This window comes from Streptomyces pyxinae (genome assembly GCF_024756275.1).
Lineage (GTDB): Bacteria > Actinomycetota > Actinomycetes > Streptomycetales > Streptomycetaceae > Streptomyces > Streptomyces pyxinae.
This window is the reverse complement of the sequence record NZ_JANUGQ010000041.1, coordinates 1-43113: the sequence shown is the minus strand read 5'-3', so window position 1 is coordinate 43113 and position 43113 is coordinate 1. Positions and strand designations below refer to the sequence as shown.

General features: G+C 74.0%; 34 protein-coding genes and 3 pseudogenes. 23 read left to right on the top strand and 14 right to left on the bottom strand.

The genetic code is table 11. The features are described from left to right. Window positions 1-38: 38 nt before the first annotated feature. The 7 genes from NX801_RS29480 to NX801_RS29450 all read left to right on the top strand — a co-directional run bounded on the left by NX801_RS29480 (window position 39) and on the right by NX801_RS29450 (window position 3771). Window positions 39-425, top strand: coding sequence for a hypothetical protein (locus NX801_RS29480; RefSeq protein WP_258791019.1), 387 nt, complete (start codon window positions 39-41; stop codon window positions 423-425). After that, window positions 422-670, top strand: a complete 249-nt coding sequence (locus tag NX801_RS29475) for a type II toxin-antitoxin system RelE family toxin (protein ID WP_258791018.1) — start codon at window positions 422-424, stop codon at window positions 668-670. Before NX801_RS29480 ends, NX801_RS29475 begins: the two co-directional genes overlap by 4 nt. Before the next feature lie 156 nt (window positions 671-826). Then, window positions 827-1438: a hypothetical protein gene (locus NX801_RS29470; protein ID WP_258791023.1), complete on the top strand. Its 612-nt coding sequence runs from the start codon at window positions 827-829 to the stop codon at window positions 1436-1438. Between the two features lie 50 nt (window positions 1439-1488). Then, window positions 1489-1674 carry a hypothetical protein gene (locus NX801_RS29465; protein WP_258791017.1) on the top strand — a complete coding sequence of 62 codons (186 nt, stop codon included), beginning with the start codon at window positions 1489-1491 and terminating at the stop codon, window positions 1672-1674. A gap of 169 nt (window positions 1675-1843) precedes the next feature. Next, window positions 1844-2359, top strand: coding sequence for a BlaI/MecI/CopY family transcriptional regulator (locus tag NX801_RS29460; protein WP_258791016.1), 516 nt, complete (start codon window positions 1844-1846; stop codon window positions 2357-2359). 9 nt (window positions 2360-2368) lie between these two features. Next, the gene (locus tag NX801_RS29455; protein ID WP_258791015.1) at window positions 2369-2923 is read left to right on the top strand and encodes an amino-acid N-acetyltransferase; all 555 of its coding nucleotides are present in this window, start codon (window positions 2369-2371) and stop codon (window positions 2921-2923) included. A gap of 509 nt (window positions 2924-3432) precedes the next feature. After that, window positions 3433-3771 (top strand): histone-like nucleoid-structuring protein Lsr2, encoded by a 339-nt coding sequence (locus NX801_RS29450; protein WP_258791014.1) that lies wholly within the window; start codon window positions 3433-3435, stop codon window positions 3769-3771. On the opposite strand, the gene NX801_RS29445 is transcribed toward NX801_RS29450, so the two are convergent. Beyond that, complete coding sequence (locus NX801_RS29445) at window positions 3750-4382, bottom strand: SCO3374 family protein (RefSeq protein WP_258791013.1); 633 nt, start codon at window positions 4380-4382, stop codon at window positions 3750-3752. The two genes, NX801_RS29450 and NX801_RS29445, sit on opposite strands and share 22 nt — an antisense overlap. A 432-nt stretch (window positions 4383-4814) precedes the next feature. Here NX801_RS29445 and NX801_RS29440 point away from each other — a divergent pair, with 432 nt between their 5' ends. Then, a complete protein-coding gene (locus NX801_RS29440) occupies window positions 4815-7337 on the top strand; it encodes an ATP-dependent Clp protease ATP-binding subunit (protein WP_258791012.1) in 2523 nt (840 codons plus the stop codon). Window positions 7338-7507: 170 nt separating this feature from the next. Here the strand turns inward: NX801_RS29440 and dacB are convergent, their stop codons facing one another. Then, a complete protein-coding gene (gene dacB, locus NX801_RS29435; protein WP_258791011.1) occupies window positions 7508-9151 on the bottom strand; it encodes a D-alanyl-D-alanine carboxypeptidase/D-alanyl-D-alanine endopeptidase in 1644 nt (547 codons plus the stop codon). Between the two features lie 886 nt (window positions 9152-10037). On the opposite strand from dacB, the gene NX801_RS29430 reads away from it, so the two are divergent. Next, on the top strand, window positions 10038-10691 hold the full coding sequence (locus NX801_RS29430) for a M23 family metallopeptidase (RefSeq protein WP_258791010.1): 654 nt from the start codon (window positions 10038-10040) through the stop codon (window positions 10689-10691). Window positions 10692-10812: 121 nt separating this feature from the next. Here the strand turns inward: NX801_RS29430 and NX801_RS29425 are convergent, their stop codons facing one another. Next, entirely contained in the window at window positions 10813-11373 is a 561-nt protein-coding gene (locus NX801_RS29425; protein WP_258791009.1) for a TetR/AcrR family transcriptional regulator, read from the bottom strand. A gap of 174 nt (window positions 11374-11547) precedes the next feature. Between NX801_RS29425 and NX801_RS29420 the strand changes: the two genes are divergently transcribed. Further along, window positions 11548-13179, top strand: a complete 1632-nt coding sequence (locus NX801_RS29420) for an MDR family MFS transporter (protein WP_258791008.1) — start codon at window positions 11548-11550, stop codon at window positions 13177-13179. Between the two features lie 378 nt (window positions 13180-13557). On the opposite strand, the gene cseC is transcribed toward NX801_RS29420, so the two are convergent. From cseC to NX801_RS29390, 6 genes are all read right to left on the bottom strand, one after another. Beyond that, window positions 13558-14952, bottom strand: a complete 1395-nt coding sequence (gene cseC / locus NX801_RS29415; RefSeq protein ID WP_258791007.1) for a two-component system sensor histidine kinase CseC — start codon at window positions 14950-14952, stop codon at window positions 13558-13560. Next, complete coding sequence (gene cseB / locus NX801_RS29410) at window positions 14949-15659, bottom strand: two-component system response regulator CseB (RefSeq protein WP_258791006.1); 711 nt, start codon at window positions 15657-15659, stop codon at window positions 14949-14951. The genes cseC and cseB overlap by 4 nt, the downstream gene beginning before the upstream one ends. A 408-nt stretch (window positions 15660-16067) precedes the next feature. Beyond that, entirely contained in the window at window positions 16068-16748 is a 681-nt protein-coding gene (locus NX801_RS29405; protein WP_258791005.1) for a hypothetical protein, read from the bottom strand. Next, the gene (locus NX801_RS29400) at window positions 16736-17314 is read right to left on the bottom strand and encodes a SigE family RNA polymerase sigma factor (protein ID WP_258791004.1); all 579 of its coding nucleotides are present in this window, start codon (window positions 17312-17314) and stop codon (window positions 16736-16738) included. Before NX801_RS29400 ends, NX801_RS29405 begins: the two co-directional genes overlap by 13 nt. Window positions 17315-17812: 498 nt before the next feature. Continuing rightward, on the bottom strand, window positions 17813-18940 hold the full coding sequence (locus tag NX801_RS29395) for an HhH-GPD family protein (protein ID WP_258791003.1): 1128 nt from the start codon (window positions 18938-18940) through the stop codon (window positions 17813-17815). A gap of 22 nt (window positions 18941-18962) precedes the next feature. Continuing rightward, a complete protein-coding gene (locus NX801_RS29390) occupies window positions 18963-19610 on the bottom strand; it encodes a phosphatase PAP2 family protein (RefSeq protein WP_258791002.1) in 648 nt (215 codons plus the stop codon). A gap of 157 nt (window positions 19611-19767) precedes the next feature. Here NX801_RS29390 and NX801_RS29385 point away from each other — a divergent pair, with 157 nt between their 5' ends. Beyond that, the gene (locus NX801_RS29385; RefSeq protein WP_258791001.1) at window positions 19768-20607 is read left to right on the top strand and encodes a hypothetical protein; all 840 of its coding nucleotides are present in this window, start codon (window positions 19768-19770) and stop codon (window positions 20605-20607) included. Window positions 20608-20924: 317 nt separating this feature from the next. On the opposite strand, the gene disA is transcribed toward NX801_RS29385, so the two are convergent. Beyond that, window positions 20925-22049, bottom strand: a complete 1125-nt coding sequence (disA, locus tag NX801_RS29380; protein WP_258791000.1) for a DNA integrity scanning diadenylate cyclase DisA — start codon at window positions 22047-22049, stop codon at window positions 20925-20927. A gap of 329 nt (window positions 22050-22378) precedes the next feature. Continuing rightward, window positions 22379-23872, bottom strand: coding sequence for a DNA repair protein RadA (radA, locus tag NX801_RS29375; RefSeq protein ID WP_258790999.1), 1494 nt, complete (start codon window positions 23870-23872; stop codon window positions 22379-22381). A 464-nt stretch (window positions 23873-24336) separates the two neighbouring features. Here radA and NX801_RS29370 point away from each other — a divergent pair, with 464 nt between their 5' ends. Then, on the top strand, window positions 24337-26130 hold the full coding sequence (locus tag NX801_RS29370) for a BACON domain-containing protein (protein WP_258790998.1): 1794 nt from the start codon (window positions 24337-24339) through the stop codon (window positions 26128-26130). 56 nt (window positions 26131-26186) lie between these two features. On the opposite strand, the gene NX801_RS29365 is transcribed toward NX801_RS29370, so the two are convergent. Continuing rightward, the gene (locus NX801_RS29365; protein ID WP_428986266.1) at window positions 26187-26999 is read right to left on the bottom strand and encodes a DUF3109 family protein; all 813 of its coding nucleotides are present in this window, start codon (window positions 26997-26999) and stop codon (window positions 26187-26189) included. Window positions 27000-27303: 304 nt separating this feature from the next. On the opposite strand from NX801_RS29365, the gene NX801_RS29360 reads away from it, so the two are divergent. From NX801_RS29360 to NX801_RS29335, 6 genes and pseudogenes are all read left to right on the top strand, one after another. Continuing rightward, window positions 27304-28236 carry a Ppx/GppA family phosphatase gene (locus NX801_RS29360; RefSeq protein WP_258790997.1) on the top strand — a complete coding sequence of 311 codons (933 nt, stop codon included), beginning with the start codon at window positions 27304-27306 and terminating at the stop codon, window positions 28234-28236. Between the two features lie 114 nt (window positions 28237-28350). Continuing rightward, a complete protein-coding gene (locus NX801_RS29355) occupies window positions 28351-29169 on the top strand; it encodes a sugar phosphate isomerase/epimerase family protein (protein ID WP_258790996.1) in 819 nt (272 codons plus the stop codon). After that, a pseudogene (locus tag NX801_RS29350) lies at window positions 29166-29351 on the top strand (TetR family transcriptional regulator); the annotation flags it as partial. The gene NX801_RS29355 and the pseudogene NX801_RS29350, both read left to right, overlap by 4 nt. Before the next feature lie 267 nt (window positions 29352-29618). Further along, window positions 29619-30038: pseudogene (locus tag NX801_RS29345) on the top strand (TetR/AcrR family transcriptional regulator); the annotation flags it as partial. Between the two features lie 232 nt (window positions 30039-30270). Beyond that, window positions 30271-32121 (top strand): dihydroxy-acid dehydratase, encoded by a 1851-nt coding sequence (ilvD, locus tag NX801_RS29340; protein ID WP_258790995.1) that lies wholly within the window; start codon window positions 30271-30273, stop codon window positions 32119-32121. A 480-nt stretch (window positions 32122-32601) separates the two neighbouring features. Continuing rightward, on the top strand, window positions 32602-32970 hold the full coding sequence (locus NX801_RS29335) for a hypothetical protein (protein WP_258790994.1): 369 nt from the start codon (window positions 32602-32604) through the stop codon (window positions 32968-32970). A 159-nt stretch (window positions 32971-33129) separates the two neighbouring features. On the opposite strand, the gene NX801_RS29330 is transcribed toward NX801_RS29335, so the two are convergent. Then, entirely contained in the window at window positions 33130-35487 is a 2358-nt protein-coding gene (locus NX801_RS29330) for a protein kinase domain-containing protein (protein ID WP_258791021.1), read from the bottom strand. Window positions 35488-35647: 160 nt separating this feature from the next. Here NX801_RS29330 and NX801_RS29325 point away from each other — a divergent pair, with 160 nt between their 5' ends. The 4 genes and pseudogenes from NX801_RS29325 to NX801_RS29310 all read left to right on the top strand — a co-directional run bounded on the left by NX801_RS29325 (window position 35648) and on the right by NX801_RS29310 (window position 38622). Continuing rightward, entirely contained in the window at window positions 35648-35950 is a 303-nt protein-coding gene (locus NX801_RS29325; protein ID WP_258790993.1) for a peptidase, read from the top strand. A 365-nt stretch (window positions 35951-36315) separates the two neighbouring features. Beyond that, a pseudogene (locus tag NX801_RS29320) lies at window positions 36316-36786 on the top strand (hypothetical protein); the annotation flags it as partial. A gap of 280 nt (window positions 36787-37066) precedes the next feature. After that, complete coding sequence (locus NX801_RS29315; protein WP_258790992.1) at window positions 37067-37888, top strand: ABC transporter ATP-binding protein; 822 nt, start codon at window positions 37067-37069, stop codon at window positions 37886-37888. Beyond that, window positions 37885-38622 (top strand): ABC transporter permease, encoded by a 738-nt coding sequence (locus NX801_RS29310; RefSeq protein WP_258790991.1) that lies wholly within the window; start codon window positions 37885-37887, stop codon window positions 38620-38622. The genes NX801_RS29315 and NX801_RS29310 overlap by 4 nt, the downstream gene beginning before the upstream one ends. Window positions 38623-38782: 160 nt before the next feature. On the opposite strand, the gene NX801_RS29305 is transcribed toward NX801_RS29310, so the two are convergent. After that, entirely contained in the window at window positions 38783-41683 is a 2901-nt protein-coding gene (locus NX801_RS29305; protein ID WP_258790990.1) for a phosphatidylinositol-specific phospholipase C domain-containing protein, read from the bottom strand. A gap of 314 nt (window positions 41684-41997) precedes the next feature. Between NX801_RS29305 and proC the strand changes: the two genes are divergently transcribed. Further along, window positions 41998-42807 carry a pyrroline-5-carboxylate reductase gene (gene proC, locus NX801_RS29300; RefSeq protein ID WP_258790989.1) on the top strand — a complete coding sequence of 270 codons (810 nt, stop codon included), beginning with the start codon at window positions 41998-42000 and terminating at the stop codon, window positions 42805-42807. Window positions 42808-43113 lie beyond the last annotated feature (306 nt).

Here is a 43113-nt window from a genome sequence, read left to right as displayed (position 1 = left end):
TCTGCCGGTCAGTGTCGCGCTCTGCGACGGTGGGGTGCATGGATCCCGCAGAGATCGAAGGTTACGAGCGCCAGGGCCCGATCGACACCGTCCCGCTGGCGGGGGCCGGGCCACAGCTCCGGGCGATGGCCCGCTATGTGTCCCAGGCGCAGGAGGAGTTCGACCGGATGGAGGAGCTGGGCGCGAGCCCGGCTCTGGAACCGGGCAAGGCGGCGGAGTTCGTTCGCGGCGCCCAGAAGCTGTCCCTCACCGACGAGGACGGCAAGACCCTTGGTGTGCTGGTCTCCCCGGCCGTACTGGATGTGCTGGAGACCGGCCTCGCTCTCACCGCCATCGAGCTGGACAAGCTGCGCGGCATCGACAACTCGGTGGAGATGACGGTCGAGGAGATGCGTGCCTGGGTGAAGGGCCGGGCGGGCTCATGAGCGGGGTCACCTGGGTCCCGGCGGCACGCGCGGCACTGGCCGGCTTCGCCAAGGACGACCCGGGCGGCGCGGACCAGGTCTTCGACAGCGTCGCACTGCTCTTACGCGATCCCCGGCCGGCCGGAGCGCGCCCCTGGGGACCCGACCGCTTCCGCATCCACATCGGTCGGTACCGGGTCGTCTACGTCATCAAGCGGAACAAGCCCGTCGTCATCACGGTGGAGCACGTCGGCCGCGTGGGCTGACGCCTCTCCCACGCCCCGTCCCCAGCCCCGCCCGGCGTTCGTGCTTCTCCGACGCCGGGCGGTTTCGGCGCGCCCAGGGGATCACTATTGGGCATATTTTGTCCGCTTGGGCCGTATCGTCGGGCCATGCCCACGCCCTACGGATCCCGCGGCGGCCTGGCGTTCAGCGCAGACGAGTTGAGTGTGCTGCGCCGGGCCCTCGCGCATGCCCTGTACCCGCAACCGCTCGACGACGAGGACGTCCGGGGCTGTCTGCGGCTCGCGGACTCGGTGGACGAGGCGACCCGCGAGGCCGGCCGGCTGCGCGCGTTCCTCCTCGCGGACCTGGCCCGCTACCGGGACGCGCTGCCCGGTGCGGCCACCGGCTATCTGGAGCTGCTCCAGGACGCCCTGGCCGCCGGTCATGTCCCGGGGGCCGAGGATCTGGCCGCGCTGCGCACCCTGCGGGGCCGGCCGGCCGGTGCGGCGCTGCTCGAACAGTGCCAGGTGCTGGCCGAGCGGTCGCTGCGGGCCCGGCTCTCCGGCCGCCGCACCCCGCCCGCTCCGCGCTCCCGGCTGCTGGCCCTGGCCGGCGGCGGGGCCAGGGGGTCGAAGAGCTCCGGCGAGCCGGGCGACCCGGGGGACGAGCGGCGCCGGCCCCGTCCCGCGCCGCCGGCGCCGCCCTCCTCCCCGCGGCCCGCCGAGCGCCCGGTGCCCAAGCCGACCGAGGTCTTCCCGCCCCGCCGCCCCGCTCCGCCCCCGCCGCCCGGGGAGCGCCGGGCGGGCTGAAGCCCGGACCCGGCGGTCCGTCCCGGCCCGGTCTGGCTACTCTGGACGGCATGGAATACGTAGCCGCGCTCACTCCCCCCGTGGTGATGGCCGCCTTCTTCATCGGCCTCGTCGTGACGATCATCAAGAGCCAGGGCGGACCGAACAAGGCCAAGGAGGACGCGGCCGTGGACGCGGCCCTGGCCCGCGCCGAGTCCGCTCGCCAGGCCGACGGGACCCCCGCCCGGCAGGTCTGACGGCGGACGCCCGGCCCCACCGGTCGCGGGGGCGTCCCGCCCGGCCGGCCCCGGGGGTGGACCGCCCCGTCCGGCCGGCGGGGAGAGGGCGTACGGCTTCTTCCAGTCGTACGTCCTTTTTGTTACGTCAATAGCTAGTCATTCCCTCTTCTCCCCTTATGGTGGCGATGTGCCCCGTCAATTGGGAGAGCTCGAAGACGCCGTGATGACGCGCGTCTGGCAATGGAACCGCCCCGTGACCGTTCGAGAAGTCCTGGAGGATCTCCAGCGGGAACGGTCGATCGCCTACACCACGGTCATGACGGTGATGGACAACCTCCATCAGAAGGGCTGGGTGCGCAGGGAAGTCTCCGGGCGCGCCTATCGATATACCGCCGTCTCCACACGGGCCGCCTACTCGGCCGCACTGATGAACGAGGCCTGGTCGAAGAGCGACAACCCGGCCGCGGCTCTTGTCGCCTTCTTCGGCATGATGTCGGCCGAGCAGCGGGAGGCCCTCGGCGCCGCGGTCCGGATCGTCCAGGGCGACGTCCTCCCGGAACCCGGGGAACCGCTCCGGCGCGCGCCGGAAGAACCGGAAGGACCGGGAGAACCCGAAGAGCCGGGGGAACGGGAAGAACCGCCGCCGCAATCCGGCGGGGAGTCCGCCGAGGGGGCCGGCGACGGGACCGCGGCGGGGCGATAACGTCCTGTCATGCCGACATCCGCGCTTCCGCCCCCCTCACCCGAAGCCCTCGCCGCGGCGAATGCCGTGACCGTCCGGCGGGCCCGTACCGGTGATGTGGCGGCGATCCGCCGGCTCGTCGATCCGTACGTGGCCGAAGGCATCCTGCTCGACAAAGCGACGGTCACCCTTTACGAGGACATCCAGGAGTTCTGGGTGGCGGAACGCGACACCGACGCCACGGTCGTGGGATGCGGCGCCCTGCATGTGATGTGGGAAGACCTCGCCGAAGTCCGCACGCTGGCGGTGGACCCGGCCGTCCGGGGCGCGGGCATCGGCCATCGCGTACTGGACAAGTTGCTGCACACCGCCCGCTGGCTCGGGGTGCGCCGGGTATTCTGCCTGACCTTCGAAGTCGACTTCTTCACGAAGTACGGCTTCACCGAGATCGGTGAGACGCCGGTCGACGGAGATGTCTACAGTGAGCTGCTGCGTTCCTATGACGAGGGGGTCGCCGAGTTCCTGGGCCTCGAACGAGTGAAGCCGAACACCTTGGGCAACAGCCGGATGCTTCTGCGGCTGTGATGTGCCTGTGTGATGTGCCTCCGCGACGCGCGCCGGGGAAGCCGGGTAAGCGGCCCGTAAGTGGGTCCGGAGTGGGCGTGTGATGAGCCGCAGGTGTTCCGCCGGTGTGTTCCGCACGGGTGTTCCGGTGGTGCGTTCTCGCCGGGGATGATTCACCGGTCCGGTTCCGCGCGGCTCCACGTCCGCCGGACCTCCGGGATCCGCCGGACCTCCCGCGATCCCTTCTCGCGGCGCCTTCTCGCAGTGCCTTCTCCCGGTGCCTTCTCCCGGTCTTCAAGGACCCCTTCGCGGATCCCTTCGCGGATCCTTGAGAACCGGTGCCCGGATCGGTGCGTACGCCGGGTGCGCGCGGGAAGTAGGGTTCCCGCAGGCGGTACGGGCGATCCCTATGTCCGAATCGCGTATGTTTCCCGCGTTCCCCGGGTTCCGAACCTCCCTCAGGGGTTTGTGTTTTCCGGAGAAAAGCGGTTTCCTTTCCGCGTACTGCATTTTCGATGAAAGGAAATCCGGTGGCGCAGAAGGTTCAGGTCCTTCTTGTCGACGACCTCGACGGTGGCGAGGCCGATGAGACAGTGACGTTCGCTCTGGACGGCAAGAGCTACGAGATCGATCTCACCACCGCCAACGCGGACAAGCTCCGCGGTCTCCTGGAGCCGTACACCAAGGGCGGCCGGCGCACCGGTGGCCGTTCTGCGGGTACGCGTGGCGGCAAGACCCGCGCTTCCTCGGGCAGCAGCCCCGACACCGCGAAGATTCGCGCCTGGGCCAAGGAGCAGGGCCTCAATGTGAACGACCGCGGCCGGGTGCCCGCCGATATCAAGCAGGCTTACGAGGACGCCAACCGCTGATTGCCGCGCGCGCCGAGCAGCCGGATCCGGTGGCATTCCGATGCCGCCGTGTCCACCAGTCGCGCCAGGCAGGGGGCGACCGTACCGCCCCCCGGGGCCGCTCCCGCCGGTCCGCCGGCCGGTCCGGTCAGGGTCATCGGCGCGGGGAGCGCCGGTTCCACCTCACGCCCGGGTACCGGGGGCCGCAGCCAGACGGGGGCCCCGGGCGCCCGGGAGGCGGCCCAGCCCGGCGGCACCGGAGCGGCCGTCCGGCCGCCGGCGCCCAGCGCGACGAGGTCCAGGGCGATACCGCCCCACTCCAGCCAGTCGAGCAGCCCCGGCAGCTCGTCGGCGCCCCCGGCGGCCACCCAGAGCCGCATCCGCCGGCCCGCCAGCGCGACCGGCCAGTCGCCGGGCATCCGCCGCAGCACGGCCTCCCCGGCCGGGGCGGGCAGCTCCAGCACGTCGAAGCGCAGCCCGGTGCGCAGCGCCACCGGGGGTGCCCCGGAGCGGCCGGGCCCGCCGGCCCGTACGGCGGCGGCCGGCACGGTGGCCCAGCCGAGCTCGTGCTCGTACCACCGGGCGACCCCGCCGTCGGGCGGCAGGCGGGGCGACGGGACAGTGCGGGGCATACCTCCGGCAACGCCCCGGGGCCGCCCCCGGTTACGCAACGTTCCGGCCCGGCTCCCTTCCGTGCCCGGAGCGCGGGCGTCCGGGATGCTGCGGAGCGCAAGGCTGTTCGCCCGTAGCGGAGGGGAGGGGGGTACCCGGCATGGACCGTCCCTGCGTACGGGTAGGACATGCCTAGGTGAGAGGGGGCGACACGCGGGCCCGGGGCGTCTCACGTTCGCCATCGGCGTAGTGCCGGTGCGGCTGACTGCCTGGCCTGCGGGAACATCGTCTCGCACCATCGGGTTGGAGCAGGTGTCGGCGTTCGGGGTCAGGAGGCCAGCGACGGGTGTCGGCAGTTGGAATGAGCGGTCCCCGCTTGCGGGACTAAGCTGCGGAAGGACAGGGAGGGGACCGACCCCTTACTGCCTGACCGCTCTGAGGAGCGATTAACGATGTTCGAGAGGTTCACCGACCGCGCGCGGCGGGTTGTCGTCCTGGCTCAGGAAGAAGCCCGGATGCTCAACCACAACTACATCGGCACCGAGCACATCCTCCTGGGCCTTATCCACGAGGGTGAGGGTGTCGCCGCTAAGGCCCTGGAGAGCCTCGGGATTTCGCTCGAGGCGGTCCGCCAGCAGGTGGAGGAGATCATCGGCCAGGGTCAGCAGGCCCCGTCCGGTCACATCCCCTTCACGCCCCGTGCCAAGAAGGTCCTGGAGCTGTCGCTCCGCGAGGCCCTCCAGCTCGGCCACAACTACATCGGCACCGAGCACATCCTGCTCGGCCTGATCCGCGAGGGCGAGGGCGTCGCCGCCCAGGTGCTCGTGAAGCTGGGCGCCGATCTCAACCGGGTGCGGCAGCAGGTCATCCAGCTGCTCTCCGGATACCAGGGCAAGGAGGCCGCCACCGCCGGCGGTCCCGCCGAGGGCACCCCCTCGACCTCCCTGGTCCTCGACCAGTTCGGCCGGAACCTCACCCAGGCCGCCCGCGAATCCAAGCTCGACCCGGTCATCGGGCGCGAGAAGGAGATCGAGCGGGTCATGCAGGTGCTGTCCCGCCGGACCAAGAACAACCCGGTCCTCATCGGCGAGCCCGGCGTCGGCAAGACGGCGGTCGTCGAGGGCCTGGCGCAGGCCATCGTCAAGGGCGAGGTGCCCGAGACCCTCAAGGACAAGCACCTCTACACCCTGGACCTGGGCGCGCTGGTCGCCGGCTCCCGGTACCGCGGTGACTTCGAGGAGCGCCTGAAGAAGGTGCTCAAGGAGATCCGCACCCGCGGCGACATCATCCTGTTCATCGACGAGCTCCACACCCTGGTGGGTGCGGGCGCCGCCGAGGGCGCGATCGACGCCGCCTCCATCCTGAAGCCGATGCTCGCCCGCGGTGAGCTCCAGACCATCGGCGCCACCACGCTGGACGAGTACCGCAAGTACCTGGAGAAGGACGCCGCGCTGGAGCGCCGCTTCCAGCCCATCCAGGTCGCGGAGCCGTCGCTGCCGCACACCATCGAGATCCTCAAGGGTCTGCGGGACCGTTACGAGGCCCACCACCGGGTCTCCATCACGGACGAGGCGCTGGTCCAGGCCGCCACCCTGGCCGACCGGTACATCTCGGACCGCTTCCTGCCGGACAAGGCGATCGACCTGATCGACGAGGCCGGTTCCCGGATGCGCATCCGCCGGATGACCGCGCCGCCGGACCTCCGCGAGTTCGACGAGAAGATCGCGGGCGTCCGCCGCGACAAGGAGTCGGCCATCGACTCCCAGGACTTCGAGAAGGCGGCTTCCCTCCGCGACAAGGAGAAGCAGCTGCTGGCGGCGAAGGCCAAGCGGGAGAAGGAGTGGAAGGCCGGCGACATGGACGTCGTCGCCGAGGTCGACGGCGAGCTGATCGCCGAGGTCCTGGCGACCGCCACCGGCATCCCGGTCTTCAAGCTCACCGAGGAGGAGTCCTCCCGGCTGCTGCGCATGGAGGACGAGCTCCACAAGCGCGTCATCGGCCAGAAGGACGCCATCAAGGCCCTGTCGCAGGCGATCCGCCGTACCCGTGCGGGTCTGAAGGACCCGAAGCGCCCGGGTGGCTCGTTCATCTTCGCCGGCCCGTCCGGTGTCGGTAAGACCGAGCTGTCCAAGACGCTGGCGGAATTCCTCTTCGGCGACGAGGACGCGATGATCTCCCTCGACATGTCGGAGTTCAGCGAGAAGCACACGGTTTCCCGTCTCTTCGGTTCCCCGCCCGGATACGTGGGTTACGAGGAGGGCGGCCAGCTCACCGAGAAGGTCCGCCGGAAGCCGTTCTCCGTCGTCCTCTTCGACGAGGTCGAGAAGGCCCACCCGGATATCTTCAATTCCCTGCTCCAGATCCTGGAGGACGGTCGGCTGACCGACTCCCAGGGCCGGGTCGTGGACTTCAAGAACACGGTCATCATCATGACGACCAACCTCGGCACCCGGGACATCTCGAAGGGCTTCAACCTGGGCTTCGCGGCGCAGGGTGACGTCAAGACCGGATACGACCGGATGAAGGCGAAGGTCAACGAGGAGCTCAAGCAGCACTTCCGGCCCGAGTTCCTCAACCGTGTCGACGACACCGTCGTCTTCCACCAGCTCAGCCAGGAAGACATCATCCAGATCGTCGATCTGATGATCGCCAAGGTGGACGAGCGTCTGAAGGACCGCGACATGGGCATCGAGCTCAGCGGTGACGCCAAGATCCTGCTGGCCAAGCGCGGCTACGACCCGGTCCTGGGCGCCCGCCCGCTGCGCCGCACGATCCAGCGCGAGATCGAGGACATCCTCTCCGAGAAGATCCTCTTCGGTGAGCTGCGCCCCGGTCACATCGTGGTCGTGGACACCGAGGGCGAGGGTGAGGAGAAGAAGTTCACCTTCCGCGGCGAGGAGAAGACGGCGCTGCCGGACGTCCCGCCGATCGAGTCCGCCGCCGGCGGCTCGGGCCCGGACCTGTCCAAGGGCTGAGGCCGGACACCGGTGCCGGGTCCGCCGGACCCGGCGCGGGGCGCGTGACCGAAGGGCCGGCCCCGGTTCGTACAGCAGATGTACGGACCGGGGCCGGCCCTTTGCCGTGCCCGGGGGGCCGGTCCCCGGGTCCCGTGTGCCAGGCCTCCGGGCCCGCGGGCGGGGCGGGATCAGCAGGGGGCCGGTTTGTGCCAGGAGCACTCCAGGCCGCCGGCGGCCGGCTCCGCGCTCCGGGTGCGGGGCGGGCGGACGGTGGCGATGGTGCCGCCGGCCGTGTCGGAGGAGGCCAGGGTGACCACGACGGCGTCCTCCACGCCCTTCACCGAGTCGGCGAGGAAGTTGTTGAGGACGACGCTGAAGACCAGCCGGCGGCCCTTGGCGTCGGTGACATAGCCGGAGAGCGCCGAGGCCCCGGTCAGCGAGCCGGTCTTGGCATGGGCGTTGAGCGCCGCCGGGGTGGCGCACATCCGGGAGCGCAGGGTGCCGCCGACCATCCGGTCCTGGGCGCAGGCCACCGGCAGGGCGGCGTACCAGTCGGTGAACCAGGGGGCGTCCTGGACGGCGAGCAGCAGCCGGGCGAGCTGACCGGCGGGGAAGACGTTCATCCGGGAGAGGCCCGAGCCGTCCACCTGGCGGAGGGCGCCGGTGTCCACGCCCTCGGTGCGGAGGTAGCCGCCGACGGCGGCGAGCCCGGCGGACCAGTCGCCCCGGTCGGCGGTGCGGACGCCCATGGCCTTGGTCAGCGCCTCGGCGTGCATGTTGTTGGACAGCTTCATGAAGGGGCGCAGCAGTTCGCGCAGCGGCATGGAGTCGTGCGCGGCGACGGCGGTGGCGCCGGCCGGGGTGCGGACGCCGAGGCGGACCGGGCCGACGACCCGTATGCCCCGGGCGGCGAGGGCGCCGGCGAAGACGGAGGTGGCGTAGCCGGTCGGGTCCTGGACGGCGATCCACTCCTTGCCGGGGGCGGCACCGAGCGGAAGGCCGCCGGTGACGACGAGGGTGTCGGAGCCGTGCCGGCGCTCGACCGCCAGGGTCGCCGGCCGCCCGGCCGGGAGGGTGCGGGCCAGGTTCTCGACGCGTACCCGGTGGTTGGCCGGGGTGAGGGTGACCCGGGGGCGGCTGCCCTCGCGGGGCCCGGGGGCGGTCTCCACGACGACGGTGCCGGCGTCGTAGTCGGTGTCCGGGGCGAGGGTGAGCGCGGAGATGGGCGCCTCGTAGTACGCGGACTCGTCGTCGGCGGCCCAGGAGCGGCCGAGCCGCCGGTCGTCGAAGCGGGTGTCGTCGGCCACCAGCCGCCCGGTCACCCGGGTGATCCCGGCCGCCGCCACCTGCTCGGCCAGCCCGGCGTAGTCCCGGGCCAGCAGGGTGGGGTCCCCGCCGCCGCGCAGATAGAGGTCGCCGCGGAGGGTGGAGCCCCGCCGCGCGCCGACGGCCAGCACCTCGGTGCGGAACCGGTGGTCCGGCCCGAGCAGCGCCATGGCGGCGGCCGAGGTGACGAGCTTGGTGTTGGAGGCGGGCATCAGCCGGTCGCCGCCGTCGTGCTGGTAGAGGGTCTCGCCGGTGGTGGCGTCCGCGATCACCACTCCGGCCGCCCCGCCGTCCAGCCGGGGGTCGGCGAGGATGGCGTCGATGGCGCCCTTCAGCCCGCCGTCGGCGGGCCCGGCCCCGGCGGGCGCGGCGCCGCCGAGGGCGACCAGGGCGATCAGGCCCAGAACCAGCCCGAGCACCGCCCCGGGGGCGGCCCGGCGGGGGGAGACGCCCCGGGCGGTGACCGGGAGTGTCGGACCTGCGCTCGTGCGTCGCTGTCTCTTCATGGGGGCAGGATGGCGGCGGTGACGGGGGCTGGGAAGGAGGCACGACCCGGCGTTCCGGCACCCGGGAGCGCGCCGTTCCGCCTCCTGGGACCGAGGGGACGCGGGGGACGCGGGAGGCCCCGGCCCCGGGCCGGGCGCCGCACTGCCGGGGGCCGGGCCCGGGCCCGGCCCGGCCCAGGAGGCGGGGGCAGCGGTGCGCGGGAGAGCCGGGCGCGCCGAACGGGCGGCGGCCCGGGGGACGGACGGTACGGGACGACCGGGCGCGGGGCCCCGAGCCGGGACCCCGGGCGATTACGGGGACCCGGAGTGTCCGGGCTCCACGCGGCCCCGTTTGCCGGGGCGCCTTCCCGCGCCCCGGGCGGGGGCCCCCGTGGTCACCGGTCGTACCGAAGGGCGGGCTCGGCGTGGTCAGGGGGCGGGGACGGAGGGGGTGTGGGAGGGCCGGGACGGGGGCGATAAGGCCCGTCGGGGGGTGGCCCGGGCCACAATCGGCGTCCGTTCCGGAGGGCGGCGCCGTGACAAGCGGCACAGGCGTCCGGAGGGGTACTAGGCGGGATAGTGCGGCGTCCGGGCCCGGCGGCGGGCGTCGGGGCGGTCCGGCCGGCGGATCCGGTGGCGCCGGTGGCGTCGGCGGCCCAGGAGCGGCCTGCCACGCCTGGTCATGGGTGGGATCCGGTCCCTAAACCTTGCTTTCAGGGGATATTTCGGGCGGCTGGTATGGCCCTGCCCGAGCCGTCAAGAGTCTCCGTCACACCGGCTCCGCTACGACGAGATGTCGTAGATGGGGGGTTTGAGGCGGGATGGGAGCACGGGTTACCAAGGATGAGCACGACCGCCCGGCGCACCGCTCGCGTCGGGTCCCGCTCTTTCCGGAGGTCTCCCCCGTATGTCGAAGCGCGTCCAGCATCCCGCACGTAACGCCGCCGTCGCTCTTGCCGCCGCCGGCCTGGGAGCCTCGGTGGTGTTCGGCGGCGGTGCCGCCTTCGCCGCCGAGGGACAGGCGCCCGCCGCCAACCCCGCCGCTGCCGTCGCCGCCCAGGCCGAGGTCGCCGCCAAGGTGGCCGAGCAGGCCAAGGCCGCCCAGGCCGCCGCCGCGAAGAAGGCCGCCGCCAAGAAGTCCGTCTCCTGGGTCAAGCCGGTCACCGGTTACACCCTGTCCGCCAGCTTCAACCAGGGCGGCGCCATGTGGGCCCACAAGCACTCGGGCCAGGACTTCGCCGTCCCGGTCGGCACCCCGGTGAAGGCCGCCTTCAACGGCACCGTCGTCAAGGCCGGCCCCAACGGCGGCGGCGACGGCCCGGCGTACGGCAACGCCATCGTGGTGAAGCACGCCAACGGCAAGTACTCGCAGTACGCCCACCTGTCGCAGATCAATGTGCGCATCGGCCAGCAGGTGAAGACCGGCCAGCTCATCGCCAAGTCCGGCAACACCGGCAACTCCTCCGGCCCGCACCTGCACTTCGAGGTCCGGACGACCGCCAACTACGGCTCCGCGCTGAACCCGGTCAGCTACCTGCGCACCGTCGGCGTCACCATCTGACCCGTACCCGCCGCGCCCGGTCCCGCAGGGCCCGGCCACCCGTCGCGCCCGGCCCCCGGCCACGGGGTACGGCCACCCGTCCCGGTCGCCGGGATGTGGACAACCGAACGAACGAGATCCCCTAGGCGTGCCCCGTGTGCGCCTGGGTGATCAGATCGACGGCGACTTCGAGGGCGGCCTTCCGCTTCTCCTCGGGGTCGCCGTCGACGTGCTGGAGGAAGAACATCCCGGCGTGCATGGTGAACAGCGCGCTGACGCACCGGACCCGGTCGGCCATCGGCAGATCCGGCTCCTGGACCAGCTCGCTCAGCCGGACGAGCCGGTCCTTGAAGTCGACACCGATGGACAGGTCGCGGACGGTCGCCTGGTTCTCGTGCATGAAGCGGAAGAGCGGGGCGGCCCGGGTCAGGGCGTCGTGGTAGCGGCGCAGGATCTCGGTCTTGGTCTCCAGGGTGCGGGGCTGCTCGGCCGCCCAGGCGATCAGCTCGTCCAGCGGCCGGACGATGTCCTGGAAGAGGCTGATGACGATGTCTTCCTTGGTCTTGAAGTGGTAGTAGAGCGCCGCCTTGGTGACATCGAGCCGCTCCGCGATCTCGCGCAGCGAAGTCTTCTCGTATCCCTGTTCCGCGAAGAGTTCCAGGGCCACGTCCTGAATGCGCTGGCGGGTGTTGCCTCGGGCCATGGTCGTGGGTCCTCTCCGATACTTACTTGACGCCCGGCTAGTGAGCGGCCTAGTCTCCCTCAGCCTACCTAAACTTGCCGGTCGGCAAGTAAGGGAAGTTCCGGAGCCAAGGCCAGGCCAAGGCCGGCCGAAGACCGGATTCAGATCAGCACGGGGACCAGGGGAGTGGTGGCCATGACGGATGCCGGACCGAAAGCCGGAAGGGAGCCGCGCAGCGTACGGGTGGTCCTGCTCGCCCTGATGATCGCGATGCTGCTCGCGATGCTCGACAACATGATCATCGGTACGGCGATGCCGACCATCGTCGGTGAGCTGGGCGGCCTGGCCCATCTCTCCTGGGTGGTCACCGCCTACACCCTCGCCACCGCCGCCTCCACCCCGATCTGGGGCAAGCTCGGCGACCTGTACGGGCGCAAGGGTGTCTTCCTCACCTCGATCGTCATCTTCCTGCTCGGCTCCGCGCTCAGCGGCATGGCCCAGGACATGGGCCAGCTCATCGGCTTCCGGGCGGTGCAGGGCCTGGGCGCGGGCGGTCTGATGGTCGGCGTGATGGCGATCATCGGTGACCTCATCCCGCCCCGGGACCGCGGCAAGTACCAGGGCATGATGGCCGGGGTGATGGCGCTCGCCATGATCGGCGGCCCGCTGGTCGGCGGCTACATCACCGACAACTGGGGCTGGCGCTGGTCCTTCTACATCAACCTGCCGCTGGGCGCCGTGGCGCTCGCCATGGTCACCGCCGTGCTGCACCTTCCGAAGAAGGAGCGGACCGGACGGGCCCGGATCGACTACGCCGGCGCCGCGCTGCTGACCGTCGGCATCACCGCGATCGTGCTCGTCACCACCTGGGGCGGGACCGAGTACGCCTGGGGCTCCGGCGTCATCCTGGGCCTCTCCGCGCTCGGCGTCGTCGCGCTCGGCTGTTTCCTGTACGCCGAGACCCGGGCCGCCGACCCGATCGTGCCGCTGCACATCTTCCGCAGCCGCAACTTCACGCTGATGTCGGTGATCGGCTTTCTGACCGGCTTCGTGATGTTCGGCGCCGTGCTGTTCCTGCCGCTCTTCCAACAGGCGGTGCAGGGTGCCTCCGCCACCAACTCGGGGCTGCTCCTGCTGCCGATGCTGCTGTCGATGATGGTCGTCTCGATGATCGCCGGCCGGGTGACCACCAACAGCGGCAAGTACAAGGTCTTCCCGGTGGCCGGCGGCGCGCTGATGACGGCCGGCCTCTTCCTGCTGGCCCAGATGGACACCGGCACCACCCGGCTCACCTCGGGTCTCTACATGGCGGTGCTGGGCGCCGGCATGGGCTTCCTGATGCAGATCACCATGCTGGTGGCGCAGAACAGCGTGGAGATGAAGGACATGGGCGTCGCCTCGTCCTCGGCCACGCTCTTCCGGACGCTCGGCTCGTCCTTCGGCGTCGCCATCATGGGCGCGCTCTTCAACAACCAGGTGCAGGACGAGATGGCCGCGCGCGGCGGCGGGGCGGCCACCGCCCAGTCGGCCCAGCTGGACGCGGCGAGCCTGGCCAAGCTGCCGTCCGTGCTCCGGGAGGCGTACCAGCACGCCGTGGCCTCCGGCACGCACGCGGCCTTCGTGGTCGGTGCGGCGGTGGCGGTGTTCGCCTTCCTGGCGGCCTTCTTCGTCAAGGAGGTCCCGCTGAAGGGCACCGGTCCCCAGCCGGAGCCGGAGCCGGAGCCGGAGCCGGAGCCGGAGCCGGCCGCCGGCACCGGCCGGGACGCCGGGGCGGACGCCGCGGGCACGACGGCCGGCGCGGGCGCCAAGGTGGCCGGGAGCGTCTGACCCGGTCCCGCGGTACGGCGGAGGGGCGGGGCCCGGTGCGTTCACCGGGCCCCGCCCCTCGTCGTACGCCGCTGAGCCTGAGCCTGAGCCCGCGTGCCGGTGCACCCGTATGCCTGTGTGCCCGTACGCCTCCGGCCCGTACGCCTGGGGAGCGTCCGTACGCCCGTACGTCCGTACACCCGTACGTCTCCGGGCCCGGCGCCCGGTCGCCCGGCGGGGTGGTCGTACCCCCGTACGTCTCCGGCCCGCGCCGCCCGCGCCGCCCGGCCGATCAGGGGCCGGGCGTACGCCCGTACGCCTCCGGGATCGTGCCGCCCGGGGAGCGCCGTACGCCGGTACGTCGCCGCCCCGGCGTCAGGTTGCCCCCCCGCCCAGGGCTCAGCGGGGCGCGTCCGGGAGCAGGAGCACCGGGAAGGTGCCCGTCGTCGTGGGGGCGTGGTCGGGGAGCCAGAGGACGGCGACCGCTCCGCCGTTGCCCAGCGGCGTACCGCCCTCGGGCGCGGCGTTGCGGAAGGTCAGCCGGGCGCCCAGTACCCGGGCCTGGCCCGCCGCGATGGTGAGGCCCAGCCCGTGGCCCTGCCCGGCCCGGTCGCTGGTGCCGGTGCGGAAGCGGCTCGGGCCCTCCCGCAGCAGCGCCTCCGGGAAGCCGGGCCCGTGGTCGCGGACCCGCACCACCCGGCCCTCCACCGTGACCTCCACCCCCGGGCGCCCGTGCTTGGCGGCGTTGGCCAGCAGATTGCCCAGGATCCGTTCCAGCCGGCGCGGATCGGTGTTGACCCAGGAGTCATGGACGATCCGCACCACCGCGTCCGGGTCCAGCACCCGCACCCGGCGCTCGACGAACTCGCCGAGCTGGATCTCCTGGAGCTCGGCCCGCTCCGAGGCGCCGTCCAGCCGGGCCACCTCCAGCACGTCCTCGACCAGCGTCCGCATCGCCTGCGCCCGGTCCCGTACCAGCTCGGAGGGGCGGCCGGGCGGCAGCAGCTCGGCGGCGGTGAGCAGCCCGGTCACCGGGGTGCGCAGCTCGTGCGCGATGTCCGCGGTGACCCGGCGCTCGGCCTCGATCCGCTCGCCCAGTGCGTCGGTCAGCGCGTCCACCGCCCGCGCCAGCTCGTCCGTCTCGTCGCGTACGACTCCGCCGATCGCCTCCCGGACCCGGACCTCGGTGTTGCCCTGCGCCACCCGGCCGGCCGCGGCGGCCGCCTTCCGCAGCCGCCGGGAGAGCTGGCCGCCGATCAGCACGCCCAGCGCACAGCCGCCGAAGACCACCGAGACCGAGCCGACGATCAGCGCCTGGTCCAGATCCTTCATGATGGTCGTACTGCGATCGGCGAACCGGGTGTGCAGCGACAGCACGTCCCCGTTGGCCAGCGGGACCGCCGCCCACACCTCGGGCGCCCCGGAGGAGTGCTCCTGGACGTAGGTGCCGCGCCGCTTGTCCCGCATCAGCGCGTGCAGCTGCGCGGGCAGCGCCGGGTCGTTGACCTTGGTGCCGAACCGCGGCTCGCGCGGCTTCACCGACTCGTACATCCGCTGGGCGAACTGCAGCCGCTCCATCTGCACCTCGCGCGCGTTGTCGAGCATCGACACCCGGGCGGCGTTGTGCACCACCAGGCTGAGCGCGAAGGCGATCAGCGCGCCCACCGCCGCGATGGCGAGCGAGATCTTCCAGCGGACCCCGGTACGCAGCGCTATCCGGCCGGTGTCCCGGTCCCGCAGCGGCTTCCGGGGGAAGCGGTACCGGGAGCGCGCCACCGGTTCGATACGGGTCATGCCTTGAGCTTGTAGCCGAAGCCGCGGACCGTCTCGATCCGGTCCTGGCCGATCTTGGCGCGCAACCGCTGGACGTGCACGTCCACCACCCGGGTGTCACCGCCCCAGCCGTACTCCCAGACCCGCTCCAGCAGCTTGTCCCGGGAGAGCACGGTGCCCGGCGCCGACGAGAACTCCAGGAGCAGCCGCATCTCGGTCGGAGTCAGCGCGACCGGCTCGCCGTCCCGGCGGACCTCCATCCCCTCGGTGTCCACCTCCAGGTTGCCGAAGGAGAGCGGCCCGTGCGGCTCCTCGTCCGCCCGGCCGTCGTCCGGGCCGCCGGCGCCCCGGATGCCCGCGTGCCCGAAGCGGCGCAGCACCGCGCGGATCCGGGCCATCAGCACCGCCCCGTCGAACGGCTTGGTGACGTAGTCGTCGGCGCCCGCCTCCAGGCCGAGCACCACGTCGATCGAGTCGGCCCGCGCGGACAGCATGATCACCGGCACGGTCGACTCGTCCCGGATGCGCCGGCAGAGGCTGACGCCGTCCATGCCGGGCAGCATCACATCGAGCAGCGCGATGTCCGGCCGCCGCTCGCGGAACGCCTCCAGGCCGGACAGCCCGTCCGGCATCGCGGTCACCATGAAGCCGTCCCGTTCCAGTGCCAGCTGGGTGGCCTCCCGGATGACGTCGTCGTCCTCCACGAACAGGACATGGGTCTCGGCCATCTCCTACTTCTCCGCCTTCTCCGGCTGCGCCGGTTCTTCCGGGATCTCCGGCTTCTTCCCGGGTCCTTCCGGGGTCTCGGATCTTCCGGCCCCGCCCTGCTCGTCGCCGTGCCCGCCGTGCCCGTCGTTTCCGGCCCCGGCTGCCGGTCCCGGTTCCCGGCCACCGGCCGTACCGGCTGCCGCCGCCACGGAGGCCGGCACCGGGGCCGGACCACGGCGCCCCCGTGATCGATGGTCTCAACCGGCGCCTCCGGGCGCGCCGCCGGTACCGGTCTTCCGGCCGGTGCTGCCCTCCCGCCGGGGCCCTCTGCCCGTACGGTCCGTCCGCCCTGTGCCTTTCCGGCCATCCGGCCCGTGGCTCCGCCGCCGCGGCCTCCGGACAAGGGCCTCGTGACCCCGGCTCCCGGCTCAGCCGTCACCCGGGGTCTGCCTGGGGGGCTCGACGCCGGTGCCGTCGTCGTCCGCCACGGACTTGTTGAAGTCGTTGTGCACCCGGTCGTGCTCGGAGAACTTGCCGTCCGCCCAGCGGTAGGTGATGACGTCCTCGCCGGAGGGGGACGAGACCGGGTCGTCGGAGCCGTACACCTGCTTGGTGAGGACCAGTTCGCCCCGGTCGATCGTGGCGTAGACGGCGGGTTCCTCCAGGGAGAACACGTTCTCGTACTCCCCGTCCCGCGCGCGGTAGACGAACGTCCCGACACCGATGGCGTCCCCGCAGGTCAGCACGTTCACCACGACGTCCTGCTCACTGCCGCCGGTGAGCTTTCCGTAGGAGGTGTCCAGCGGGAAGGTGTCCTCGGCGCACGGTTTGAGATCCTCCTTGACCTGGTCGCTGACCTTCGGGTCGCCCAGGATCAGCCGTACCGGGTTCACCTTCCGCACCGGTGCGGAGCTGGTGGAGGGGGCCGGGGCGACCTGCGGGTTGCCGGCGCTCGTCCGGGCCGCGCCCTCGTCGCGCGGCCCGGTGCCGCCGGTGGAGCAGCCGGCCGCGAACAGCCCGAGGGCGGCGAGGACGGCCGCCGCCGTACCACCCGCCGCCCGGACCCCGCCGATGCCGCTCTCGTCGCCTCTGCCGCTCAGGCCGCGCACCGCTCCCGCTCCCGTTCCGTACCGCGTCCCGCCGTACGCCCCGCACGGCCGCCGCGCTCCAGGGCGTGGGCGTCGATGTCCCGGCTCTCCAGTTCCTGGCGGAGCCGGGCCAGCGCCCGGTGGAGCGTGGACTTCACGGTACCGGTCGACATGCCGAGCGCGGCGGCGGTCTCCTCGGTGCTCATCTGCTCCCAGTGCCGCAGCACCACGACGCTGCGCTGCTTGGGGGCGAGCACCTTGAGCACGTCCATCAGCAGGGCCCGGTCGGCGTGCTGCTCGGTGGCGTCGTCGACGCAGGCGTCCGGCAGCTGCTCGGTGGGCACCTCCTCCAGCTTCCGCGCCCGCCACCACTCGGTCCGGGTGTTGATCATGACGCGGCGGAGGTAGGCGTCGGCCAGCGACTTGTCGGCGATGCCGTCCCAGCGGCCGTACGTCCGGGCCAGCGCGGTCTGGAGCAGGTCCTGGGCGTCGACCGGGTCGGGCACGAGGCGCCGGGCGCTGCGCAGCAGGGCGTCCTGCCGAGTGCGGACGTACTCCTCGAAGCCGAGCACCTCGCCGTGCGACATCCCGAACCGCCTCCATCCCCGTGAACAGCACTGCGCCGATCTACGTAGGAGACGTTAGAAAGCTCGTGTCACGGCGTTGTCCGAGGCAGCCGTCGGCGGACGCACGGCTGTCCATCGGTTGTGTAACGGCGGTGTCGCCGGGCGTGCGGTCCGGGTGACCGGCCGCGCCGGAGCGGGCGCCGGAGCCCGGAGCGTACGCGGCCGGGCGCCGTGGGTTCCGCCGTGCGCCCGGCCGTACGGGGCGGGGGGCGCCCGGTCGTACGACCCGCGGGACCGGGGCGTACGGGCCGGAGCATACGCACGGGGCCCGGACCGGAGCGCGGGGTCAGGGGCGTACGCACGGGCCCGGGCTCCGGACCGTGACAGTCGCGGGACTCCGGCCCGGATTCCCCGGCTTCCGCCGGGTTGACCGGCCGTGCCTCGGCGGGAGCCGGACCCCGGAGCGTACGCCGGAGCCTGGGCGGTACGCCGGTCCCTGGGCCGTACGTGGCGGAACGGTCAGGCGCCGGGGGCCGGGCGGCCCGCCGGGAGCCGGTAGCGACCGCCGCCCAGCGGCTCGACCAGGCCGTCGGCCACCAGCCCGTCCAGCGCCCGGTCCCGTTGCACCGGCTCGTGCCAGACCGCGTCCAGCGCCGCCCGGGGGACCGGGCCCGGGGCGTCCCGCAACACGGCGAGCAGCTTGCCGCGCACCTGGCGGTCGGTGCCGGCGTAGGTCTGTCCGCGCCGCGCGGGCCCCTGGTGGTCGGGCTTGCCCGCGAGCCGCCAGGCGCAGTGGCGGGCGATCGGGCAGCGGGCGCAGTCCTCGTTCCGGGCCGTGCAGACCAGGGCGCCCAGCTCCATCGAGGCCGCCGCCCAGCGCGCCGCCGTGGTCTCGTCGTCCGGCAGCAGCTCCCGGGCGAGCCGCCGCTCGGCCGCCGTGGTGGCGTTCGGCGGGTACTGCACGCCGGTCACCGCCCGGGCGAGGACCCGCCGGACGTTGGTGTCCAGCACCGGGTGGCGCCGCCCGTAGGCGAAGGAGGCCACCGCCGCCGCCGTGTACTCGCCGATCCCCGGCAGGGCGAGGAGCTGCCCGTGGTCGTCAGGTACGACCCCGCCGTGGCGCTCCGTCATGGCCACCGCCGCCCCGTGCAGCCGCAGCGCGCGGCGCGGGTAGCCGAGCCGGCCCCAGGCCCGGACCGCCTCACCGGGTGCCTCGGCGGCCAGGTCGGCGGGGCGGGGCCAGCGGGCGAGCCACTGCTCGTACACCGGCAGCACCCGGCTCACCGGGGTCTGCTGGAGCATGAACTCGCTCACCATCACGCCCCAGGCGCCCGCCTCGGGGCGGCGCCAGGGCAGGTCCCGGGCGTGCTGGTCGAACCAGGCGAGCACCCGGGGGTGCAGCGCCTGCCCCGGGTCCGCGGGCTCCCCGGCACCGGGCGCGGGCACGACCGGCCCGGCGGCGGCACCCGGGACGGCGTCAGCCCCCGGGACGGCGGCGGGTCCGGCGGCAGCGGCCGGGCCGGCGGGTTCCGGGGAGGAACGAGGTGCGTCGGAGGAGCCGGGGGCGGGGGACACGGGGTCGGACGGGGCGGAAGGGGCGCCATCGGCGGGAGCGGGCGCGGTGCGGGAGGCGTCAGTCGCAGTCATGGCACCTCCGATCCTGGCACGTTCAGGAGACGCGCCGGTGCATCGGCTCCCGGCGCCGCGGCCGGGCGGGCGTGGCGGGGCCGGGCCCGGCCAGCCAGAGCGCCGCCCCGGAGCGGCTCATCCGCATCGTCTCCACCAGCGCCCCGGTCGGCCGGGTGAGCAGCCGGACGAAGAGCACCGCGGCCACCGCGCCCAGGACCAGACCGGTCGCCACGTCGTGCGGGTAGTGCACCCCGACGAAGACCCGGGAGAGTGCCATGAGCAGGGCCATCGGCACCGTCAGCCAGACGATCCGCCGCCAGGCCATGGCCAGGGCTATCGCCGCCGCCCCGGCGATGGCGGAGTGGTTGCTGGGGAAGGACCAGTCGCCGTGCGGCGGGCAGGCGACCAGTGAGGTGGCGGCGCCCGCCACCGCCCGGCACGGCCGCTCCTCCTCGATCGTGGACTTCAGCAGCTCGCTCACCACATAGCCGAAGGCGGTGCCGAGCGGGGCGAGCACGGCCAGCGCCAGGGCCCGCGACGCCTGCGGCCGCGCGCGCCACCAGCCGACGAGGAAGAGCACGCCGAAGAGCAGCAGCCCCGCCTCCGTCCACAGCTCGGCCACCAGCTGGAACCAGCCGGGGGTCCGATGGGCGAAGTCGGTGATGTCGAGGTAGAGGTCCTGGCTCATGACCTGGGACGGTACCTGGCCCGGAGGGCCCTTCTCGCGCCGCCCGGTCACCCGGACGGCCCTCGTGGAGTGGTGCGGGATGTGATGATCCGCAAAACTTCGCGCACCAGCGGCATGTGGCGCGGGAGTTGGCACCGTTCTCTCGTACAGTTTGGGCGTGGGATCTCTGCGCAATCCGGTCGGGCCGCTCCCCTCCACCATCTACTGGCGACGGAGGGCAGTCGCGGCGAGCCTGGTCGCGCTCCTGGCCCTGCTGGTCGTATGGATCGTCAGTTACGACGGCGGTGGCGGGCGCAACGACGGCAAGGGTCCCGGCGGGGCCTCGCCCGCGCCCTCGATCACCCCCGGTCCCAGTCAGTCGGGCCCCGCCATCAGCGAACAGCCGGGCGGTCGCGACGAGTCGGGCACCTCCGGCGGCTCCGGCTCCACCGGCGGCGGTGACGGCAAGAACGGTGACGACACGTCAGCGGGCGGCGGGGGCACGGAGGGTGGCACCGGCGGCGGGGACGGCTCCGGCGGTGGCTCCGGCGGTACGGGCGGCTCCGGCACCGGCGGCGGTACGTACACCGGGCAGCGGGTCGCCGCCGACTCCCCGGTCCCCACCTGTGCCCCGGGTGCCCTGCGGGTGACCCTCCGCGCGACCCGGGTCACCTACGCCCCCGACGAGCTGCCCCGCTTCCAACTGGTCGCCCGGAACACCTCGGACGCCACCTGCAAGGCCGACCTCGGCCCGGCCGGCGCGGTGCTCTCCGTCAAGAACACCGACGCCGACCAGGTCTGGTCCTCCAAGGACTGCCCGCGCGTCCCCGGCAGTCTGCTGCTGAGCGTCCCGGCGGACGGCTCGGTCACCTACACCGTCGAGTGGGACCGCCGGCAGAGCGTCCCGCGCTGTGCCACCGCGCCGGCCGCCAAGGCCGCCCCGGGTACCTATCTGCTGGAGGTGGCGATCCCGGGCGTGAAGGTGCTCCCCGCCTCGTTCGCCCTCGCCAAGGACTGAACCGGCGCCCGAGCCCGAGGATTGAACCGGCCCCCGGAGTGAACCGGAGGCGTCCCGAGGGCTGAACCGGCCCCCGAGGGCTGGGCCGGGGCGTCCCCAGGACTGGACCGGAGCGGCCGGGGGCCTGAACCGGTCGCGTCGGAAGGGCTGAACCGGGCGCGGCCGGAGGACCGGAGCGGGGCGTCGCCCCGGAGCCTGCCCCGCCGGAGCCCGCCGGAGCCCGCCGGAGCCCGCCGGAGCCCGCCGGAGCCCGCCGGGGCAGGCCACCCCGGCGCGCGGGACCGGCGCGGGGGCGTCACCGGCGGTGGGGGCGGGTGTCAGACGTACCGCTCCAGGATGGAGGACTCGGCGAGCCGGGAGAGGCCCTCGCGGACGCTGCGGGCGCGGGCCTCGCCGACGCCGTCCACGGTCTGGAGGTCGTCCACACTGGCGGCGAGCAGTTTCTGGAGCCCGCCGAAGTGCTCCACCAGCCGCTCGATGATGGCGCCCGGGAGCCGGGGCACCTTGGCCAGCAGCCGGTAGCCGCGCGGCGAGACGGCGGAGTCCAGGGTCTCGGGCGAGCCGCTGTACCCCAGGGCCCGGGCCACTATGGGCAGTTCGAGCAGCTCGGCGTGGCTGAGCGCGTCCAGCTCGGTGAGCGCCTCCGCGACCGTCCGGGAGCGCTTGGCGGTCGGCTCGGGGACGTAGTCCCGCACCACCAGCTCGCGCTCGGGCTCCACGCCCGCGATCAGCTCGTCCAGCTGGAGCGCGAGCAACCGGCCGTCGGTGCCCAGCTCCACCACGTACTCCGCGATCTCGGTGGCGATCCGGCGGACCATCTCCAGCCGCTGGGCGACGGCGGTCACGTCCCGGACCGTCACCAGGTCCTCGATCTCCAGCGCGGAGAGGGTGCCCGCCACCTCGTCCAGCCGGAGCTTGTACCGCTCCAGGGTGGCCAGCGCCTGGTTGGCGCGGGAGAGGATGGCGGCCGACTCCTCCAGGACCCGGCGCTCGCCGTTCACGTACAGCGCGATCAGCCGCATCGACTGGGAGACCGAGACCACCGGGAAGCCGCACTGCCTGGAGACCCGGTCGGCGGTGCGGTGCCGGGTGCCGGTCTCCTCGGTGGGGATGGAGGCGTCGGGCACCAGCTGGACACCGGCCCGCAGAATCTTGGTGATGTCTTTGTCGAGGATGAGCGCGCCGTCCAGCTTGCACAGCTCCCGGAGCCGGGTCGCGGTGAACTCCACGTCCAGCACGAAGCCGCCGGTGCACATCGACTCGACCGTCTTGTCCATGCCCAGCACGAGGAGCCCGCCGGTGTTGCCGCGCAGGATCCGCTCCAGGCCGTCCCGCAGCGACGTACCAGGAGCGACGGCGCTCAGCGACGCGCGCATCAGTGCTTCGTTGCCGGAGCCTCCGCCGGACTTTCCGGGTGCTGTTGCCCGGTCGTTGGCTGCCACTGCTGTCCTCCGGCTCGTACGGATGGGCGAGACCAGGGCAAAGTCTAGCGACCCCGGCCAGGGCCGGACCTCGTACCGGCGTCCGGGCCCCCGTCACCGGGGCCCGGCGGTGGTGCCCGGGGACGCCCGGGCGCCCACTCCCGGGGTCTCCGGGCCCGCCTCTCCGGTACGGCTCCGGGCGCCCGCTCCCCGGTTACGGCTGCGGGCTCCGGCCTTCCGGACACGACCCCGGTACGGCTCCGGGCCGGGCGCCGTGCCGGTACGGCGCCCGGCCGCCTCTCCGGTACGGCTCCGGTCCGCCGGGCGGCGCGGGCCCACGGGCGCGGGCCCTACAGCGGCAGGGCGTCCAGGTCGTCGTCCGGGGCGGGCGGCTGGTCCTGGGGCGGCACCCGGCGGCCCCGGGAGCCCGCGGGGCGCTCCGCGCGCGCGGCGGCGTCCTTGCGGGCGGCGCCCCGGGAGCGGGGCAGCACCCGCAGCGCCTCGCCCATGTCCGCGACCTCGGTGACCGTCATACCGCGCGGGATCTTGCCGGGGTCGCCCGGCACCAGGGCGTGGGTGAAGCCCAGCCGGTGCGCCTCGGCCAGCCGGCGCTGCACCCCGGTGACCCGGCGCACCTCGCCCGCGAGGCCCACCTCGCCGATCGCGACCAGGTTCTTGGGGAGCGGGGTGTCACTGGCCGCCGACGCCAGGGCCAGCGCCACCGCCAGATCGGCGGCCGGTTCGGAGAGCCGCACCCCGCCGACGGTCGCGCTGTAGATGTCCCGCTTGCCCAGGGCGCTGATCCGGCCGCGCTGCTCCAGCACCGCCAGCACCATCGACACCCGGGAGGTCTCCAGGCCCGAGACGGTGCGCCGGGGCGAGGGGATCTGGGAGTCGACGGTGAGCGCCTGCACCTCCGCGACCAGCGGCCGGCGCCCCTCCAGGGTGACGGTCAGACAGGTGCCCGGCACCGGCTCGTCGCGCCGGGTGAGGAAGAGCCCGCTGGGGTCGGCCAGGCCCGTGATGCCCTCGTCGTGCAGCTCGAAGCAGCCGACCTCGTCGGTGGCGCCGTACCGGTTCTTGACGCCCCGGACCAGCCGCAGCCGGGCGTGCCGGTCACCCTCGAAGTGCAGCACCACGTCCACCAGGTGCTCCAGCAGCCGGGGGCCCGCGATGGCACCGTCCTTGGTGACATGGCCGACCAGCAGGGTGGACATGCCCCGCTCCTTGGAGGCCCGGATCAGCGCCCCGGCCACCTCCCGCACCTGCGCCATCCCGCCCGGGGCGCCGTCGATCTCCGGCGAGGCCACCGTCTGCACCGAGTCCAGCACCAGCAGGGACGGCTTGACCGCGTCCAGGTGCCCGAGCACGGCCGAGAGGTCGGTCTCGGCCGCCAGGTAGAGGTCGTCGTTGAGCGCGCCGATCCGGTCGGCGCGCAGCCGGACCTGGCTCGCGGACTCCTCGCCCGTGACATAGAGGGTGCGGTGCTCGCCGCCCGCCGCCTTGGCCGCCACATCCAGCAGCAGGGTGGACTTGCCGACTCCCGGCTCGCCCGCGAGCAGCACCACGGCCCCCGGCACCAGACCGCCGCCCAGCACCCGGTCCAGCTCCGCGACCCCGGTCGAGCGGGCCGTCGCCCGCCGGCCGTCGACCTGGCCGATCGGCAGCGCGGCCGTGGAGACCCGGCCGGCGGCGGTGGTCCGGACGGCGGGCGCGCCGTACTCCTCGACCGTGCCCCACGCCTGGCACTCGGGGCAGCGGCCGAGCCACTTCGCGGTCGTCCACCCGCACTCGGTGCAGCGGTAGGAGGGCCGGTCCTTCGCGGATTTCGTACGGGCAGCCATGCGGACACCGTAACGGCGCCCACCGACAGCCCGGACCGCCCGCCCACGGGACCGCCGTCCGGGCCGGTCCCGGACCCGGGGCGGGCGTCCGGGACCCGGCGGGCGGGCGGACCGCCCGGCCACGGGGCCGGGCGTCACAGGACACGGGCCGCCGGGGCACACGGACCCGGGACGGAAGGGCCCGGGGCACACCGACCCGGGGCGCGGGGGTCCGGGACCACCGTCACAGGACACGGGCCGCCGGGGCACACCGACCCGGGATGCACGGGCCCGGGGCGCGGGGGTCCGGGGCCGGGTCCGAGGCGGCGCCCGGGCCGGTGGGGGCGAAAACCGGCCATCGATATCACCTCTGTCCATCGGCCGGCGAACGCCGGTGTCCCCCATCGAGGGATAGGTTCACCCGTACGTGTTAAAAGAGCCGCTCGACGGCCAAGGACGCGCCGCCGCCCGCCTACGGTCGCCGGATGACGAGCAGTCCGGAGCCACCCCCGCGCCCCGTCGGCACCACCCGGGCACGGCACCGCACGTCCGGCTCCGGCGGCCGGGCCCCCTCCCACTCCGGCGGCCCCGGCCGCACCGGCGGCCCCCGCACGCTGGTGCGCCGCCCGCCCGCGCGGTACGAGCCGTATCTGGACGGGCTCTTCACGTACTGCCTCTCGGTGCTCTGCGACCACGACACGGCCACCGACGCCCTCGGCCAGGCGCTCGCCGTCGCGGAGCGGCACGCCGGGCGCTGCCCCGCCACCGACCCGGACCGGCGCGCCTGGCTGTACGCGCTCACCCGCTGGGCCTGCCTGCGCGAGCTGGCCGAGCGGCGCAGCCGAAGAGCCGGTGCGCACGCCGGGCGCCCGGCCGGTGAGCCGCCGAAGGCACCGGTCTCGGAGCGGGTGACCGAGGAGCGCCGGGACGAACTGGCCAGGCTCGCCTGGCCGGAGGCGGCCGGGACCACCTCGGCGCAGCGCGAGGCGCTGGAACTCGCGGTACGGCACGGCCTGGGCGCGCCCCAGGTGGCCGCCGTGCTCGGGCTGGAGACGGCGGCCGCCCGGGAGCTGCTCTCGGCCGCCGCCTGCGAGGTCGAGCGCACCCGGGCGGCGCTGGCCGTGGTCGACACGGGCGGCTGCCCGGCCGTCGCCCGGCTCACCGGTGACCACCGGCTGCTGCTCTCCGCCGCGCTCCGCCTGGAGCTCGTCCGGCATGTGGACGACTGCCCCCGCTGCCGCCGGGCCGCCGAGCGCACCGGGGCGGGCGGCCCCTGGCCCGGCTCCTCGGTGACGCCCGCCCGGCTGCCGCTGGTCGGCGCGCCGGGCCCGGCGGTGTACACGGCCATGGCGCATCTGCCCCGTACCCGGACCGGCGGGCCCCGGTTCGGGCGGGGCGGGTTCCCGATGGACCCCCGGGACCAGGCGGCGCGGCGGGACCGGATGCGGGCCCGGGCGGTGACCACCACGGTGGTGGCCACCGTGGTGGCCGCTCCGGTGCTGGCCATCTGGGCGGCGTACCGGGGCGCGCCCGAGACCGGCGAGGGACCGGGTTCCACGGCGGTCAGCACCGATGACACCGGCACCGCCGGGAGCGCCGACGACCGGGACGGCCGGCACGGGGGCCCGGACGCCGAGGACACCACCACCCGCACCGGCTCCCCGTCCCCCGGCTCCGGGATGGCCGTCGAGGTGGTCTCCGGCGGTGACGCGGCCGGCGACCGGAGCGGCCGGGGCCGGCTGTCCGTCGCCGCCGAACCGGCCGGGGCGTTCACCGCGCTCACCCTCACCGCCTCGGGCGACTCCCCGGTCCGCTGGTCGCTCTGGACCGACGCCCCCTGGCTCTACGCGAGCCAGACCTCGGGCACCCTCCGCCCGGGGGAGTCGGTCCGGGTGTTCATCACGGTCGACCGGGACCGGGAGCCCACCGGCCGCTGGAGCGGGCGGGTCGGCATCGAGCCGGCCGGCGCGGTGGTGGCGATCAGCGGCCGGGGCGCGGCCCGCCCGTCCCCGCACCACCCGCGCCCGACCGCCGAGCCGACCCGGCCGCCGCACACGCCCGAGCCGACCGACCCCGGGCCCACCGATCCGGGCCCGACCGATCCTGGGCCCACCGACCCGGGGCCCACCGACCCCGGTCCCACGGATCCGGGCCCGACCGACCCCGGACCGACCGAACCGGGGCCCGGCGGCGACTCCGACCCGCCCGGCGGCCCCGGCGGGGACACCGGCTCCCCGACCCAGGCGTCCCCGGCCACCCCGACCCCGGGCCTCTCCTGAGGATCCGGGTACGGCTCGCGCGCGTGGCGCGGGGCCGCCCGGGCGAGCGGCTGGTGTCAGCCGCGCGGGGCGGCCGGCGGATCGGCCGGGTGCGGGGCGACCAGCGGCAGCTGGGAGGCGAGCCGGGCCTCGCAGAGCTCCACCAGCACGTCGTAGGCCGCCTTGCCCATCAGCTCGGTCAGCTCCGGCCGGTAGGAGACGTACACCGGGTCGCCCGCGCCGTGTGCCGAGGTCGCGGAGGTGCACCACCAGTGCAGATCGTGGCCGCCCGGCCCCCAGCCCCGGCGGTCGTACTCACCGATCGAGACCTGGAGCACCCGGGTGTCGTCCGGCCGCTCGATCCAGTCGTACGTCCGCCGCACCGGCAGCTGCCAGCAGACGTCCGGCTTGGTCTCCAGCGGCTCCCGGCCCTCGCGCAGCGCCAGGATGTGCAGCGAGCAGCCCGCGCCGCCCGCGAAACCGGGCCGGTTCTGGAAGATGCAGGAGCCCTGCCAGCGCCGGGTCTGCCGCTCGCCGTCCTCGTCGGTCTGGGTCCAGCCCGAGTCCGTCCCCACGTCGTGGAACTGCCACATCTCCGGAGTGAGCCGCGCCACATGCCCAGCGACCCGCCGCTCGTCGTCCTCGTCCGAGAAGTGCGCGCCCAGGGTGCAGCAGCCGTCGGCCGCCCGGCCCGCCTGGATGCCGTGGCAGCCGCTGCCGAAGACACAGGTCCAGCGGGAGGTGAGCCAGGTCAGGTCGCAGCGGAAGACCTGCTCGTCGTCGGCCGGGTCGGGGAACTCCACCCAGGCGCGCGGGAAGTCCAGCCCCTGCTCGTCCCCGGGCACGGGCGTCCCGGGCGCCGTCACGGACACGCCCCGCTCCAGCTTCACGTCCCGCTTCGGCCGCTGGTCTCGGTCCTGCTCCGGCCTCCGGTCCCGGTCCTGCTTCCCGCGCTTGTCCCGCTTCCCCTGCTTCCCGTGCTTGTCGGCGGTCGCGGCGGTCCCGGTGGTCGCGGTCTTCCCGGTGCTCTCGGTGCTCTCGGTGCTCCCGGTGTTTCCGGGCTTTTCCGGGGCCTGGCCCGCCGGGTCCCCGGCAGCGGCGGCGGCGCCGCTCTTGCCCGGCTTCGTCTTCTTCGTCTTTGGCACTCGTCCAGCGTAGGCGCCTCGCGCGAAACGGTTCTGTACCGTGCTCCGCATGAGACTGGGAGTCCTCGACGTCGGATCGAACACGGTGCACCTGCTGGTGGTCGACGCCCACCCGGGTGCCTGCCCGCTGCCCGCCCACTCCCACAAGACGGAGCTGCGGCTCGCGGAACTCCTCGACGCCGAGGGCTCGATCACCGGGCACGGCGTCGAACGGCTGGTCGCGGTCACCGCCGAGGCGCTGGCCGTCGCCGAGGACAAGGGGTGCGAGGAGGTGCTGCCGTTCGCCACCTCCGCCGTCCGCGAGGCCCGCAACGCCGAAGGGGTGCTGGCCCGGATCAAGGACGAGACCGGGGTGGACCTCCAGGTGCTCACCGGCCCCGAGGAGGCCCGGCTCACCTTCCTCGCCGCCCGCCGCTGGTACGGCTGGTCGGCCGGGAAGCTGCTGCTGCTCGACATCGGCGGCGGCTCGCTGGAGGTCGCGTACGGGATGGACGAGGAGCCCGACACCGCCGTCTCGCTGCCGCTCGGCGCCGGGCGGCTGACCGCCGGCTGGCTGCCCGGCGACCCGCCGGACCCGGCCGGGGTCAAGGCGCTGCGCCGGCATGTGCGGGCCGAGATAGCCCGTACGGTCGGGGAGTTCGCCCGCTTCGGCCGGCCCGACCATGTGGTCGCCACCTCCAAGACCTTCAAGCAGCTCGCCCGGATCGCCGGGGCGCCCGGCTCCGGCGAGGGGCGGTACGTGCAGCGCGTACTGAGTCGTACGTCACTGGAGGAGTGGGTCCCCAAGCTGTCCGCGATGACCGTGGAACAGCGCCGGGGGCTGCCCGGAGTCTCGCCCGGGCGGGCGCCCCAGCTGCTCGCCGGGGCGCTGGTCGCGGAGGCGGCGATGGATCTGTTCGGCATTCCTGAGCTGGAGATCTGCCCCTGGGCGCTGCGCGAGGGCGTCATCCTGCGCCGGCTGGACCACCTGCCGACGGGCTGAGCCGGGCCGGGTCCGCGGGCCGTCCGCGGGGCCCCGGAGCCGGGCGGTTCCCGCCTCCGGGCGGTGGCCGAACCGCCTCCCTGCCCCGGTGGGGGTGCCCGTACGCTGTCCCTCGTGGCAGAACCAGCGGTGCGCGTTCCGGATGCGAAGGTCGCCCTGTCGACCGCCTCGGTCTACCCCGAGTCCACGGCGACGGCCTTCGAGATCGCCGCGCGCCTCGGGTACGACGGTGTCGAGGTCATGGTCTGGACCGACCCGGTCAGCCAGGACATCGACGCCCTGCGCCGCCTCTCCGACTACCACGGCGTCCCGGTGCTCGCCGTCCACGCGCCCTGTCTGCTGATCACCCAGCGGGTCTGGTCCACCGACCCCTGGGTCAAGCTCCAGCGCGCCCGGAACGCCGCCGAACGGCTCGGCGCCTCCACCGTCGTCGTGCACCCGCCGTTCCGCTGGCAGCGGCAGTACGCCCGGGACTTCGTCACCGGCATCTGGCGGATGGCCGACGAGACCGACGTACGGTTCGCCGTCGAGAACATGTACCCCTGGCGCTACCGGGACCGCGAGATGCTGGCGTACGCCCCCGAGTGGGACGTCACCAAGGACGACTACCGCCACTACACGGTGGACCTCTCGCACACGGCAACCGCCCGCACCGAGGCGATGGCCATGGTCGGGCGGATGGGCGACCGGCTGGCCCATGTCCACCTCGCGGACGGCAACGGCTCCGCCAAGGACGAGCACCTGGTGCCCGGGCGCGGCTCCCAGCCCTGTGCCGAACTGCTGGAGCGGCTGGCCCGTACCGGCTTCGACGGCCATGTGGTCATCGAGGTCAACACCCGGCGCGCCATGTCCGCCGCCGAACGGGAGGCCGATCTCGCCGAGGCCCTCGCGTTCACCCGGCTCCATCTGGCCTCGGCCGCCCGCATCCCGTGACCGGCGCCCCGAGGCGGCGCGGGCGGCCCGCCCGGAGCGCGGCCGGGGAGCCCGGCGCCCGCGAACGCATCCTGGCGGCCGCGCGCGCCCAGTTCGCCGAGCGCGGCTACGACAAGACCTCGGTACGCGGCATCGCCAAGGCGGCCGGCGTGGACCCGGCCCTGGTCCACCACTACTTCGGCGGCGGCCAGGGGGCGGGGACCGGCGGGACCGCCGGGGCCTCCGGCACCGGCGATGACACCGGGACCGCCGGGACCGCCGGGGGTGCCGGAACCGCCGGGGACGCGGGCGCGGCCGGCACCGGGGCCCCCGGGACCGGCGGTGTCACCGGGACCGCCGGGGATGCCGGGACCACGGGGGACGCGGGCGCGGCCGGCGCCGGGACCACCGGAACGACCGGAACTGCCGGGGATACGCGTACCGCCGGGGACACCCGTACCGCCGGGGACACCAAGGAGGCGGTCTTCGCCGCCGCCGTGGAGGTCACCTTCGAGCCCGCGCTCGCCGTCCCCGCCCTGCTGGCCCCGGGCCCGGACGGCATCGGGGAACGGCTGGCCCGCTACTTCCTGGGCGTCTGGGAGAACCCGGCCACCCGGGCCCCGCTGCTCGCCGTCCTCCGCTCGGCCCTCACCCACGAGGCCGCCGCGGCCGTGCTGCGCACCTTTCTGCTGCGCCGGCTGCTGGCCCGGATCGCCGCCGATCTCGACGTACCGGACCCGGAGTTCCGGGCCGAGCTGGCCGCCTCGCACATGGTCGGCGTCGTGCTGCTGCGGTACGTGGTACGAGTGGAGCCGCTGGCCTCCGCCGACCCCGAGGAGATCGTGGCCCAGGTCGGCCCGACCCTCCAGCGGTACCTGACGGGCGGCTGACCGGGCCGGGGCCGTACCGGACGGCTGACCGGGCCGGCCCCGGGAGCGGCCGACCGGTGGCGGGGGCGCCCGCTCACCGAGCCGGGCATCCCGCTATCCGGACACGCTGTCCAGATCATGGGCGGGGGCGTACGCTCGGAAGGAACGTGACGTACCGGGCGTCCGTACGCGCCCGGCACCGCAGGCCACCATGCCGCGAGGCAGGCCACGACGCCGTAAGGAGCGAGCGACGATGCCCGAGCTGAGGTCCCGCACAGTCACCCACGGTCGCAACATGGCGGGCGCCCGCGCCCTCATGCGGGCCTCCGGGGTAGCGAGCGAGGACATCGGCAAGCCGATCGTCGCGGTCGCCAACTCCTTCACCGAGTTCGTCCCCGGCCACACCCACCTCCAGCCGGTCGGCCGGATCGTCAGCGAGGCGGTCAAGGCGGCGGGCGCGGTCCCGCGCGAGTTCAACACCATCGCGGTGGACGACGGCATCGCCATGGGCCACGGCGGCATGCTCTACTCGCTGCCCTCCCGCGACCTGATCGCGGACAGCGTGGAGTACATGGTCGAGGCGCACTGCGCCGACGCGCTGATCTGCATCTCCAACTGCGACAAGATCACCCCGGGCATGCTGATGGCCGCCCTGCGGCTCGACATCCCCACCGTCTTCGTCTCCGGCGGCCCGATGGAGTCCGGCCGGGCCACCCTGGTCGACGGGACCGTGCGCACCCTGGACCTGGTGGACGCGATCTCCGACGCGGTCAACGACGCCATCTCGGACGAGGACATCCTCCGTATCGAGGAGAACGCCTGTCCCACCTGCGGCTCCTGTTCCGGGATGTTCACCGCCAACTCGATGAACTGCCTGACCGAGGCCATCGGGCTCTCGCTGCCCGGCAACGGCTCGGTACTGGCCACCCACACCGCCCGCAAGGAGCTGTACGAGCGCGCCGGCCGCACCGTCGTCGAGCTGACCGAGCGGTACTACGGCCAGGGCGACGAGTCGGTGCTGCCCCGCAATGTGGCCACCTTCGCCGCCTTCGAGAACGCCATGGCCCTGGACATCGCCATGGGCGGCTCCACCAACACGATCCTGCATCTGCTCGCCGCCGCGCAGGAGGCGGGCGTGCGCTTCGGTCTCCCCGAGATCGACGCCGTCTCCCGCCGGGTGCCCTGCCTGGCGAAGGTCGCCCCGAACGTGGCCAAGGACCGCACGTACTACATGGAGGACGTGCACCGGGCCGGCGGCATCCCCGCCCTGCTGGGCGAGCTGCACCGGGCCGGACTGCTCAACGAGGACGTGCACGCGGTGCACAGCCCCTCGCTCGCGGACTGGCTGAAGACCTGGGACGTGCGCGGCGGCTCGCCGTCCCCGGAGGCGGTCGAGCTGTGGCACGCCGCCCCCGGCTGCGTCCGCTCCGCCTCCGCCTTCTCCCAGTCCGAGCGCTGGGCGGCGCTGGACGAGGACGCCGAGGGCGGCTGCATCCGCGCGGCCGAGCACGCCTATTCCAAGGACGGCGGTCTCGCGGTGCTCAGGGGCAACCTGGCCGAGGACGGCTGTGTGGTGAAGACGGCCGGTGTGGACGAGTCGATCTGGACCTTCGAGGGCCCGGCGGTCGTCTGCGAGTCCCAGGAGGAGGCGGTCGAGAAGATCCTCCGCAAGGAGGTCACCCACGGGGACGTGGTCGTCATCCGCTACGAGGGCCCCAAGGGCGGACCCGGCATGCAGGAAATGCTCTACCCGACCTCCTTCCTGAAGGGCCGGGGGCTCGGCAAGACCTGCGCCCTGATCACCGACGGGCGCTTCTCCGGCGGCACCTCGGGCCTGTCCATCGGCCACGCCTCCCCGGAGGCCGCCGGCGGCGGCACCATCGCGCTGGTGGAGGACGGCGACCGGATCCGGATCGACATCCCGGGCCGCTCCATCGAACTGCTGGTCCCGGACGAGGAACTGGCCGCCCGCCGCGCCGCGCTGAACGGCCGGTACGCGCCGAAGGCCCGCGAGCGGAAGGTCTCCGCCGCGCTGCGCGCCTACGCCGCGATGGCCACCAGCGCCGACAAGGGCGCCGTCCGCGACGTCACCCTGCTCGGCTGAGCCTGCTCCTGACCCCGGGGCCGGGGCCGGGGCCGGGGCCTGAAGCCGGGGCCTTCGGGCCGACCCGGAGGCCTGGCCCTGGCCCCGGGCCGCCGGGGCTGCCGGGGGCCTTCGGCCGATTCTCGTCCTGGGCCTGTGCCCCCCGGGGCCCGCGCACCCTGTGCATCCCAGGCCCGGGGGCGGGCGCGGGGGCCCGCGCCCGCCCCCGGGCCGGGCCCGTCGGTGGGCGCGCTCCCGGCTTCGGGCTCCTCGGCTGGACCGCCCCGGGCCCCCGGGCCCGGGCCTGGGTCCGGCGCCGGGCGTCCGGGGCCGTTGGTGTGGCGCTCTTCGGGCCCCCTGTTCCGGGTCGGGGGCGGGCGGGGTGAGTACCCGCCCGGCCGGCGACTGAGTGCGGGGGAGGGCGCGGCTGAGCGGCCGCGCCCATGCCGGGGCGGTGGCGCGGCGGGGAGGCTGGGGACACTTCCTCGGAAAGGACCCCCGGTGCACCCTCACGGCCACCCGCTGCCGTCCACCCTCCACCGCCCGCCCGCCCGGGCGCCCCGCCGGGAGCGGCGGGGAGTCATGGCACTGGTGGCGGTCTGCTGGGGGCTCACCGGCATGACCCTGGGCCCGATCCTCTACGGCGTGGGCGCGCTCGCGGTCATGGGCGCGGCGGAAGGGTTGCCGGTCGGCGGCTACCTGGTACGGACCCTCGGACCTGTCGTGGTCTGGGCCGCCGTCCTCACGGCGCTCGCCTTCGCGCCCGGTGTGCGCCGGCTGGCCCGGGAGACCGGGCTGCTCCTCACCGGCGTCCTGGCCGTCCCGGCGCCTCCGGTCCTCGCCTGCCGGCTTCCGCTCGGCTTCCGCTGAGCGCGCCCGGGCCGCCGCGCCCATGCCGTCGCTCCCGGGGTGTCCGCCGGGATGTCCGGTCCGCGCCCCCGTCGTCCTTCGTCCGGACCGCGCCCGCCGTGGTGCGCCGCCCGCACCTCGCTGTCCGTCGTGCGCCGCCCGGGCCGTGTCGCCGGCTGGTCACCACCGGCCCGGGTCGCGGGCGGAGACGGCGAAGACCGAGCCGTCCGGGGCCGTCGCGTACACCCGGCCGTTCCCGGTCAGCGGGGCCGGCAGCAGCGGCGGGTAGGTGTCCGGGCGGTCGCCCATCCGGGGTTCGGTGTCCCCGAGCAGTACGCCCCTCCCGGCGTCCACCGCCAGCAGCCGGCCGTCCTGCGCCGACAGCAGCACCCGGCCGTCCGCAGCGACCGGCCGGGACATCCGGGTGGCCCCGAGCTGCAGCCGCCAGCGCTGCCGGGGCGCGCCGCCCATGTCGACGGCGACCAGCGCGCCGTCGGCCCCGGTCAGATACACCGCGTCCGGCCGGGTGCGGTCCCCGTCGGCCTCGGCCAGCGTCGCCTGGCCCTGATCCATCCGCAGCGGCAGCCGGAGCCGCCGCTCGGTCCGGGAGCGCAGGTCCAGCCGGACCACCGCGTCGGTGTACTGCTCCAGGTCCACCGAGAGCAGCAGCAGCGCACCGTCGGTCGCCTGTACGGGATCGAGCCCGCCCCTCAGCCGGACCTGCCAGGTCACCGTGCCGGAGGCCGGGTCGATCGCGCGGACCGTGGTGGAGCCGGCGTCGGCCGACGCGGTGGCCGTGTAGACGACCCGGCCGCCCGGGCCGGTCACCCACTGGGCCTCCGGGCCGGCCAGCCGCTCGGCCCACCGCTGCCGGCCGGTGGCCGCGTCCAGCCGCCGTACCGTGCCGTCCGTGCCGACCAGCAGCACCGCGTCGCCCGCGTACACCGCCCGGGGGTAGGCCGACACATCGGCGCTCCACCGCACGGCGCCCGAGTCCGGGTCGCGCGCCTCCAGCCGGGCCCGGCCCGCGCTCTTGCCGGGCACCCGGACGTGCACCAGGCCGCCGGACACCACCGGCACCAGACCGGCGGCGGCCGGGTCCCCGGTGGGCGGCTGCTTCCAGGCGACGGCGCCGTCCGCCGCGCGCAGCCGGGCCGCGCCGACCCCGGGCGCGGTGCAGTAGAGCGCCTCACCGGCGTTGGCGCAGACCGGCATCCGATTGGCGCCGGTGGTGCCGAGCTTGGTCGCCCAGGGCTGGAACTCCCGCGCCACGGCCGCTGGTTCGCGCCCGGCGTCCCCCTGGTCACCGCCGTCCGCCCCGGCGAGCCCCCGGACGCCCACGACGGCGCCCGCGACCACCGCGACGGCCAGCGCCGTGCACCCGGCCGCCCAGCCCGCCCGGGCCCGCCGCCCGCGCCGGGTCCGTACCGGCGCCAAGTTCACCCGGGCGACCGCCGGTTCGGCACCCGGGTCAATGCCGGGCCCGCCGGATCCGGTGCCCGAGCCCCCCGGCACCCACAGCCCGCCGGTGCCGCCGGTCTCGTCCGAGCCCCCGCCCGCGCCGCCGACCGCGCCACTCGCGCCGCCGGCCACCGCGACGGGCTGGTCCGGCCGGGACTCGTCCGGCAACTCCCGTACGGCGAAGCCCTGGCCGACCGTCGGGGTCTCCCCGATCGGGGCACGCAGCGCGATCATCACCTCCTCGGCGGTCGGCCGGTCCGCCGGCTCCTTCGCCAGGCACCTGCTGACCAGCGGCAGCAGTTCATGCGGTACGCCCGCCAACTCCGGTTCGTCGTGCACCACTTGGTACGCCACGATGTACGGGCTGTCCGAGTCGAAGGGCCCCCGGCCGGTCGCCGCGTGCACCAGCACCGCGCCCATCGCGAACACATCCGCCGCCGGTCCCACCTCCCGGGGCCGCTGGAACTGCTCCGGCGCCATGAACGGAGGCGTACCTATCAACTTCCCGGTCTCGGTGCGCAGATCGCTGTCGGAGGGCCGGGAGATGCCGAAGTCGATGACCTTGGGACCGTCGGGCGCCAGCAGCACATTGCCCGGCTTCAGATCGCGGTGCACCACCCCGGCCCGGTGGATGTCCCGGAGCGCCTCGGCCAGACCCGACCCGACCCGGCGCAGCTCGTCCGGGGCCAACGGGCCGTTCCGCTTGACCCGTTCGGAGAGCGTCGGCCCGTCGATGAAGAGGGTGGCCATCCAGGGGCGCACGGCGTCCGGATCGGCGTCCACCACCGGCGCGGTGAACGCCCCGCTGACCCGCCGGGCCGCCAGCACCTCCTGCCGGAACCGCGCCCGGAACTCCGGGTCGGCCGCGTGCTCGGCGTGCACCACCTTGACCGCGAGCCGCAACCCCGAGGCGGAGGTGGCGAGATGGACGACGCCCATGCCGCCGTTGCCCAGCCGCGCCTCCAGCCGGTACCGCCCCGCGTACTCCAAGGAAGCCGCGGAATCCGGGAACCCGGCCCCGGTGTGCCCGGGTCCCTCCGCTTCCGGCCCGGTCCCGGCACTGTGCAGCGGCGGCATCGCCCACCCCCGAGTGTTGTGGTCCGGGGCGACGCCCGGACGCGCCACGCGCGTGACGCACCGAGACTAGTCGATCCCTCGTGCGAAACCAGCCGGGCTTGATAGCCTGCGCGCGGCGCACGTGCAGGGGGCACAGCGCCACGGGGGAGGACGATCCGTCATGGCCATCGAAGAAGTCACCGAAGGACCGGTGAAGGCCGCTGCCGCGCTCGCGGTTCCGCGCTATCCGGTCGCGCCCAACGTCCGCGTCAATGTACGCAGCGGTCCGGGCACTACGTACGATCTCGTCCGGGTCCTTCCGGAGAACGCGAGCGTGCCGATCAACTGCCAGCAGCCCGGAGAGCGGGTCACCGGCCCGTACGGCACCACCAACGTCTGGGACTGCATCGGCAACGGACAGTACGTCTCCGACGCCTATGTCCGCACCGGCAGCGACGGCTACGTGGCGCCGCGCTGCTCCTGACCCGCTGATCGCACCGACCGTCCCGTTCGCGCCCCCGTCCACTGACGGGAAGCCGTGAACGGGACAAACCCCCCGCCGGGGAGCACGTCCCGGCGGGGATAATCGACCTCGTGAGCGACGAGAGCGACCAGAGCGGCCAGAGCCGTCCCTCCGGCCACGGCACCGGCGCCGGCCATGGCACCGGATCCGGACCCGGCGGCGACCGCCCCGCCGACACCGTTGGCCCCGCCGACACCGGCCGGACGACGGGCCGGGCCGGGCGGGCCGAGCAGCCCGGCCCCGGCCGCGCCGGACGAACCGGCGAGGGCACCGGGGAGAGCGGGCGGACGGGTGGCGGCCGGGCCGAGCGCGCCGCCGGGTCCGCCGCCGCGCCGGTCCCCGAACCGCTGCGGTTCTTCGGCACCACCTGGGTCGACCACGGCGGCGGATACGGCGCCCGCCGCGCCGGGGTCGCCGTGGGCTCGCTCCTCGCCGCGGCGGCGGGGGCCTTCGTCCTCCGGTTCGCCTATCAGGGGCTCTCCATCGCCCAGGTGGGCGGCTTCGTCAATGTCCTCGTCGTCGCCGTGTTCGCCGTCTGCTCCGCCATCGCCTTCCGCAAGACCTGGGAGGGCTTCGTCCGCCGCCCGGCCGACCCGGCCCGCGAGGACGCGCTCCGCAGCCTCAAGACGATCGGCTTCATCGGCTCCCTGCTCGCCTACTTCCTCCGCTCACTCACCGAGGCGCCCGGCGAGAAGCTGCACCGCGCCGAGTACGAGGCGGCCCGCGCCCGGCACGAGAAGCGCCGCGCCACCCGGGCCGGCAACCCGGCCGCCCGCAAGCGCCCCAAGCGCCGCTGACCCGCAGTCGCTGACGCGCTGCCGCTGGCCGGCCGCCGTCGACCCGCAGTCGCTGACCGGTTGCCGTCGACCCGGAGCCGTTGGCCCCCGCGTCGCTGACCGGCTGCTGCCGACCGGGAGCCGTTGTGCCGTTGACCCGTGTCGCTGACGGGCTGCCGTCGACCGGGAGCCGTACGCCATCGCGCTCCGCCGGAGCCGCCCCGCCGGCACCGTCCCGCCGGCTTCGCCGCGCCCCGAGACGCCTTGACGCGATGGTTTCGCGCGGACCATTATTCATCGCATGATGAATTTTACGGACGGTGCCCCTGGAGCCGCCGCCGTGGAAGCCCGCGACCTCACGGTGGTACGCGGCGGGCGCACCGTGCTGCGCTCGCTGACGTTCTCCGTGGAGCCGGGCCGGATCACCGGCCTCCTCGGCCCCTCCGGCTGCGGCAAGTCCACCCTGATGCGCGCCCTGGTCGGCACCCAGGCCGGAGTCACCGGCGCCCTGACCGTCCTCGGCCGCCCGGCCGGCCACCCGGAGCTGCGCGCCCGCGTCGGCTATGTCACCCAGGCGCCCTCGGTCTACGACGACCTCACCGTCCGGCAGAACCTGCACTACTTCGCCGCCGTCCTCCGCCCCGGCGCCCGCCACCGGGCCGCCCGCGCCGAGGCCGTCGAGCGGGCCGTCGCCGACGTGGACCTCGCCTCCCACGCCGACGCCCTGGCCGGCAACCTCTCCGGCGGCCAGCGCAGCCGGGTCTCGCTCGCCGTCGCCCTGCTCGGCACGCCCGAGCTGCTCGTCCTCGACGAACCGACCGTCGGGCTCGACCCCGTACTCCGCCGTGACCTCTGGGAGCTCTTCCACCGCATCGCCGCCGACCGGGGCGCCACCCTCCTGGTCTCCTCGCACGTCATGGACGAGGCGGAGCGCTGCGACCGGCTGCTGCTCATGCGCGCCGGGGAGATCCTGGCCGACGACACCCCCGAGGCCCTGCGCCGGAGCACCGGCCGGCCCACCGTCGAAGCGGCGTTCCTCCACCTCGTGGACCGCGCGGCGCCCACAGCCGCCGCCGGCACCCACGAGGACCGGCAGGAACAGAAAGGCCGGCCCCGCCCATGAACCCCTCCCGTACGCTCGCCACCGCCGCCCGGGTGCTGCGCCAGCTCCGCCACGACCCGCGCACCGTCGCCCTGCTGCTGCTCGTCCCCGTGGTGATGACCGGACTGCTCCGCTATGTGTACGACGGCAGCCCCGGCACCTTCGACCGCATCGGCGCCTCGCTGCTCGGCATCTTCCCGCTGATCACCATGTTCCTGGTGACCTCCATCGCCACCCTGCGCGAACGCACCTCCGGCACGCTGGAACGGCTGCTCGCCCTGCCGCTCGGCAAGGCCGATCTGATCGGCGGGTACGCCCTCGCCTTCGGGCTGCTCGCCCTCGTCCAGTCGGCGCTGACCACCGGGGTCGCCCTCTGGGCGCTCGGCCTCGACACCGCCGGCTCGCCCTGGCTGCTGATGCTCGTCGCGCTGCTCGACGCCCTGCTCGGCACCGCCCTGGGCCTCTTCGTCTCGGCGTTCGCCGCCTCCGAGTTCCAGGCCGTCCAGTTCATGCCGGCCGTGATCTTCCCCCAGCTGCTGCTCTGCGGACTGCTGGTCCCGCGCGACCGGATGCCGCGCGCCCTGGAGGCGCTCTCCGACGCGCTGCCCATGTCGTACGCCGTGGACGGCATGAACCAGGTCGTCCGGCACACCGACCTCACCGCCGGCTTCGTCCGGGACGCCCTGGTCGTCGCCGGTTGCGCCCTGCTGGTCCTGGCCCTCGGCGCCGCCACCCTCCGCCGCCGCACCGCCTGAGGGCCCCTGCCGGGCGTCCCGCACGAGGGACTTGCCGGGGGCTGCCGGGAACTGCCGGGGCCCCGTCGCTCCACGACGGGTGGACCGCCGTACGCCGGGTGCCCCAGGGCCGGTGCGGCCCCGGGGCACCCGGCGTACGGCGGCGCGGGGTGTGCGCCGGTCAGCTGCCGGCCGGCCTCGGGGCGACCACGCAGTGGGACTTGCCCGATTCCAGCGCGCCGTTGACGGCCGTCACGCAGAACTCGTAGTTCCACACCCCGGGGTACAGAAACGCGACCCCGTGGTTCGTCCCCTGGGCGATCGTCTCCTCGGCCCTGGAGGGACTGCCGTCGTTGATGTTGCGGATCCACACGCGGTACCCCGCCGCCTGGGCGGAGCCCGTCCAGTTCAGCTGGACGGTCGTCGGGTCCGTGGAGACGACCTTCAGTCCCGTCGGGGCCGAGGGGGTACCGGCACCGACGAGGACGGGCCGGCCGGCGGCGGGCAGGCCGCCGCCCGCCTTGTTCCAGGTCTGGATCGCCACGGCGTAACGGTGACCCGGCTTCAGGTTCCCGAAGTGCAGGGCCTTGTCGCGGGTGCCGATGGTCTCGATGAACGCGCCGGGGGTGTCCAGGTCGTAGGTGATCACGCCGTACCGGTCGATGGTGTCGGTGTACGGGCCGGTCGGGGCGCCCCAGGCGACGTCGATACCGGTCGGGGTGGGGCGGGTGACGATGCCCACGGGTCCGGGCGCGGTCTTCGGATGGGCCGTGGCGCTCACGGTCCCCGACCACTCGGACATGGTGCCGCCGCCGTCCGCGCGGACCTGGTACTCCCATGTCTGGCCCTCGGTGATCCAGGTGGAGTCGAGCCGGTTGCCGAAGGCGCGCGTGGTGCTCCAGCCGGGAGCCCCGGCCGGCCGGGAGCGGACCTCGTAGCCGTACGCCCCGAAGACCTCGTCCCACGTGACGACGATGCCGCTGTCCGCCGCGACGGCCCTGACGTTGCCCGGCGTGCCGGAGGGGCGGGGAGGAGCGGTGGTCGGGAAGCCGGGGGCGGAGGAGCCCAGGTGGAACTCCTTGTGCAGGGTGGACCCGAACGCGCCCGCGATCTGGTACTCGCCCACGGCGTTGGGGTGGAGTCCGTCGTAGGCGGCGGGGCACCCGGCGGGCGCGCAGTCGTAGGCGCCCCGCCAGTCGACGAGTGCGACCGGCGAGGTGCTCGTGTGCCAGCGGGGGACGGCGTCGGCCAGGAGCCTGTTGTACTCGGTCGTCTTGGCGATCAGGTCGTCTCGGCCGTCGATCTTCGTCCGCTGGGGGACGTTGGCCAGGGCGAACTTGAGGTTCGGCTCGACCGCGCGGGCCTCGTCCACCAGCGTCTTCATGCTGGAGAGGGTGCCGGAGGCGTCGCTGACGAACCAGCCCATGTCGTTGAAGCCCAGACCGACGAGCATCAGGTCCGGCTTGTACCTGGCGACCTGCTCCTTGATCTGGGTCTTGTCCTGAGCGGCCTGCCGTCCCCAGACGGCGAAGTGGTCGCTGTCGAAATCCTCCGCGTCCCTGGCGTAGTCACCCGATGTCCGGGGCGGGCCGGGCGCCGGCTCCGGTTCGCCCTGGAGGCGGGGCGGCTGCGGGGCGGACGGTTCGTCCTGGGGCCTGGTGCCGGTGTAGGGGCCGACGAAGTCCACCGGCACCCGCTGGTCGCGGAACCACTGCCACAGCCGGTAGCGCCAGGTGTAGTCGCCCTCGTGGCCCTGGGTCATGGAGTCACCGACGACCATGACCCTGAGGGTGCTGCCACCGGTCTGGTTGCGGCCGATGATGTCGTCGATGAGCTTGCCGCCGGGGAAGTCCATCATGACGACGCCGAGCCGGTCCAGGCCGGTCCGGCCGCCGAACTTGTCGCCGCGGCCGGGGTGGAATTCGGGGCAGCGGCCATTGTCTCCCCGGAGGCACTGCCGGAGGAAGGAGTTCACCCCGGTCGCCGTGGGGGTGCCGCCGGCCACCGTGTAGGGGTGGGCTCCGCCGCCGGTGCCGCTGGTGTAGTTGATGTACAGCGCGCCCGGCTGGTACGGGTACTCCTTCTCACCGGGCCGCGACGCGTCCCAGGTGCCGTTGGTCCTGCGCAGGTGGGCCCGGACCTTCTCCCACTTGCCGGCGATGTCGCTGATGGTGCTGACCTCGTACTCGTCCTGCACGTACTCCTTGTTGGAGCCACCGGCCGGATACGGCTGCCTGATCCCGTACCCGTCGTAGATGTTGCCCCGCGTGGCCCGGTACCCCATCAGCACCACCTTCCCGCGCACCTCCCCGAGGGTCGGGACGCGGTCCGCCTGGCTGCTCCCGGTCACCGACGGAGCCCAGAACAGGTCGCGCCAGGCCGTGGCTTCCGTGGTCTCGTCCCCCTTGCCGGTGTACGAGCGGCCGTTCAGGTAGGAGTCGAAGACCTTCTTGCGCCACTCGTCGGTGCCGAAGCCTTCGGCGTCCTCGCAGCCGAAAGCGCCGCCGTCGCACTCGGCCTTCAGGTGCAGCAGCACCGTCTCGCCGGGTTCGGCGCGCAGGAAGTCACGGGTCGCGTTCAGGACGTCGGTGAAGTTCGCGTACTGGTAGGCGGCACCGTGGTGGATCGTGAACTTCAGTCCCTCGTCGCCCTTGTCGAGCCGGACCCTGATGTCGAGGGCCCTGATGCCGGCGCGGAACTGGGTGGTCAGCGTCTTCGCGCTGAACCCGTGGTTCTCCTGGGTCTGGGTGATGCTGGTGGCGACGCCCCCGCAGTTCCCGGTCCTCGGATCGCGCTCCCCGCAGAGCGCGAGGCTGTCGTGGGTACCGGGCACCGAGAGCCAGGACAGGCTGGTGCCGTCCGCGACGCGGGACATCCAGTCGGTGTTGGCCGCGGAGGCGCTGGTGATGCTGTTGTAGGCGTCGCTCGCCGACGCGGGCGCGGCGCCCAGGGTGACGGCCGAGAGGGAGAGGACCAGGGTGAGCAGAGCCCCGAAGAGGGCCCTGCCGCGGCGGCGTGCCTCTCGCGTCGTCCGGCCGGGTCTGGTGCACGCGGTTCTTGGGTACGCGGTCAAGGAGGACAAAGGCATCTGCACCTCGTCGGGACGTGGCCGTGTGATGCGTGAATCCCCGGACGGGGATGCCCGAAGTCTGGCAGCGCACAGCGGCGGAAGGTCCAGACCTTCGGGGACTGTAAGCAAGGTCACCGGGGCGTGGCGGTGATGCCGGTCCGGACACCGGTGGTACCTGTCGCGAAGCGCGGCCCCGCGTCGCCAGGAAGCGCTGCCCGCCCGCCCGTCCCGTGGTGCTCCGCGGGCCGGTGCGAGGATGGCCACGGAGGGCTCGTGACCTCGGGGCGGGCCCGGTACGCACTCCCAGCGGTGAGGTGAACGGAACGATGACCCAGACAGTCGCAGTCCTCGGCACCGGCAAGATCGGCGAGGCCCTGCTCAGCGGGATGATCCGGGCCGGCTGGCGAGCCGCCCAGCTGCTGGTCACCACCCGCCGCGCCGACCGCGCCGAGGAACTCCGCGCCCGCTACGGCGTCGAGACCGTCACCAACGCCGAGGCCGCCAAGCGCGCCGACATCCTCATTCTGGCGGTGAAGCCGCAGGACATGGGCCGTCTGCTGGACGAGCTGTCCCCGCACGTCACCGCCGACCGGCTGGTCATCAGCGCCGCCGCCGGCATCACCACCACCTTCATCGAGGAGCGGCTCACCGCCGGCACCCCGGTGGTCCGGGTCATGCCCAACACCCCGGTCCTGGTGGACGAGGGCATGTCCGTCATCTCGGCGGGCGGCCACGCCACCCCCGAGCACCTCGCCCATGCCGAGGCGATCTTCGGCGGCGTCGGCAAGACCCTCCGGGTGCCCGAGTCCCAGCAGGACGCCGCCACCGCGCTCTCCGGCTCCGGCCCGGCCTACTTCTACTTCCTGGTCGAGGCGATGACCGACGCCGGGATCCTGCTCGGTCTGCCCCGCGCCCAGGCCCACGACTTGATCGTGCAGGCCGCCATCGGCGCCGCCGTGATGCTCCGGGACAGCGGCGAGCACCCGGTGAAGCTCCGTGAGGCGGTGACCTCCCCGGCCGGCACCACCATCAGCGCCATCCGCGAACTGGAGAACCACGGGGTACGCGCCGCCCTGATCGCCGCCCTCGAAGCGGCCCGCGACCGCAGCCGCGAGCTGGCCACCGGCAACGGTTGACAGGGCCCGCCCCGATCCGTAGTGTTCTCCGAGTTGTCCGACGTGAGCGCTGACCCCGGTCGGTCCCCGGACAGCCATCCCGCAAGAATCACACCAAACGAACGACGCACTGTCGTGCCGTTTTCCGTGGGCTTTTGCGGAATGTGGAATCGACGTTCGAAGAGGTTCGACCGGACGTCTCCCCGATTAGCGTCGGGGGCTCGGATTCGCTAAAGTCTCACTCGTCGGAACGGCCGCAGGGCCGGAAAGACAACCCCGCTCCGACGGGGAATCGGAACCGAAAGGATCTGATAGAGTAAGAAACGC

Excerpts from the sequence above, each read along its gene's own strand:
- NX801_RS29480 (WP_258791019.1), top strand. The coding sequence starts at position 39 with ATGGATCCCGCAGAGATCGAAGGTTACGAGCGCCAGGGCCCGATCGAC.
- NX801_RS29475 (WP_258791018.1), top strand. The coding sequence starts at position 422 with ATGAGCGGGGTCACCTGGGTCCCGGCGGCACGCGCGGCACTGGCCGGC.
- NX801_RS29465 (WP_258791017.1), top strand. The coding sequence starts at position 1,489 with ATGGAATACGTAGCCGCGCTCACTCCCCCCGTGGTGATGGCCGCCTTC.
- NX801_RS29455 (WP_258791015.1), top strand. The coding sequence starts at position 2,369 with ATGCCGACATCCGCGCTTCCGCCCCCCTCACCCGAAGCCCTCGCCGCG.
- NX801_RS29445 (WP_258791013.1), bottom strand. The coding sequence starts at position 4,382 with ATGCCCCGCACTGTCCCGTCGCCCCGCCTGCCGCCCGACGGCGGGGTC.
- NX801_RS29440 (WP_258791012.1), top strand. The coding sequence starts at position 4,815 with ATGTTCGAGAGGTTCACCGACCGCGCGCGGCGGGTTGTCGTCCTGGCT.
- dacB (WP_258791011.1), bottom strand. The coding sequence starts at position 9,151 with ATGAAGAGACAGCGACGCACGAGCGCAGGTCCGACACTCCCGGTCACC.
- NX801_RS29430 (WP_258791010.1), top strand. The coding sequence starts at position 10,038 with ATGTCGAAGCGCGTCCAGCATCCCGCACGTAACGCCGCCGTCGCTCTT.
- NX801_RS29425 (WP_258791009.1), bottom strand. The coding sequence starts at position 11,373 with ATGGCCCGAGGCAACACCCGCCAGCGCATTCAGGACGTGGCCCTGGAA.
- NX801_RS29420 (WP_258791008.1), top strand. The coding sequence starts at position 11,548 with ATGACGGATGCCGGACCGAAAGCCGGAAGGGAGCCGCGCAGCGTACGG.
- cseC (WP_258791007.1), bottom strand. The coding sequence starts at position 14,952 with ATGACCCGTATCGAACCGGTGGCGCGCTCCCGGTACCGCTTCCCCCGG.
- cseB (WP_258791006.1), bottom strand. The coding sequence starts at position 15,659 with ATGGCCGAGACCCATGTCCTGTTCGTGGAGGACGACGACGTCATCCGG.
- NX801_RS29400 (WP_258791004.1), bottom strand. The coding sequence starts at position 17,314 with ATGTCGCACGGCGAGGTGCTCGGCTTCGAGGAGTACGTCCGCACTCGG.
- NX801_RS29395 (WP_258791003.1), bottom strand. The coding sequence starts at position 18,940 with ATGACTGCGACTGACGCCTCCCGCACCGCGCCCGCTCCCGCCGATGGC.
- NX801_RS29390 (WP_258791002.1), bottom strand. The coding sequence starts at position 19,610 with ATGAGCCAGGACCTCTACCTCGACATCACCGACTTCGCCCATCGGACC.
- radA (WP_258790999.1), bottom strand. The coding sequence starts at position 23,872 with ATGGCTGCCCGTACGAAATCCGCGAAGGACCGGCCCTCCTACCGCTGC.
- NX801_RS29370 (WP_258790998.1), top strand. The coding sequence starts at position 24,337 with ATGACGAGCAGTCCGGAGCCACCCCCGCGCCCCGTCGGCACCACCCGG.
- NX801_RS29360 (WP_258790997.1), top strand. The coding sequence starts at position 27,304 with ATGAGACTGGGAGTCCTCGACGTCGGATCGAACACGGTGCACCTGCTG.
- ilvD (WP_258790995.1), top strand. The coding sequence starts at position 30,271 with ATGCCCGAGCTGAGGTCCCGCACAGTCACCCACGGTCGCAACATGGCG.
- NX801_RS29330 (WP_258791021.1), bottom strand. The coding sequence starts at position 35,487 with ATGCCGCCGCTGCACAGTGCCGGGACCGGGCCGGAAGCGGAGGGACCC.
- NX801_RS29325 (WP_258790993.1), top strand. The coding sequence starts at position 35,648 with ATGGCCATCGAAGAAGTCACCGAAGGACCGGTGAAGGCCGCTGCCGCG.
- NX801_RS29315 (WP_258790992.1), top strand. The coding sequence starts at position 37,067 with ATGATGAATTTTACGGACGGTGCCCCTGGAGCCGCCGCCGTGGAAGCC.
- NX801_RS29310 (WP_258790991.1), top strand. The coding sequence starts at position 37,885 with ATGAACCCCTCCCGTACGCTCGCCACCGCCGCCCGGGTGCTGCGCCAG.
- proC (WP_258790989.1), top strand. The coding sequence starts at position 41,998 with ATGACCCAGACAGTCGCAGTCCTCGGCACCGGCAAGATCGGCGAGGCC.